Source organism: Desulfovibrio sp., assembly GCF_034006445.1.
Lineage (GTDB): Bacteria > Desulfobacterota > Desulfovibrionia > Desulfovibrionales > Desulfovibrionaceae > Desulfovibrio.
The window spans coordinates 173,014-230,684 of sequence record NZ_JAVESS010000003.1 but is presented as its reverse complement, the minus strand read 5'-3'; the positions used below and the strand labels follow the sequence as shown (position 1 = coordinate 230,684).

General features: G+C 58.9%; 38 protein-coding genes (1 of these 38 running past the window's edge). 25 read left to right on the top strand and 13 right to left on the bottom strand.

Annotated elements, in window-relative coordinates; genetic code table 11:
- Nucleotides 1-55: 55 nt before the first annotated feature.
- Complete coding sequence (locus RBR41_RS05670; protein WP_320351614.1) at nucleotides 56-565, bottom strand: peptidylprolyl isomerase; 510 nt, start codon at nucleotides 563-565, stop codon at nucleotides 56-58.
- A 118-nt stretch (nucleotides 566-683) separates the two neighbouring features.
- On the opposite strand from RBR41_RS05670, the gene mutY reads away from it, so the two are divergent.
- The 4 genes from mutY (at nucleotide 684) to RBR41_RS05650 (ending at nucleotide 16,905) form a co-directional block, all read left to right on the top strand.
- Nucleotides 684-2,024, top strand: coding sequence for an A/G-specific adenine glycosylase (gene mutY / locus RBR41_RS05665; protein ID WP_320351613.1), 1,341 nt, complete (start codon nucleotides 684-686; stop codon nucleotides 2,022-2,024).
- Nucleotides 2,025-2,126: 102 nt separating this feature from the next.
- Nucleotides 2,127-4,493: a type I secretion system permease/ATPase gene (locus RBR41_RS05660; protein WP_320351612.1), complete on the top strand. Its 2,367-nt coding sequence runs from the start codon at nucleotides 2,127-2,129 to the stop codon at nucleotides 4,491-4,493.
- Nucleotides 4,490-5,854, top strand: coding sequence for an HlyD family type I secretion periplasmic adaptor subunit (locus tag RBR41_RS05655; RefSeq protein WP_320351611.1), 1,365 nt, complete (start codon nucleotides 4,490-4,492; stop codon nucleotides 5,852-5,854). Before RBR41_RS05660 ends, RBR41_RS05655 begins: the two co-directional genes overlap by 4 nt.
- A 110-nt stretch (nucleotides 5,855-5,964) precedes the next feature.
- A complete protein-coding gene (locus RBR41_RS05650) occupies nucleotides 5,965-16,905 on the top strand; it encodes a VCBS domain-containing protein (RefSeq protein ID WP_320351610.1) in 10,941 nt (3,646 codons plus the stop codon).
- A gap of 448 nt (nucleotides 16,906-17,353) precedes the next feature.
- Here the strand turns inward: RBR41_RS05650 and RBR41_RS05645 are convergent, their stop codons facing one another.
- Nucleotides 17,354-18,925, bottom strand: a complete 1,572-nt coding sequence (locus tag RBR41_RS05645; RefSeq protein WP_320351609.1) for a methyl-accepting chemotaxis protein — start codon at nucleotides 18,923-18,925, stop codon at nucleotides 17,354-17,356.
- A 627-nt stretch (nucleotides 18,926-19,552) separates the two neighbouring features.
- Between RBR41_RS05645 and rimP the strand changes: the two genes are divergently transcribed.
- The 12 genes from rimP to RBR41_RS05585 all read left to right on the top strand — a co-directional run bounded on the left by rimP (nucleotide 19,553) and on the right by RBR41_RS05585 (nucleotide 34,148).
- Nucleotides 19,553-20,362 carry a ribosome maturation factor RimP gene (rimP, locus tag RBR41_RS05640; RefSeq protein WP_320351608.1) on the top strand — a complete coding sequence of 270 codons (810 nt, stop codon included), beginning with the start codon at nucleotides 19,553-19,555 and terminating at the stop codon, nucleotides 20,360-20,362.
- 101 nt (nucleotides 20,363-20,463) lie between these two features.
- On the top strand, nucleotides 20,464-21,813 hold the full coding sequence (gene nusA, locus RBR41_RS05635; RefSeq protein ID WP_320351607.1) for a transcription termination factor NusA: 1,350 nt from the start codon (nucleotides 20,464-20,466) through the stop codon (nucleotides 21,811-21,813).
- Nucleotides 21,814-21,823: 10 nt separating this feature from the next.
- Nucleotides 21,824-22,069: a YlxR family protein gene (locus RBR41_RS05630; protein WP_179980334.1), complete on the top strand. Its 246-nt coding sequence runs from the start codon at nucleotides 21,824-21,826 to the stop codon at nucleotides 22,067-22,069.
- The gene (gene infB / locus RBR41_RS05625; RefSeq protein WP_320351606.1) at nucleotides 22,062-25,160 is read left to right on the top strand and encodes a translation initiation factor IF-2; all 3,099 of its coding nucleotides are present in this window, start codon (nucleotides 22,062-22,064) and stop codon (nucleotides 25,158-25,160) included. The genes RBR41_RS05630 and infB overlap by 8 nt, the downstream gene beginning before the upstream one ends.
- 563 nt (nucleotides 25,161-25,723) lie before the next feature.
- Nucleotides 25,724-26,014 (top strand): DUF503 domain-containing protein, encoded by a 291-nt coding sequence (locus tag RBR41_RS05620; RefSeq protein ID WP_320351605.1) that lies wholly within the window; start codon nucleotides 25,724-25,726, stop codon nucleotides 26,012-26,014.
- Nucleotides 26,001-27,023 (top strand): bifunctional oligoribonuclease/PAP phosphatase NrnA, encoded by a 1,023-nt coding sequence (locus RBR41_RS05615; RefSeq protein WP_320351604.1) that lies wholly within the window; start codon nucleotides 26,001-26,003, stop codon nucleotides 27,021-27,023. Before RBR41_RS05620 ends, RBR41_RS05615 begins: the two co-directional genes overlap by 14 nt.
- Before the next feature lie 275 nt (nucleotides 27,024-27,298).
- Nucleotides 27,299-28,201, top strand: coding sequence for a tRNA pseudouridine(55) synthase TruB (gene truB, locus RBR41_RS05610; RefSeq protein WP_320351718.1), 903 nt, complete (start codon nucleotides 27,299-27,301; stop codon nucleotides 28,199-28,201).
- A gap of 48 nt (nucleotides 28,202-28,249) precedes the next feature.
- Entirely contained in the window at nucleotides 28,250-28,513 is a 264-nt protein-coding gene (gene rpsO / locus RBR41_RS05605; RefSeq protein ID WP_320351603.1) for a 30S ribosomal protein S15, read from the top strand.
- A 337-nt stretch (nucleotides 28,514-28,850) separates the two neighbouring features.
- Nucleotides 28,851-31,109, top strand: a complete 2,259-nt coding sequence (gene pnp / locus RBR41_RS05600) for a polyribonucleotide nucleotidyltransferase (protein WP_320351717.1) — start codon at nucleotides 28,851-28,853, stop codon at nucleotides 31,107-31,109.
- 114 nt (nucleotides 31,110-31,223) lie between these two features.
- A complete protein-coding gene (locus RBR41_RS05595; protein ID WP_320351602.1) occupies nucleotides 31,224-32,189 on the top strand; it encodes a hypothetical protein in 966 nt (321 codons plus the stop codon).
- 105 nt (nucleotides 32,190-32,294) lie between these two features.
- Complete coding sequence (locus RBR41_RS05590; RefSeq protein ID WP_320351601.1) at nucleotides 32,295-32,771, top strand: NfeD family protein; 477 nt, start codon at nucleotides 32,295-32,297, stop codon at nucleotides 32,769-32,771.
- Nucleotides 32,772-33,200: 429 nt separating this feature from the next.
- Nucleotides 33,201-34,148 carry a stomatin-like protein gene (locus tag RBR41_RS05585; protein WP_320351600.1) on the top strand — a complete coding sequence of 316 codons (948 nt, stop codon included), beginning with the start codon at nucleotides 33,201-33,203 and terminating at the stop codon, nucleotides 34,146-34,148.
- 192 nt (nucleotides 34,149-34,340) lie between these two features.
- On the opposite strand, the gene glsA is transcribed toward RBR41_RS05585, so the two are convergent.
- Entirely contained in the window at nucleotides 34,341-35,273 is a 933-nt protein-coding gene (gene glsA / locus RBR41_RS05580; protein WP_320351599.1) for a glutaminase A, read from the bottom strand.
- Nucleotides 35,274-35,338: 65 nt separating this feature from the next.
- On the bottom strand, nucleotides 35,339-36,808 hold the full coding sequence (gene gadC, locus RBR41_RS05575; RefSeq protein ID WP_320351598.1) for a putative glutamine/gamma-aminobutyrate antiporter GadC: 1,470 nt from the start codon (nucleotides 36,806-36,808) through the stop codon (nucleotides 35,339-35,341).
- Nucleotides 36,809-37,379: 571 nt separating this feature from the next.
- Here gadC and RBR41_RS05570 point away from each other — a divergent pair.
- Both RBR41_RS05570 and RBR41_RS05565 read left to right on the top strand, forming a co-directional pair.
- Nucleotides 37,380-37,547 (top strand): hypothetical protein, encoded by a 168-nt coding sequence (locus RBR41_RS05570; RefSeq protein WP_320351597.1) that lies wholly within the window; start codon nucleotides 37,380-37,382, stop codon nucleotides 37,545-37,547.
- A gap of 73 nt (nucleotides 37,548-37,620) precedes the next feature.
- On the top strand, nucleotides 37,621-39,027 hold the full coding sequence (locus tag RBR41_RS05565; protein ID WP_320351596.1) for a glutamate decarboxylase: 1,407 nt from the start codon (nucleotides 37,621-37,623) through the stop codon (nucleotides 39,025-39,027).
- A gap of 136 nt (nucleotides 39,028-39,163) precedes the next feature.
- Here the strand turns inward: RBR41_RS05565 and RBR41_RS05560 are convergent, their stop codons facing one another.
- The 6 genes from RBR41_RS05560 to RBR41_RS05535 form a co-directional block, all read right to left on the bottom strand.
- Complete coding sequence (locus RBR41_RS05560) at nucleotides 39,164-39,538, bottom strand: RidA family protein (protein WP_320351595.1); 375 nt, start codon at nucleotides 39,536-39,538, stop codon at nucleotides 39,164-39,166.
- Nucleotides 39,539-39,638: 100 nt separating this feature from the next.
- A complete protein-coding gene (locus RBR41_RS05555) occupies nucleotides 39,639-40,259 on the bottom strand; it encodes a DJ-1/PfpI family protein (protein ID WP_320351594.1) in 621 nt (206 codons plus the stop codon).
- Between the two features lie 143 nt (nucleotides 40,260-40,402).
- Complete coding sequence (locus RBR41_RS05550; protein WP_320351593.1) at nucleotides 40,403-41,728, bottom strand: MFS transporter; 1,326 nt, start codon at nucleotides 41,726-41,728, stop codon at nucleotides 40,403-40,405.
- 94 nt (nucleotides 41,729-41,822) lie between these two features.
- Entirely contained in the window at nucleotides 41,823-42,740 is a 918-nt protein-coding gene (locus tag RBR41_RS05545; protein ID WP_320351592.1) for an MBL fold metallo-hydrolase, read from the bottom strand.
- Between the two features lie 284 nt (nucleotides 42,741-43,024).
- Nucleotides 43,025-43,789: an IclR family transcriptional regulator gene (locus RBR41_RS05540; RefSeq protein ID WP_320351591.1), complete on the bottom strand. Its 765-nt coding sequence runs from the start codon at nucleotides 43,787-43,789 to the stop codon at nucleotides 43,025-43,027.
- Nucleotides 43,790-44,945: 1,156 nt separating this feature from the next.
- The gene (locus RBR41_RS05535) at nucleotides 44,946-48,497 is read right to left on the bottom strand and encodes an FAD-binding and (Fe-S)-binding domain-containing protein (RefSeq protein WP_320351590.1); all 3,552 of its coding nucleotides are present in this window, start codon (nucleotides 48,495-48,497) and stop codon (nucleotides 44,946-44,948) included.
- Between the two features lie 274 nt (nucleotides 48,498-48,771).
- Between RBR41_RS05535 and RBR41_RS05530 the strand changes: the two genes are divergently transcribed.
- Nucleotides 48,772-49,677, top strand: a complete 906-nt coding sequence (locus RBR41_RS05530; RefSeq protein WP_320351589.1) for a hypothetical protein — start codon at nucleotides 48,772-48,774, stop codon at nucleotides 49,675-49,677.
- On the opposite strand, the gene RBR41_RS05525 is transcribed toward RBR41_RS05530, so the two are convergent.
- From RBR41_RS05525 to RBR41_RS05515, 3 genes are all read right to left on the bottom strand, one after another.
- Nucleotides 49,674-49,931, bottom strand: a complete 258-nt coding sequence (locus RBR41_RS05525; RefSeq protein WP_320351588.1) for a hypothetical protein — start codon at nucleotides 49,929-49,931, stop codon at nucleotides 49,674-49,676. The two genes, RBR41_RS05530 and RBR41_RS05525, sit on opposite strands and share 4 nt — an antisense overlap.
- A 278-nt stretch (nucleotides 49,932-50,209) precedes the next feature.
- The gene (locus RBR41_RS05520; RefSeq protein WP_320351587.1) at nucleotides 50,210-50,587 is read right to left on the bottom strand and encodes a hypothetical protein; all 378 of its coding nucleotides are present in this window, start codon (nucleotides 50,585-50,587) and stop codon (nucleotides 50,210-50,212) included.
- 555 nt (nucleotides 50,588-51,142) lie between these two features.
- Nucleotides 51,143-51,673: a DUF721 domain-containing protein gene (locus tag RBR41_RS05515; RefSeq protein ID WP_320351586.1), complete on the bottom strand. Its 531-nt coding sequence runs from the start codon at nucleotides 51,671-51,673 to the stop codon at nucleotides 51,143-51,145.
- 137 nt (nucleotides 51,674-51,810) lie between these two features.
- Between RBR41_RS05515 and RBR41_RS05510 the strand changes: the two genes are divergently transcribed.
- The 6 genes from RBR41_RS05510 to RBR41_RS05485 form a co-directional block, all read left to right on the top strand.
- Complete coding sequence (locus tag RBR41_RS05510) at nucleotides 51,811-52,749, top strand: metalloregulator ArsR/SmtB family transcription factor (RefSeq protein ID WP_320351585.1); 939 nt, start codon at nucleotides 51,811-51,813, stop codon at nucleotides 52,747-52,749.
- Between the two features lie 68 nt (nucleotides 52,750-52,817).
- Nucleotides 52,818-54,239, top strand: a complete 1,422-nt coding sequence (gene ahcY / locus RBR41_RS05505) for an adenosylhomocysteinase (RefSeq protein ID WP_320351584.1) — start codon at nucleotides 52,818-52,820, stop codon at nucleotides 54,237-54,239.
- A gap of 909 nt (nucleotides 54,240-55,148) precedes the next feature.
- Nucleotides 55,149-55,619 (top strand): ribonuclease HI, encoded by a 471-nt coding sequence (gene rnhA / locus RBR41_RS05500; protein ID WP_320351583.1) that lies wholly within the window; start codon nucleotides 55,149-55,151, stop codon nucleotides 55,617-55,619.
- A 33-nt stretch (nucleotides 55,620-55,652) separates the two neighbouring features.
- Nucleotides 55,653-56,642, top strand: a complete 990-nt coding sequence (locus RBR41_RS05495; protein ID WP_320351582.1) for a hypothetical protein — start codon at nucleotides 55,653-55,655, stop codon at nucleotides 56,640-56,642.
- A gap of 311 nt (nucleotides 56,643-56,953) precedes the next feature.
- Entirely contained in the window at nucleotides 56,954-57,394 is a 441-nt protein-coding gene (locus RBR41_RS05490; protein ID WP_320351581.1) for a C-GCAxxG-C-C family protein, read from the top strand.
- Nucleotides 57,395-57,418: 24 nt separating this feature from the next.
- Nucleotides 57,419-57,671: the 5' portion of a hypothetical protein gene (locus RBR41_RS05485; RefSeq protein ID WP_320351580.1), read on the top strand. Its footprint extends 53 nt past the window's final position; the window shows 253 of its 306 coding nt (coding positions 1-253); the start codon lies at nucleotides 57,419-57,421; its stop codon lies off the right edge, out of view.

The following is a 57,671-nucleotide window of genomic DNA, read 5'->3' as shown; positions in this document are numbered from 1 at the left end:
AGCCCGCCGTCAGCAGATGACGTCCGCGCGTCAGCGTATGGCGGCGGTGCGGATGTTATTCGAAACGGCTGGCGTTGGTGATAAGCACCATGTCCACAGGCACGTTTTCGTGCATGCCCATGCTCTTGGTCTTAACCTTGGCGATCTTGTCAACCACATCCATGCCCTCGGTCACGCGGCCAAAGGCGCAATAGCCCCAGCCGTCAAGGGTGGGGGAGCTGTGATCGAGGAAGCTGTTGTCCACCAGGTTGATAAAAAACTGGGCCGTGGCGCTGTGCGGGTCGCGGGTGCGGGCCATGGCGATGGTGCCGCGCTCGTTCTTCACGCCGTTGTCGGCTTCATTGGCCACGGGTTCGCGGGTGGACTTTTCGTCCATGCGCGCGCCAAGGCCGCCGCCCTGAATCATGAAACCGGGAATAACGCGGTGGAAGATGGTGTTGGTGTAAAACCCTTCATCCACATATTGCAAAAAGTTGGCAACGGTTTTCGGGGCCTTGTCGGTGAAGAGCTCGATCAAAATGTCGCCGGACGTGGTTTCCAGCAAAACCGTGGGATTGTCAGCCATGATAGCTCCTTTAGTGGTGATGGCACGCGCCTGCCCAAGCGGAAAGCGCGCCCTGAGCCGGAATATAGAGTATGGCCGGAAAGATGACAATGCCTGCAGCCGGGTATAGATTGTTTGCATGCCCGCAAAAAACAAAAAAGCATCCGTCACCGTGTCCGCAGGCAAAAGCGCCCGACAGGCAGCCAGCCTTTTACCGGGCCTTGAGCCTGCCTGCCCGCCAGCCAGCCAGACAGCCAGTTCACCCGCCAGTTCGCCCGCATTGGGGACTGAAACAATCGCGCATCTGCCTCCGGACAGGCACCTGCCAGCCTTGAAGCAGGCGCTGCTCGACTGGTTTGCCGTCCATCAGCGTGACCTGCCGTGGCGCGCCAGCTATACGCCCTATGAAGTCTGGATTTCAGAAGTCATGCTGCAGCAGACGCAGATGGAACGCGGCGTCAGCTATTTTTTGCGCTGGATGCAGCGCTTCCCTGACATCGCCACTCTGGCCGCCGCCCATGAAGAGGACGTGCTCCGCCAGTGGGAAGGTCTTGGCTACTATTCACGCGCCCGCCACATTCTGGCTGCCGCCCGCAAAATCATGACGGAACACGGGGGCGTGTTTCCCTCCGACCTCGCGTCCATCCGCGCCCTGCCGGGTGTGGGGCCGTACACGGCCGGGGCCATTGCCAGCATAGCCTTTGGCGAAAAGCTGCCCTGCGTGGACGCCAATGTGGAGCGCGTCATCTCGCGCATTTTTGATGTGGACAGCCCCGTGAAGCAGGACCCGGCCGCGGGCATAATCCACCGCTGGGCCCTGCGCCTTGTGCCCGAAGGCAAATCACGCGAGCACAATCAGGCCATGATGGAACTGGGTGCCCTCATCTGCCGCAAAAAACCGCGCTGCGAGCTTTGCCCCCTGGCCTGCTTCTGTATCAGCCGCCATCTGGGCATACAGGATCAGCGGCCCGTGCCGGGCAAACGCGCCGTCATCACGCCGGTGCGCGCAGTCACGGGTGTGCTTTGCATAGGAAAACACATTTTTGTGCAAAAACGTCCGCCTTCCGGCGTATGGGGAAACCTGTGGGAATTCCCCGGCGGCAGGGTCGAGCCTGACGAAAGTCCGGAACAGGCCGCAGTGCGTGAATTTATGGAAGAAACGGGTTTTGCGGTGCGGGTGGCCGCCAGATATGGCGTCATACGCCACGGCTACACCACCTACCGGCTTACCCTGCACTGCTTTGGCCTTGAACTGGCCAACAGCGGCGCAAATGCGCAGCTAGCGCCGCAGGACGATGCCTGCCCCACGCCGCCGCAACTCACCGCCGCCACCCAATACCGCTGGGCAACCCCTGACGAACTGGAGGGCCTGGCCATGCCCGCAGCGCACCGCAAGCTTGCGGACAGCCTTTTTGGCCCGTCCGGCGAGGCGTCGCCCTTGCACACTGACCTTCAGAAAAAACAGGGACGGCTTTTCTGATATCTGTCAGTGCTTATAAAATAGCGTATTTTCTCTTGCCTTTTCTATATAATGTTTCCTATTATTGACTAGAGAGAAGAGGATGTCCTGCAGAAGGCAGGCATGAGGCAAGAGCTAGATTTTGCGCCTGATATGGACCTCAAGGCCGTGTCAGACAGCATACCCGAAAGCGCGGACCACACGCCGTCCTTCGCCCACTCGTTGCGCACGCTGCTGCGCCTTCTGGGCAAGCCGGTATCTCTCCCTCTGTTGCTCAGCGGCATACGCGGCGGCCCAAGTTCAGATTCTCCCTCGGCCTGCCTGCGTTCGGCCAAACGCTACGGACTCGACGCGCGCATAGTGCGCCGCAAAAATCTCAACAGTATCTCCCCCCTTGTGCTCCCCTGCATTCTGCTGCTCAAAAACGATCAGAGCTGCGTTCTGCTCAAGCAGGATGCCGGGGCAGACACGGCTGAAGTCATCTTTCCCGAACAAGGCGAACACGCAAAGAGCATAAACCGTCAGGAACTGGAGTCCCAGTACACTGGCTACGCTGTTTTCGGCAGTCTCACGGGCAAGCTGGACGCCCGCGCCCGCGTTCCCCTGCCCGTCACCAGGCGCTGGTTCTGGGACGTCATCGGCCACTACATGCCGCTGTACAAGCATGTGATCATCGCTACCGTCATCATCAATCTTCTGGGCGTGGCTGGCTCGCTCTTCGCCATGAACGTCTATGACCGCGTTGTGCCCAACCAGGCCGAGGAAACCCTGTGGGTGCTGGCCTCTGGAGTGCTGCTGGCCTATATGGTCGACTTTATCCTGCGCAATGTGCGCGGCTATTTTGTGGATCTGGCCGGGCGCAACGCCGATGTGGTGCTGTCCAGCAAGCTTATGGAAAAGGTGCTTAATCTGCGCATGGACGCAAAGCCCGATTCCACGGGCGCGCTTGTAAATAACCTCAGTGGATTCGAATCGTTACGGGATTTTTTCAGTTCCGGCAGTCTGGTTGTTCTGGCCGACCTGCCTTTTCTTGTCATCTTTCTCGGCCTCATATTTCTTATCGGCGGCCCCATTGTGAGCGTGCCCCTGGCGGCCGTGCCCCTTATGGTGGGCCTGGGCCTTTTGCTGCAAATGGGCGCGCGGCGTCATGCCGCCTCCAACTACCTGCTGAACATGCAAAAACACGCCCTGCTGGTTGAAATCGTGCACGGGCTTGAAACCGTCAAAACCAGCCGGGCCGAAAGCCGCCTGCTCAACCTGTGGGAACAGGTCTGTGATGCCTCGGCAGAGACCTCGCGCATGGCCCGCCGCTACGCCACCCTGACCCTCAGCGTGTCCAGCGGGCTCAGCCAGCTTGTGTCCGTGGGGGTCATCGTCTGGGGCGTATACCGCATCATGGACAACTCGATGACCATGGGCGGCCTCATTGCCTGCAACATTCTGGCGGGCCGGGCCATGGCTCCGCTCATGCAGCTGGCGGGCATGATCTCGCGCCTGCACCAGTCACGCATGGCCCTCGCCGCGCTGAACACCATCATGGAACTGCCCACCGAGGACCCGGCCGAGACCGACAAGACGGACTTTGGCCTGCTGCAGCCCGCCTTCACGTTTGAACACGTGGGTTTCAGTTATCCGGGGGCAAAGCACAATTCGCTGTCCGACGTGAGCTTTACCATACGGCCCCACGAAAAGGTGGCCATCATCGGCCGCATGGGATCGGGCAAATCCACCATCGGCAGACTCATGACCGGGCTCTACACACCCCAGGACGGGGCCGTGCGCTTTGGCGGCGTTGACCTGCGGCAGATGGATGCCGTCAACCTGCGAGGGCGCATAGGCTACCTGCCCCAGGACGTAACCCTTTTCTACGGCTCCATACGCGACAACATCGCGCTGGACGATCCCGGCATCGAGGATCAGCGGGTGCTGCGGGCCGCGTATCAGGCCGGAGCCACGGACTTTATCCGCGCGCTGCCCGGCGGCCTGGGCGCGCCCGTGGGCGAGCAGGGCTTTGCCATTTCCGGCGGGCAGCGGCAGTCCGTTGCCCTGGCCCGCGCCCTTTTGCACGACCCCGAAGTGCTCATCCTCGACGAGCCCACAAGCAATATGGACAAGGCCACAGAAAGCCTGCTGCGCACCCGCCTTGCCAAACTGGCCGAAAACAAGACCCTTGTTCTCATCACGCACAGGGCCAGCCTGCTGGCTCTCGTGAACCGGCTCATCATTATCGACAACGGGCGCGTGGTGGCCGACGGCCCCCGCGACGAAGTGCTTGAAGCCATCAACAGCCAGACCTTGCAAAAGCGCCAGGCTGCCGACCCGGCGCCGGGCCAACGGCAAAACGAACAGCAAAACGAAAATATGCCCGCTGGCCTGAGCGCGAACGAGGCCGCCAACGAAGCGGCGGCAACCACAGCCAAACTCGCGCCAGCGCAGACTCTCGCACGTGCTGGAGGCGCGCCCGAAAGCGGCATGAGAGGAGCAGCATGAGCGCCCTGGTGAACTTTTGGAGGCGGCTTTTCGGCCTCCCCTCATTACAGGAAGAGGAGCACCTGCCCTACATGAACAAGGTAGATGCGGCCCTGCATCGCAAGGGCCGTGTGGCGGCCGTTTTTCTCTCTCTTGGCACTGCGGTGCTGCTGTGCATTCTTGTCATCTGGGCGGCCTGGGCCTCCATCGATGAAGTCACGCGCGGCCACGGGCAGGTGGTGTCCGCCAGCGGCACCCAGGTCATACAGAACCTTGAGGGCGGCATTCTGCGCGAAGTGCTGGTGCGCGAAGGGCAGATAGTTGAAAAAGACCAGCCGCTTGCGCGGCTGGACAACCTTGGCGCGGCCAGCCAGTACACTGACGCCCTGACCAAGGCTCTGGAAAACCGCGTGGCCCTCGCACGTCTTGAAGCGGAAAAAAATGCTGTTCCCCCGACATTTGACGCGGAACTGCTGACTTCGGCCCCGCAGGTCGTGGCCGACCAGGAAGAGATGTACCACAGCCGCCGTGAACGCTTTTTGTCAGAAATGGCCATGCTGACCTCGCAGCACCGGCAGCGCCTCAAGGATGTGGACGAGCACCGTGGCCGCAAGACCCAACTTGAGCACAACCTTGCCCTGGCCGAAGAGCGCCGCGATCTGGCCAAGCCGCTTGAAGCGCGCAAGCTTTATCCCAGGGTGGACTTCCTTGACCTGGAACAGCGCGTTGTGACCCTGCGCGGCGACCTGGAAGCCATTGCGGCATCATTGGGCAAAGCCGAGGAGGCCGTCCGTGAGATCGAGCGCAAGCTGAACCTGCACAAGGCCGAATACGAATCTGACATCAACGCCGAGATCAACAAACGGCGTACGGAACTGACATCGCTTCAGGCCATGCTTTCGGCCGGGGGCGACCGTGTTACCCGCACAGAACTGCGCTCCCCGGTACGGGGCACGGTTAAAAGGGTCATCATCAATACGCTTGGCGGAGTGGTGCGCTCTGGCGATCCCATCATGGAAATCGTGCCCCTGGGCGACACCCTGCTGGTCGAGGCGCGCATCCGTCCGGCCGACATCGCCTTCATTCACGCGGAGCAGCGGGCCATGGTCAAGATATCGGCCTATGATTTTTCTATCTATGGCGGTCTTGAGGCCGTGGTGGAGCAGATCAGCGCAGACACCATTGAAGACAAAAAGAGCGAGTTTTTCTACCTCGTCAAGCTGCGCACCAAGAAGAATGAAATTGTCTACCGCAATGAACACCTGCCCATCATTCCGGGCATGGTGGCCGGAGTAGAGATCGTTTCCGGCAAAAAAACCGTACTGGACTACCTGCTCAAACCCCTGCTCAAGGCACAACAAAACGCCATGAGAGAACGATAGATCGCGAGGCGCATATGCTTGCTTCACATCCCCTGTACATGCCCCCTCCAGGGCTTCAGTCAGTACTCAAAGGCTTTACACCCCAGTCACGTATTGAGCTGAACTTTTCCATGAAAGATCTTTTTGTCGGGCTGGAAGGGTATAATCTCGTCTTTTCACGCAACGACGGCTCCCGGCTGGTTCTTGAGAACTATCTGGCCCCGCCCCAGCCCGGCATGCAATATGCGCCGGCTGGCCCCGACCAGCACCTGGCATCTTTGGTGGAAGCTGCGCACCCTGCCATCATTGTCAATGGCAAGGAAATGTCGCCTTCGTTCTTTTTTTCCTCCCTGGGCGAGGAGGACATGCCCCTGCCGGGCATTGCCTATGTGCGTAACGCGTCTTTTCAGGACTATGAGCATGACAACCTCCACGAGGGCATTGGCTCTTTGAGCGGCCTCGCCTCTACCGAGGCATTGCTGCGGCGCGGCGGATCGGGGGCAGATAACGATGACGCCGTGGGGCAAAGCCTGTTCTATACCGGGGCTGGCGGCCTCTATGGTGACGGCTTTGGCGGCAGACTGAACGGCGGGTTCCAAACCGGGCCGGGTTCAGGCACTGGCACTGGCACTGGCACTGTGCCGGGAACGGGTACTGGCCCCGGTGGTTCTGGTACCGGGCCGGGCACTGGCACAGGCCCTGGTACGGGCGGGCCGGGTACTGGCACAGATCCTGGCACAGGCCCGGGCACTGGTACGGATCCTGGCACGGGGCCGGGAACGGGCACAGATCCAGGCACAGGCCCGGGTACTGGTACAGATCCTGGCACGGGGCCGGGTACTGGCACAGATCCTGGCACGGGCCCGGGTACTGGCACAGATCCTGGCACAGGGCCGGGTACTGGTACAGATCCGGGCACAGATCCAGGCACAGGCCCGGGTACTGGCACAGATCCTGGCACGGGCCCGGGTACTGGCGGAGGAACCACTGGCCCCACCGCTGTGGCGGCCCAGGCCAGTCTGACTGAAGACGATACTGATGTGACCGGCCAGATCCCCATGCCGCAGAACGCGGCAGGACATACCCTGTCATTTGTGGAACAAAACGGCATTCCGGGCCAATACGGAACCTTCAGCGTGGACGCCAATGGCGTGTATTCGTACCAACTGAACAACACCCTGCTCAGCGTCCAGGGGCTTGGAGAAGGCCAGTCGCTTACCGAGACCTTCACCTACACCGTAAGCGACGGCGCGGGCGGCACCACCTCCAACACTGTCACCATTACCATCAATGGCCTCAATGACGCGCCCACTGTCGATTCCGCCGCCGCCTCCATCCTTGAAGACCAGGACCACACCACAGGCATTCTGCCCACGCCGCAGGACATCGACGCAAACGACTCCCCCCAGTATCTGACGCAGACAAATTCGGCAGGGCAGTACGGCTACCTCAGCCTCAATGCCGACGGAACCTATACCTATACGCTGGACAACAGCCTGCCCATCGTCCAGCGATTGGGCTCCGGCGACTTTTTGACGGAAACGTTCACCTACACGGTGGATGACGGCCATGGGGGCACAGCCACTGGCAATCTTGTCATTACCATAAACGGAACCAACGATGTGCCCACAGTGTCGGCGGCCACGGCTTCGGTGGACGAGGACGGCCCCGTGCTCATGGGCGTTCTGCCCACGCCCCACGATGTGGATGCGGGCGATGTGCCGCAGTTCGTGCCGCAAACCGGCAGTGTGGGCGCATACGGCGTGCTTACCGTGGATGCCCAGGGCAACTACAGCTATGTTCTGGACAACTCGCGACCGGAAATCCAGGCGCTCAGCCAGGGCGACACGCTAACGGAGCAATTTATCTTTACCGTTACGGACGGTCAGAGCTACGTCAGCAAAACACTGACCATCACCATCAACGGCACTAACGACGCGCCCACCGTGGCGGCCTCATCAGCCGCGCTGACCGAGCATCAGGGTCTTGTGGGCGGGGTCCTGCCCGCGCCGCACGATGTGGACGCCAACGACACTCTGAACTTCATTGAGCAGCACAACGCTCACGGCCAGTACGGCAGTTTCAGCGTGGATGCCGCCGGAAACTATACCTACGTGCTTGACTACACCGCGCCCGATCTCCAGCATCTGGCAGATGGGCAGCAACTTACCGAAGTTTTTACCTATACGGTGTATGATAACCATGGCGGCATGGCTTCCAATACCATTACCATCACCGTCACCGGCACCAATGACGCGCCGCAGGTCGACGCGGCCGTGGCGTCCATTGATGAAGACGTTGCCGGCATCAGCGGCACCCTGCCCGCCCCCACAGACATGGACGCAGGAGATGTGGCACACTTCGTACCCCAGGCTGATGTTCAGGGCCAGTACGGCAGCTTTTCGTTGCAGGCGGACGGCAGCTATACCTACACGCTCGATAACACCCTGCCAGTTGTCCAGCAGCTTGGTGTAGGCTCACAACTAACCGAAACATTTACCTATACCGTCACGGATCAGCACGGCGCAACTGCGTCCAACACCATTACCATCACCATCAAGGGCACCAACGACGACCCGCAGGTCAGCGCCGCCACAGCCAGTATCTTTGAGGATGATGCCAGCATCAGCGGCACTTTGCCCACGCCCACGGACGTGGATGCCAATGACGTGGTGCTGTTCGTGCCCCAGACCGACGCTCCCGGCCAGTACGGCAGCTTCACCCTGCAGGCGGACGGCAGCTACTCCTACACGCTCGATAACGCCCTGCCGGTTGTCCAGCAACTTGGCGTTGGGGCGCACCTCACCGAGACCTTTACCTATACCGTCACGGATCAGCACGGCGCAACCGCGTCCAACACCATCACCATCACCATCAACGGCACCAACGACGCGCCGCAGGTCAGCGCGGCTGTCATCACTGTCCCCGGTGACGCCACCGACGTCAGCGGAACCCTGCCCATGCCCACAGACGTGGACGCGGGCGACATACCGCTCTACGATGCGCAAAACACGGTGGGCCAGTTTGGCACCTTCACCCTGCAGCCCGACGGCAGCTACACCTTTACCCTCGACAACTCCCTGCCTGCGGTGGCGCAGCTGAGTGCGGGCGAACAGCTTACGGAAACCTTCACCGCCACAGTCAGAGATCCGCACGGGGCGACCTCGACCAGCACCATCACCATCACCGTCAATGGCACCAACAGCGCGCCGCAGGTCAGCGCCGCCACGGCCAGTATATTTGAAGACGACGCCAGTATCAGCGGCACCCTGCCCACGCCAACGGACGTGAACGCCAATGACGTGGTGTTGTTCAAGCCCCAGACCGACGCTCCCGGCCAGTACGGCAGCTTCACCCTGCAGGCGGACGGCAGCTACACCTACACGCTCGATAACGCCCTGGATGCAGTGCAACAGCTTGGCGTTGGCGCACAACTGACCGAGACCTTTACCTATACCGTCACGGATCAGCACGGCGCAACTGCGTCCAACACCATCACCATCACCATCAACGGCACCAACGACGCGCCGCAGGTCAGCGCGGCTGTCATCACTGTCCCCGGTGACGCCACCGACGTCAGCGGAACTCTGCCCATGCCCACAGATGTGGATGCGGGCGACATACCGCACTACGATGCGCAAAACACGGTGGGCCAGTTTGGCACCTTCACCTTGCAGCCCGACGGCAGCTATACCTTTACCCTCGACAATTCCCTGCCTGCGGTGGCGCAGCTGAGTGCGGGCGAACAGCTTACGGAAACCTTCACCGCCACTGTCAGAGATCCGCACGGGGCGACCTCGACCAGCACCATCACCATCACCGTCAATGGCACCAACAGCGCACCGCAGGTCAGCGCCGCCACGGCCAGCATTTTTGAGGATGACGCCAGCATCAGCGGCACCCTGCCCACGCCCACGGACGTGAACGCTAATGACGTGGTGTTGTTCAAGCCCCAGACCGACGCTCAGGGCCAGTACGGCAGCTTCACCCTGCAGGCGGACGGCAGCTACACCTACACGCTCGATAACGCCCTGGATGCAGTGCAACAGCTTGGCGTAGGGGCTCATCTTACAGAAACTTTTACCTATACCGTCACGGATCAGCACGGCGCAACCGCGTCCAACACCATTACCATCACCATCAACGGCACCAACGACGCGCCGCAGGTCAGCGCGGCTGTCATCACTGTCCCCGGTGACGCCACCGACGTCAGCGGAACCCTGCCCATGCCCACAGACGTGGATGCGGGCGACATACCGCAATATGATGCGCAAAACACGGTGGGCCAGTTTGGCACCTTCACCCTGCAGCCCGACGGCAGCTACACCTTTACCCTCGACAACTCCCTGCCTGCGGTGGCGCAGCTTGGCGCGGGCGAACAGCTTACGGAAACCTTCACCGCCACGGTCAGAGACCCGCACGGGGCGACCTCGACCAGCACCATCACCATCACCGTCAACGGCACCAACAGCGCGCCGCAGGTCAGCGCCGCCACGGCCAGTATCTTTGAAGACGATGCCAGCATCAGTGGCACCCTGCCCACGCCCACGGACGTGAACGCCAATGACGTGGTGCAGTTCAAGCCCCAGACCGACGCTCAGGGCCAGTACGGCAGCTTCACCCTGCAGGCGGACGGCAGCTATACCTACACGCTCAACAATGCCCTGGATGCAGTTCAACAACTCGGCGTAGGCGCTCATCTTACCGAAACCTTTACCTATACCGTCACGGATCAGCACGGCGCAACCGCGTCCAACACCATTACCATCACCATCAACGGCACCAATGACGCGCCGCAGGTCAGCGCCGCCGTCATCACTGTCCCCGGTGACGCCACCGACGTCAGCGGAACCCTGCCCATGCCCACAGACGTGGATGCGGGCGACATCCCGCAATACGATGCGCAAAACACGGTGGGCCAGTTTGGCACCTTCACCCTGCAGCCCGACGGCAGCTATACCTTTACCCTCGACAACTCCCTGCCTGCGGTGGCGCAGCTCGGCGCGGGCGAACAGCTTACGGAAACCTTCACCGCCACCGTCAGAGATCCGCACGGGGCGACCTCGACCAGCACCATCACCATCACCGTCAACGGCACCAACAGCGCGCCGCAGGTCAGCGCCGCCACGGCCAGTATCTTTGAGGATGAAGCCAGCATCAGTGGCACCCTGCCCACACCCACGGACGTGAACGCCAATGACGTGGTGTTGTTCCAGCCCCAGACCGACGCTCCCGGCCAGTACGGCAGCTTTTCGTTGCAGGCGGACGGCACCTATACTTACACTCTCGATAATGCCCTGCCAGTTGTCCAGCAGCTTGGCGTTGGCGCACAACTGACTGAAACATTTACCTATACCGTCACGGATCAGCACGGCGCAACCGCGTCCAACACCATTACCATCACTATCAACGGCACCAACGACGCGCCGCAGGTCAGTGCGGCTGTTGTCTTTATTCAAAATGATGAAACCAGCGTCAGTGGAAATCTGCCCATGCCCACAGACGTGGATGCGGGCGACATGCCGCAATACATCGCGCAAAACACGGTGGGGCAGTTTGGCACCCTCACCTTGCAGCCCGATGGCAGCTACACCTATGTCCTCAACAACTCCCTGCCTGCGGTGCAGGGCTTGGGGCATGGCGGCAAGCTTACGGAAACCTTCACCGCCACCGTCACAGACCATCACGGGGGGACCGCGACCAGCACCATAACACTCACCATTCATGGCACCAACACCGCACCGCAGGTCAGTGCGGCCGTGGCCAGCATCAATGAAGATGATGCCAGCATCAGCGGCACCCTGCCCACACCCACAGACGTGGACACGGGCGACAGCGCGCACTTCCTGTCCCAGGCCGACGCTCCCGGCCAGTTCGGCAGCTTTACCCTGCACGCGGACGGCAGCTACACCTATACGCTCAACAACGCCCTGGCAGCTGTGCAGCAACTTGGCGTGGGCAGTCAACTCACCGAAACATTTACCTATACTGTTATGGATCAGTCCGGTGCGACTGCGTCCAACACCATCACCATCACCATCAACGGCACCAACGACAATCCGCAGGTCAGTGCCGCCGTGGCCAGCATCAATGAAGACGTTGCCAGCATCAGCGGTACCCTGCCCACGCCCACGGATGTAGACGCGGGCGACAGCGTGCACTTTGTGCCCCAGACCGACGCTCCCGGCCAATACGGCAGCTTCACCCTGCAGGCAGACGGCACCTACACCTACACGCTCAACAACGCCCTGGCAGCTGTGCAGCAACTAGGCGTGGGCAGCCAACTGACCGAGACCTTTACCTATACCGTCACGGATCAGCACAATGCTACGGGCACAAATACCATTACCATCACCATCAACGGCACCAACGACGCGCCGCAGGTCAGCGCGGCTGTCGCATCCATCAATGAGGATGATGCCAGCATCAGCGGCACCCTGCCCACTCCCACGGATGTGGACGCGGGCGACAGCGTGCACTTTGTGCCCCAGACCGACGCTTCCGGCCAGTACGGCAGCTTTACCCTGCACGCGGACGGCACCTACACCTACACGCTCAACAACGCCCTGGCAGCAGTGCAGCAACTTGGCGTGGGCAGCCAGCTGACCGAGACCTTTACCTATACCGTCACGGATCAGCACAACGCTACGGGCACCAATACCATCACCATCACCATCAACGGCACCAACGACAATCCGCAGGTCAGCGCGGCCGTGGCCAGCATCAATGAAGACGTTGCCAGCATCAGCGGCATCCTGCCCACGCCCACGGATGTGGACGCGGGCGACAGCGTGCACTTTGTGCCCCAGGCCAACGCTTCCGGCCAGTACGGCAGCTTCACCCTGCAGGCGGACGGCACCTACACCTACACGCTCAACAACGCCCTGGCAGCAGTGCAGCAGCTTGGCGTGGGCAGCCAACTGACCGAAACATTTACCTATACCGTCACGGATCAGCACAACGCTACGGGCACAAATACCATTACCATCACCATCAAGGGCACCAACGACAATCCGCAGGTCAGTGCCGCCGTGGCCAGCATCAGTGAAGATGATGCCAGCATCAGCGGCACCCTGCCCACGCCCACGGATGTGGACGCGGGCGACAGCGTGCACTTTGTGCCCCAGACCGACGCTCCTGGCCAGTACGGCAGCTTTACCCTGCAGGCAGACGGCACCTACACCTACACGCTCAACAACGCCCTGGCAGCTGTGCAACAGCTTGGCGTGGGCAGCCAACTGACCGAAACCTTTACCTATACCGTCACGGATCAGCACAACGCCACGGGCACAAATACCATCACCATCACCATCAACGGCACCAACGACGCGCCGCAGGTCAGCGCCGCCGTGGCCAGCATCAATGAAGACGTTGCCAACATCAGCGGCATCCTGCCCACGCCCACGGATGTGGACACGGGCGACAGCGTGCACTTTGTGCCTCAGACCAATGCACCCGGCCTGTACGGCAGCTTTACCCTGCTGGCGGACGGCAGCTATGTGTACGCGCTCAACAACTCCCTGGCAGCTGTGCAACAGCTTGGCGTTGGAGCGCATCTGACCGAAACCTTTACCTATACCGTCACGGATCAGCACAACGCTACGGGCACCAATACCATCACCATCACCATCAACGGCACCAACGATGCGCCGCAGATCAGCGCGGCCATCATTTTTGTTCCCAGTAACGTCACTGACGCCAGTGGAATCCTGCCCATGCCCACGGATGTGGATGCGGGTGACGTCCCGCAGTACATAGCGCAAAGCACGGTCGGTCAGTTTGGCACCTTCACGCTTCAGGCTGATGGCAGCTACACCTTCGCGCTCAACAATTCCCTGCCAGCCGTGGCGCAGCTTGGCGCTGGCGAGCAACTTTCCGAAACATTCACTGCCTCCGCCACTGACCAGCATGGGGCCACATCGTCCAACACCATTACCATCACCATCAAGGGCACCAACAGCGCGCCGCAGGTCAGTGCCGCCACGGCGAGCATCAATGAGGATGACCCCAGCATCAGTGGCACCCTGCCCACGCCCACGGATGTGAACGCCAATGACGTGGTGCACTTCGTGCCCCAGGCCAGTGCTTCCGGCCAGTACGGCAGCTTTACCCTGCAGGCGGACGGCACCTACACCTACACGCTCAACAACGCCCTGCCGGTTGTCCAGCAGCTTGGCGTAGGCAGCCAACTCACCGAGACCTTTATTTATACGGTCACGGATCAGCACGGTGCGACTGCATCCAACACCATCACCATCACCATTAACGGCACCAACGACAATCCGCAGGTCAGCGCTGCCGTGGCCAGCATCAATGAAGATGATGCCAGCATCAGCGGCACCCTGCCTGCCCCCACAGACGTGGACACGGGCGACTCGGTAAGCTTCCTGTCCCAGGCCTCCACTCAGGGGCTCTACGGCAGCTTCACCCTGCAGGCGAACGGCACGTACACCTACGCACTCAACAACGCCCTGCCGATCGTCCAGCAGCTTGGCGTTGGCGCGCACCTGACCGAGACCTTTGCCTATACGGTCAAGGATCAGCACGGCGCTACCGCGTCCAATACCATCACCATCACCATCAACGGAACCAATGACGCCCCACAGGTCAGCGCCGCCGTGGCCAGCATCAATGAAGATGATGCCAGCATCAGCGGCACCCTGCCTGCCCCCACAGACGTGGACACGGGCGACACGGTCAGCTTCCTGTCCCAGGCCTCCACTCAGGGGCTCTACGGCAACTTCACCCTGCAGGCCAACGGCACCTACACCTACACGCTCAACAATGCCCTGCCGGTCGTCCAGCAGCTTGGCGAGGGACAGCATCTCACCGAAACCTTTACCTATACGGTCAAGGATCAGCACGGCGCTGCAGCCTCCAGCACCATGACCATTACCATCAACGGAACCAACGACAATCCCGTCATTGCGCCCATTGTCACAACGCCCCTCAAGGAAGACAACATCCTGACGTCCGCCGGCACGCTTACGGTGGCGGATGCGGATTTGGGCGACACCGCCGTGTTCCAGGCACAAAACATGGCAGGCTTGTACGGCAGCTTTGTGCTCAACAGCAACGGCGCATACGTCTATACGCTCAACAACAGCCTGCCTGCCGTGCAGGGCCTGGGGCATGGCGAACAGCTTGTGGAAACGTTTACCGTGGCAGCCAATGACGGCCACGGCGGCATCACCGCGCGCACGATTTCCTTCACCATCAACGGCACCAATGACGCGCCTTCGGTTGGTTCCGCCACGGTAAGCATGAACAATGCAACGGACAAACTCTACGGCAAACTGCCCACCCCCACGGATCCGGACAACACGCTCGACAATATCATCAGCGACAATGTGACCTTTATACCGCGGCCACATGTGCATGGCGATTACGGCACATTTTCGCTGAATGCTGACGGCTCCTATGTCTACGACCTCAACACGGGGCTGTTGTCTGTGGTGTTGCTTACACTGGGAGCCAAGCTCACAGACAGATTCTCATACACGGTTGTAGACGAACACGGCGCATCGGCCACCAACACCATTGACATCGTCATTACTGGCGGCCTGCTGGGGAGCATCAGCCTCACCACAATACTTGACGGCGCCACAAGCCTGTTGGGCAACCTGCTGATTCCCGAATTCTCCAATGCCACCTTCTCACTGCAAAGCAGCCCCAACGGCCAGTACGGCACGCTGACCCTCAACAGCAACGGCACATATACCTACAACCTCTCGGCTCAAGGCATAAGTGAAAGCCAAAAACTCGGTGAAGGCGAAACCTCCACAGACGTTTTTATGGTAAAGGTCACGTCCGGCTTGAAGTCCGTGGTCACACCGCTGACCATCACCATCGTCGGTTCCAATGACGCGCCGACAGTCCAGCCATCCCAGCTTTCCGTTTCAGAAGACGACGTTGCCGCCATGTACGGCCAGCTTGTCATGGCTGACCCGGACAGGTCGGACACGCCAAGGGCTGTGCCCCAGACCACTGAAGGCCAGTACGGCACCTTCTTTCTCAACCCCAACGGATCATACACCTATGTGCTGAACAAGGACTCCGCCGTCGTAAAAGCCCTGAACAACGGCGACACGCTTGACGAGACCTTTACCGTCACCGTGGTTGACGGGCATGGCGGTTCAGCCCAGAGCACTGTAACCGTGACCATCCACGGCTCAGGCGAGGCTCCCCTCATGCAGGGCGCGAGCGCCATGCGCCTCTTCTTTGTCCCCGACGAAGTGAACGCTTCCGCCAGCCATGAGCAGCTCCAGGCAACCACGGAAGACCACAACGCCACTGCCCAGAACAGTCAGGAAGCTGCCCCCCATGCCGATCCCTACGCCGACACGGGTACGAGCGTGCCAGTGGCCGACAGCAGCACGCAAACCGGACACGAAAACACCCAGAGCGACGCTGCCGCAGCCACGCCGGAAACAGCGGAACAAGCCTCCGCTGACAATCACACAACCGCCACAGGAGAAAGCAGCGCCCAGGAACAAACGCACGCGGATGCTACACACAAGGATACGGCGCTTACGGGTGCGGACTCTACACACGCGGAAGCGGCCAGCGCAGATGCAGCGAACGCCAGCCAAACAGACGTCACGCATGCAGATGTGAGCCACACGGGCACGGGCAATGCAGAAACGGAGCATGCCGCAACCAGCGCCCCCGCCGTGCACGCCGACACGCTGGATGAAGAACTGGCCGACAGTTTCATGCACGACCAAACCGGCCCCCTGATCATTGACCTTGAAGACGCCCTGCACCCCGCCGCGCAAGGAACTGACAGTGCAAACAGCGCACAGCCCCCAGCCGCGCAGGACGACAGCCTCTTCCCGGTGGAAACGCAAAGCCCCGGAGCTTTGGCCTCCGCCGCCGACGCTGCGGCGCACGACACCATGGCGGCATCCCCCGAGCAGCCGACCGAGGCGCAGGCCGAAAGCACAAGCCCGCAGCCGCAAAGCGCGGAAGCTCAGGCCGCCCCTGCCGCTGCTTCCCCAAGCCCGGACATGATGGAAAGCGAAACCGACCAGATGGCCGTGTTGCAGCACCTGACGCAGAATGGACACTAGCGCGAGAGGGCTTTGAAAGGCTCTGTGAAGGGCTCTGTGAAAAGTTTTGTGGGGGAGGGACCCTTTTGCAAAAGGGTCTCCTCCCCCACACCCCCACCCCCTAAAACTCTTATGGAAACGCTGATTTATTCCGCTTGGCGGCGTTGCTTCACTTTTTTTGAAACAGTCGAGGACGAAAGAGTCCACTCCTGCTTCAAAAAAAGGGCGCGCCTTGCCAAACGAAACAACTGCGCGTTTCCAAGAAGCTCTCTAATCAGTGCTTTCTTGGTATGTTTTAGAACAGTGTAACCTTAAAAAGTGTAAATGCTCCATCACTGCACGAGAGCGCCGCGCGCCACCGCAACCTTTATCCACGCGACATTATGAGCAGGCAGCAAAAATCAGTGAAGGCCGGGAATATTCCCGGCCTTCATGCGTATCCATGTCAGTAAAAATCCTGCCGCGCGGGCTATTCTTTCAGCCGTCCGGTCAGACCCGCCAGCCGCTGCGTGAGCGCCACCAGCTTGTCCGTTTCCTGCCGCACCGCTTCCATTGATCTGGCAGTGCCCACCATGACGTCATTGGCCTCGACGATGGAGCGGTTGATCTGCTCACTGGTCACGGACTGCTCCTCGCTGGCTGCGGCAATGGCGCTGATCCTGCCCGTGGTGTCTTCCACCGTGCCCACAATGGCCTCAAGCGCCTGGCCGGACTCGCCGGCGAAACCCGTGGCCTGCTCAACATGGGTCACGGCATTGTCCATTGAGGCCATGCTCTTTGAGGTGCTTTGCTGAATGGCATTGATGGCGTTGCCCACATTGTTTGTTGAAGTTACTGTTTTTTCAGCAAGTTTTCGCACTTCGTCCGCTACCACCGCAAAACCGCGCCCGGCATCGCCAGCGCGGGCGGCTTCAATGGCGGCATTGAGGGCCAGCAGGTTGGTCTGGTCTGCTATATCTGAAATGACATTCATAATTTCTGAAATGGCCCTGGCGTGGTTGTTCAAAAGAACCATGTCGCTCTTGAGCGCCATTGAAACCTCATGCACCTCTTCAATACTCTGCGTGGCGTTACGCACCACAGTAGCGCCCTCGTGGGCCTTGTCCCGCGTCTGCGTTGAGGCCACTGAAGCGTTGGCCGCGTTTTGCGCCACCTCGCGTACCGTGGCGGTCATTTCATTCATGGCCGTGGCGACCTCGCTCAGCAGCCGCGAAGCACGGTTCGTGTCCTTGTTCGAGCGGCCTATGCCCGCCACCAGGCCTTCGGCAATGGCGGCAAGCTCCTGCACGGCTCTTTCAAGCTCCAGCGCCGCCGCTTCCATGCGCTGGTTCTTTTCGGTGATGACCTGCTCGGCTTTTTTGAGGGCCGTCATGTCCACATAAAGGCACAGACCGCCAAGGCAGGTCTGGTGCTCGTCATACACGGGAAACACATTGGCCAGCACGTCGATGCGCCTGCCCTTGTGCCCTGTTATCGTTACGGAAAGATTGCGAAAGTTCTGGCCATGCCGGATGCTCTTGCCAACGGCGGTCTCACGACCGGGATCATTGTAAAAAAGCTCGGCCAGGGTCTTGCCAAGGCAGGCTCCCACTGGCCCGTCGATCTCAAGCATATCCAGGCATTCCTGGTTGGTGTGGGTTGCGCGCTCATCAACGTCCACCAGCAGGTAGGCCAGGGGCATGCCGCCGAGTATGCCGTGCAGTACGCCACTGGCATGGCATGCCTTGTCGGCAAGTTCCTCAGCCGCCGCATACAGTTCCTTCAGATCTGCAGGGGCCCTTGACGAAGTGGTGCATGAAGACTGGCCCGATGGCCCCGGTTCGCAGCCATTTCGCAGGCACAGGGTCAAAGCCCTGAACACCCCGCCGTAGATCAGCCGCGCTCCCAGCCCCATGACAAGCAGTACGCCACCCCCGCCAACCGCAGCTCCCCACAGGGGGGTTGTCGCCGCGCCGGTCGCAAGGCCCATAGCCCAGACAATTCCCATGGCTACGGCCAGGGTCAACAGGCCCAGGCCCCAGATTTTCTGATGCAGCGACATACGCCCTCCCCAAGTAAAAAGGTACGATAACTATTCACTAAAAAGGGAGTCTTGCTATAAAAACTGCCCAATTATATGCGTGAAGAGATTTTGTGTGCGGTTTTTTGAACAGATATGCTATTTCTTACGGATGAGACTGTGAATAGCACTACTATAACAGATTTCTTGATTTCGCATAATGGACTAGACAGTGTAGTCACGAGATGAATTTTCAGTCATATCAAGGAGAACCAGCCTTTTATGTAGGGAGTGTACTCTGATGGTACTCGACCGGAATAAAAGGCGAAGTTCGACGGAGAGAGGCCTGAAAAGGCGCTCGTAACGACACTGTCTACCATGGCGCTCGACCGACATTTCGGCGCGCTTTTTTTTGCGAAAGCTTCCTATCTTTCTGTTGTAACGGTATTTTTTCAATTTTCTTTATTTTTGGGCAAAACACAAGTTTTTCTTTTTGGCGCGAAAGCCTTGACAAGTTCCATATGGTAAGCTAGTTGGATGCATTCAAAGTGGATGACAGTACCTGCCACCACTACATCCTGATGCGGAACGCAGTTCCAGCGGGGTGGCCTGAATAGGCCCCCTTTTTTTTGTCCCTGCGACGGTCCATGCCCCGCACAAAAGGAAAGAATGACTGATCAAACCCTGAGAGAAACCGTCATACGTCTGGCCCAACCCGTGGTTCACTCCCTCGGACTCCTTGTCTGGGGGGTGGAGATAGCCCGGGCCGGGCGCACCCTTGTGCGGCTCTTTGTGGATGTGCCTACAGCGCCCCAGGCCGACGAACACCAGGCAGCCCCTGGCGTCACGGCCGTTTCATCCGCCGCTGGCATCAGCGACGGCTTCGCGCCCTCAGACCATAGCCCTGACGAATCTTCCGACACTCCCGCTCCAGCCGCCCCCACGTCAGCCACCATTGAGCAGTGCGAAGAAATTTCGCGCCATCTGGCGCTTGCGCTGGAAGTGGAAGACAGCATCCCTGACGCCTATGTGCTGGAAGTTTCCACGCCGGGCCTGAGCCGCTTGTTTTTCAGCCTTGATCAGATGACCCGCTATGTGGGCGACGTGGTTGAGGCACGGCTGCACACCCCCGTGGCTTCCACTGACCCGGCGGCCCACGGCGGCCCGCGCCGCATCTGGCGCGGCACGCTTACGGCGGTGGAAGATGAGGGCTTTGTGCTTGCGCCCGTTGCCATCAGCCCCGAAGGCGACGTGGAGGACGAAAACCATCCTCCCGTGTTTCTTCCCTGGAGCTCTGTGCGCCGGGCCACCCGCATGTATATTTTCAGGCCGCCGCAAAAGCCGGGCAAAAAACCTGGCAAAAAACCCCAGGGCAAAGATGCCCCTGCGGGCAAGGGCGGTCAGACGGCCAAAAAAAAGGCCGCTTCAGGCAAAAAGAAGGGCAACACTGTTGCCGATAACGATCATACGGCCAGCTGAGGCAGGCCCGAAAGCCGCGCTGCGCGGCAGCACGGGCGGCCCATGCGCCGTTGCCGGAACAAGCGATTTTACGCCGCCCAGGGCGGCAGCCGGAGGCACTCATGAATCTTGAACTCAAAAAGGCCATTGACCAGATCAGTAAGGACAAGGGCCTTGACCGCAACATGCTCATTGACACGCTTGAAGACGCGGTGCGCACCTCCGTGCTGCGCCGCTTCAGCGAAGATATGGACGTGGAAGTGTCCTACAATGACGAAACGGGCGATATTGAGGTCTACCAGTTCAAAATCGTGATGGCCGATGGCGATGTGGCCAATCCGGACACGCAGATTGAACTGACCGAAGCCCTTGCCCACGATCCTTCCGTTCAGGTTGATGACGAAATGGGCTTCCGCGTCAAGGTGGAAGACCTGGGGCGCATCGCGGCCCAGTCCGCCAAGCAGGTCATCATCCAGCGCATGCGCGACGCTGAGCAGGAAATCATTTACAGCGAATACAAGGATCGCCTGGGCGAAATCGTTTCGGGCATCGTGCAGCGCCGCGACAAGGGCGGCTGGGTGGTCAACCTGGGCCGCACCGAAGCCATTTTGCCGCGCGAAGAACAGATCCCGCGTGAGCACTACAAGCGCGGCGACCGCGTGCAGGCCCTCATTATCGAGGTTCGCCAGGAGGGTCGCGGCCCGCAGGTGGTCATTTCACGCTCGCACCGCGACTATATGGCCGCCCTCTTCCGCCGTGAGGTGCCCGAAGTGGACGACGGCGTCGTGCAGATCATGGGCGTGGCCCGTGACCCCGGCTCCCGCGCCAAGGTGGCGGTGCTCTCACGCGAGCGTGACGTCGACCCGGTCGGCGCCTGCGTTGGCGTGCGCGGTTCGCGCATCCAGAACATCGTGCAGGAACTGCACGGCGAACGCATAGACATCGTTGTCTGGAGCGCCGACATAGCCACCTACGCCCGCAATGCCCTGGCCCCGGCCCTGGTATCGCGCATTGTGGTGGATGAAGAAGAAAACCTGCTCGAAGTCATCGTGCCGGACGATCAGCTCACCAACGCCATCGGGCGCAAGGGGCAGAACGTCAAACTGGCCGCCAGACTTCTGGGCTGGAAAGTCGATATATTTACCGAGACCCGCTACAACGAGGCCAATGCCATCGGGCACGGCCTCGAGCAGGTGGCCAGTGTGGCCGAAGTATCCATCGAGGCTCTGCTTGACGCGGGATTCAGCTCGCTTGACAAGCTGCGCCAGGCCACGGACCAGGAACTTTCAGACAAGCTGACCATCAGCGCGTCCCGTATTGCCGACCTGCGTTCGGCCATCAACTTCCTGGCTCCGGTGGTGGAAAGCACGCCCGAATCTTCTGCCGTTGAATTGGGCAAGGTGCATTCCGCTGATGAGACCTCCGGCCAGGACACGGCTGACGGCAATGCCTACGAGGATACGCAGGCTTAGGGGCGCCGACATGGTGGATGGGCAGAACACGGCTGAAACCGTGCAGGGGCCGGTACGCATGTGCATCATATGCCGCCGACGCTTCGCCAAGGCCCAGTTGACCCGCCATGTGCTGACCGCCCAGGGAATTTTGACTATTGACGCTAATAAGACCAGACCTGGCAGGGGCTGGTATCTCTGTTCCGATGCCGTATGCGCGGCGAGGTTCGCCAAGTTCAGGCCCGGAACACGGCGCAAGGGGGGGAAACATGTCTGAAGAAAAAATTAAAGTATCGGAATTTGCCAAGGAATTTGCCAAGGAATTTCCGGCCGTGCCCCAAAAGGATATGCTGCGCGTGATGCGCGAGCTGGGCACGTCCGCCAAAACCATAGCAGGTTCTCTGAGCACTGAGGAGGCGGCACGCGTGCGCGAACATTTTGCCGAACAAAAACAGGCGGATGCCGAGCGTTCCGGCTCTCACCCCAACGTCATCGTGCGTCGCCGTCGTAAGGATGCTGACAAGGCCGATGCTCCTGAAGCCGCGGAAACCGCTTCCGCAGTTACGGAAGTGAGCGCCCCCGAAGCCGTGGAAAAGCCTGTGGAAGTCGAAAGCCCCGCTGTGGTCGAAGCCGCACCTGCGCCCAAGGCCGAAGCCCCGGCCGCCAGCCCCCGCAAAGCTCCGGAAAAAGCCGAGCCTGTGGCCGCAAAGGCCGAGACCGCCGATGCGCCCAAGGCCACCAAGGCCAGGGTCGTTTCTGCGGCCCGCGTCATCAGCCGCCCCGGCGAAGAAGAAAAGAAGCCCGAACCTGTTGTGGTGGAAAAGAAGCCCACGGCTCCTGAAGTTTCACCCGTGGCCGCTGCGCTTGCCGCCCGTGCCGCTGATGAAGCAGAAGTAAAGGCTCAGGAAAAGGCTGCTGCAAAGGCTCACGAAAAGAACGAGGCTGAAAAGGCGGCCAAGGCCGCTCGCGTGGCGCGCCCCGACGCTTCCGCCATGCCTGAGGGCTCGTCCGCGCCCACCCTGCCCCAGCGTGCCCCCGAAGCCCGCGCGGAAGCCTGGAAAGATTCCGACAATACCGATGACGCCGATGGCGCGCCCCGCCGCGCCTCCAGGGCTGATGGCGGGCAGGCCCCTGCCGCTCCCCAGGTGCGTATTATTTCACGGCCCACTCCCGGCAGCCAGCAGGAACGCCCCTCGCGTCCCATGGGCGCACGCCCCGCTGGCGGCCCCGGATATTCCGGCCCTGGCGGCTCCGGCCCCGGCGGCCCGCGCGGCGACAATGCCGGCAGGCCCCCGCGTCCTGGCGCTCCCCGCCCGGCTGGCCCTGGCGGCCCCCGTCCGGCTGGCCCTGGTGGCCCTCGCCCGGCTGGCCCCGGCGGCCCTCGTCCTGCCGGAGGCGGATTCGGCCAGCAGGCCGCGCCCGCGTCCCCCACGGACAGCCGCGATGGTCAGAGCAAGAAAAAGCGCCTCAAGGGCCGTCGTACCGTTGATTTTCAGCAGGGTGATTCCGTTCGCCGGGATGATGACGACAGCGTGCGTCTGAGCCGTGGCAAGGGTCGTCGCAAGGGCGGCAAGCCCGTGCCAGCCACGACCACGCAGCCGCTCAAGGCCGCCAAGCGCAAAATCCGCGTCACGGAAGCCATCCGTGTGGCCGACATGGCCCACCAGATGGGTCTCAAAGCCAATGAGATCATCAAGGTTCTCTTTGGCCTTGGCATCATGGCCACCATCAACCAGGCCCTGGACTTTGACACGGCCACCCTGGTCGCTTCCGAATTTGGCTATGAAGTGGAAAAGGTGGGCTTCTCTGAAGACGACTACCTGACCCCCAAGGACGTGGACGCGCCCGAAACCCTCAAGCCGCGCCCGCCCGTGGTGACCATCATGGGCCACGTGGACCACGGCAAAACCTCGCTGCTTGACGCCATCCGCAAGACCAACGTCACCAGCGGCGAAGCTGGCGGCATCACCCAGCACATCGGCGCTTACCACGTGAAGACCAAGCGTGGCGAAATCGTCTTCCTCGACACGCCCGGCCATGAAGCCTTTACGGCCATGCGCGCCCGCGGCGCTCAGGTGACGGACCTCGTCATCCTTGTGGTGGCCGCCGACGACGGCGTTATGGAGCAGACCCGCGAGGCCATCAACCACTCGCGCGCCGCCAACGTGCCCATCATGGTGGCGGTCAACAAGATGGACAAGCCCGGGGCTGACCCGGACCGCGTCCTGCGTGAGCTTGCCGAACTGGGCCTCCAGGCCGAAGAATGGGGCGGCGACACCATCGTTGCCAAGGTGGCGGCCAAGACCCGCATGGGTCTGGACGAACTGCTGGAAATGGTGGCTCTGCAAGCCGAAATTATGGAACTCAAGGCCAATCCCGACAAGCTTGCCCGCGGCCACATTGTGGAAGCCAAGCTGGACAAGGGACGCGGCCCTGTGGCCACCGTGCTTATTCAGGAAGGTACCCTGCGCCAGGGTGACAACTTCGTGTGCGGCCCCTTCTCTGGCCGTGTGCGCGCCCTCATGAGCGATCAGGGCAAGAAGGTCAAGGACGCCGGCCCCTCGCTGCCCGTGGAAGTACAGGGCTTTGAAGGCGTGCCGGAAGCCGGTGAGGAATTCTTTGTGGTCAGCGACGAAAAGCTGGCCCGCCGCATCGCCGACTCGCGCGCCATCAAGCAGCGTGAACGCGACCTCGCCTCGGAATCGCGCGTGACTCTGGAAACCTTCCTGTCCCAGCGCAAGTCCGATCAGGAAACCCTGACCCTCAACCTCGTGCTCAAGGCCGACGTTCAGGGCAGCCTGGAAGCCATCACCGAAGCCCTGCTCAAGCAGAGCACCGAAAAAGTGCGCATCAACGTGGTGCACGGCGGTACCGGCGCCATTACAGAATCCGACATTCTGCTGGCTTCTGCCTCGCAGGCCATCATCATCGGCTTCAACGTGCGGCCCACATCCAAGATCAAGGACGTGGCCGAACACGAGAATGTGGATATCCGCTTCTATGAGATCATCTACAAGCTTGTGGACGATATCAAGAGCGCCATGACGGGCATGCTCGCCCCTGTGCAGCGTGAAGTGTACCTCGGCCAGGCCGAAGTGCGCGACACCTTCAGCGTGCCCAAGGTTGGCGTTATCGCAGGCTCCTATGTGGCCGACGGCAAAATCGCCCGCAATGCCGGTGTACGCCTGCTGCGCGACGGCGTGGTGGTCTACACGGGCAAGATCTCTTCCCTCAAGCGCTTCAAGGATGACTCCAAGGAAGTGGTCAAGGGCAATGAGTGCGGCGTGGGCCTTGAAAACTTCAATGACGTCAAGATTGGCGATATCATCGAAGCTTTCGAAACTGTTGAAGAAGCCGCGACGCTGTAGAAAGTTGGGGCGCAGCAGGTGCACCACGCATCTGCTGTCGCCATCCCTAACGCCTTCGGCCTAAGGGCTGCCGCATCGAAGCTTTCGAAACTGTTGAAGAAGCCGCGACGCTGTAGAAAGTTGAGGCGCAGCAGGTGCACCACGCATCTGCTGTCGCCATCCCTAACCAGCGCGGCCTCCACACTGCGGGAACTGCCCGGCAAGCCGCTGTGTGAAAACTACGTATGAACTCTTTCGGGGGAAGGAATGCCTGCACAAGGCATTCCTTCCCCCGGTTTTTGACAGGATTCTGGCAGCCGCACGCATGACCGTTGAGCATTTCGTGCTGAAAATGCTGGCATTATTTATCGCCAACAGATACCATTCCCAACAGGCCATTCTCAGGCCAGCATCATTGTGCTCTTTAGCGATGCCGGGCCAACTGGCCGAAGCGCTTTGAGCGGAATTCTGGCCTCTTTTTTGGGTTTGCGCTGCTCCAAAGAATGGCTCCGTCTGCGGGCTGCCACAGCCAAGCCGCCAAAATCAACCGGCCCCCATCCGGGACGCGAAATACGTATATCCCCATGTTCATGGCAGTACTCACAGTGGAATTCAACCTGCACGGCAATGATAATCTCAAGGCCAAGCGCCGCGTTGCCAACAGTTTGAAGCAGAAAACGCGCAATAAATTTAATGTGGCCATTGCGGAAGCAGGCACAGAAAACAGCCTGAGCAGCCTGCGTCTGGCCGTTGTCTCCATTTCCAACAGCGAAGGGCATTTACGCAGCCGCATGGACAAATGCGCGCTGATGATGGAGGCCGTCTGCCCTGAAGAAATGGTGGAAAGTCAGGTGGAAATATATGCAGCAGATTAATGCCATACCTGGGCCTTACGCCGAGAAGGCCCTTCAGATAGCCGAGGCCCTGAGCCAGATGGATCAGATTGTTGTGGCGGGCCATGTCCATCCCGATGGAGACGCCGCCGGATCCGTGGCCGCAGTGGGGCACATTCTGCGTGACATGGGCAAGGAATTCATGCTTTACGCCAACCCCAGGCTGCCTGGATATCTGGATTTTTTCCCCATGCCTGCCGTGGTACATACGACCCTGGAGCACCCGCCCTTCACCCCCCGGTGTGCGGTTCTGCTCGACTGTGGCGAACCGGAGCGCCTTGGCGCTGAACTGGCCGGACTTTTGCCCCAGCTCGACAGCGTGAATATTGACCACCACCTTGGCGGCGACGGCATGGGCAGCCGGGATAACTGGGTAGTTACCGAAGCGGCCGCCACGGCCCAGCTTGTGGCCTACGTGTCCATGGCGGCGGGGCTTCCCCTGACCGGCGATCTTTCCCTGGCTGTGGCCCTGGGGCTCATAACAGACACGGGCGGCTTCTGCCATGGCAACACCAGCGCCGACGTGCTTTCGCTGGCCTCGCATCTGGTGCAAAACGGCTGCAACCTGCCCTGGCTGCGGGAGCAACTGGACAATAACTGGAGCCTCGGGCGCTGGCGTTTGTGGGGGCTGCTTATGGAAAACTCCTGCGTGGTGCATGACGGGCAGATCGGCATCTGCCAGGTACGGCTGCAAGACCTGAGCCGCTGCCAGGCCCTCAAAGAGGATATGGAAGGCTTTGTGGAGCAGTTGCGCCGCCTGCACGGCGTCAAGGTCGCGGCCCTGCTGCGCGAAGACAGCCCGCAACTGTGCAAGTTCAGTCTGCGCTCCTACGGCGATCTGGACGTGCGCTCCATTGCCGCAGATCTGGACGGCGGCGGGCATTTCAACGCCGCAGGGGGAACCCTGCGCATGCCGCTGGAACAAGCCGGGCAAGTCTTGCTGAACCACATCGGCCGTTATCTGGACAATTTGAAAAACACGGCCAGGTAGCGCACGCAGCCCGCGCACTGTGATCCACCCACAAAAAGAAGCCCCACAGCGCACAGGGATAAAATAACCTGTCGTTGCTGGCCATATCTTTTGACTTATAACAGAGCAGAGGATATGGTTACGCCTTGCGTATGGTTAATAAAGATACACTAGCACAGTTCTGCCGTAGTCAGAATCAGCCGGAATCACCTTCCTGCACGCCGGAGCGCGACTCCGGTACCGGGTCAGGCAATGCCGTCACTCCCGCAACCCTGCGGGATGGCAAGGCATATGCTCTGCCCCAGCAACACGGTGTCCTTGTGCTCAATAAGCCCTCCGGGCCCACCTCGGCCCGTTGCCTCACAGCCATCAAAAGGCTCGGGCAGAAAAAAATCGGCCATGCCGGCACGCTGGATCCTTTGGCTTCCGGCGTGCTGTTGGTATTGTTGGGGCAGGCCACCAAGCTTTCCGGGCACCTTCTGTCCGGGGGCGGCAAGGTGTATCGCGGCGTTTTGCGCCTTGGGCAGACCACGGATACCTGGGATATCGAAGGCCAGGTACTGGAAGAAGCCCCCTGGCAGCACATCAGCGTAGAAGACGTCAGGCGCGAGGTGGCGGCCTGGCTTGATCTGACGGAACAGCCCGTTCCGTCCTACTCTGCCGCAAAGCATGAAGGCCAGCCCCTGTACAAGCTGGCCCGCAAGGGGCTTGAAGCCCCGCAAAAGATCAAACGCATGAAAATTTCACAGGCGGACGTGCTTGAAACAAGCCTGCCGTTTGTGAGCTTTCGGGTCGCATGCAGTTCCGGCACCTATATACGCTCCCTGGCCCACAGCTTGGGGAAGCGACTTGGTTGCGGAGCCGTGCTCACGGAACTGACCCGGGAGTATAGTCACCCCTTCGGCCTCGATGTGGCCCGCGATCCGGCGGACTTCACGGCTGATCCCACCCTGTTGCCTGGCTGCGTCATCCCTGTGGAGGATGCGCTGCCGCACTGGCCCAGGGTGGATCTGACGCTGGAAGAAGCCGCCCGCGTGCGCAACGGCATCGCGGTGCCCTGCCGAACGCCACAAGCTGGCGACGGCGACGGCGAAGACCTCGCGTTTTTGATGGAACAGGGCCAGGCCCTGGCTCTGGCCAAACGCGAAGCAACAGCCGCCGGGCCCTGCTGGGCCGTGTTGCGGGGACTTTGGAACTAAGGGCCTTCACGCCCGTAACAGCCTTACTCAAGGAGAACTGCTGTGGTAATGGATGTAACTCAGAAAAAAGCGGTCATTGACGCCCACGCCAAACATGAAGGCGACACCGGCTCCCCGGAAGTGCAGGTTGCCCTGCTTACTGCCCGTATTGAAGACCTTACCGGTCACTTCAAAGAGCACAAGAAGGACTTTCACTCCCGTACGGGCCTGCTGAAGCTTGTTGGCCGTCGCCGCAATATTCTGAACTACCTGAAGAAGACCGATGTTCAGCGCTACCGTGCGCTGATTGAGAAGCTTGGCCTGCGCAAGTAAGGCTTTTGGCTGCAAGGGGGGAGCCTGAGGCTTCCCCCTTGCCACTTAGAGCAGAATCCACGCCGCATTGCGGCGCGCTGCACGCTCGTGCAGCGGGAGATCAGCTACCTTTTTTCAAAGGGTACAGCTCCAGGGTTGAAGCTGCACTTACGCTTTCGCAGCGAGCGACTGCTCACGCACTCGCCAGAGCACTTTCAAGGTGAAAATGCTCTGCTGCACGCAAACTGCCCCCATGGGGCGTAACGTCTGAAGGGGGGTCCGGGAAAATCAGGCAGGGACACGCCGCTTTGCCCGCTTTTGCCGGAATCCCCTTCGCCCATGCAAAGGAATCTACATGTTGCAAGATATTTTCAATCCCACCCGCCTTACCTGCCAGGTCGGCGGCAAGGAAATTATTCTGGAAACCGGCCGTATGGCCAATCAGGCCCACGGTGAAGTCTGGATCCAGTGCGGCGGCACCGTGGTGCTCGTCACCGTCTGCTCGCAGCCCCTGGAATTCGACAAGGGATTCTTTCCCCTTACCGTTGAATACTCCGAAAAAATGTACGCCGCCGGCCGCATCCCCGGCAGCTTCTTTCGCCGCGAAATCGGCCGTCCGTCCGAGCGTGAAACCCTGGTTGCGCGCCTCATCGACAGGCCCATTCGCCCGCTGTTCCCCAAGGGCCTGAACGAAGACGTGCAGGTGCTGGCCAGCGTCATTTCCGCTGACCAGGAAAACGAGTCCGACGTGCTGGCGCTTACCGGCGCTTCGGCAGCCATCATGCTGTCCCCCCTGCCCTTTGAAGGCCCTGTGGCCGGTGGCCGCATCGGCCGCGTCAACGGTCAGTTCGTGCTCAACCCCACCTTTGAGCAGCAGGCCCTCAGCGATTTCAATATCGTTTTCGCCGCTTCCGGCGACGCCCTCACCATGGTGGAAGGCGACGCCCAATTTGTGCCCGAAGACGTGATCATCGACGCCCTGGAATGGGGCCGTCAGCAGATTCTCCCCCTGGTGGAAATCCAGCACAAGCTGCGCGAGCTTTGCGGCAAGCCCAAGATGGCCTTTACCCCGCACGAAGACGACGCGGCCCTGGTGGCCCTCGTGCATGAGCTGGCCCTTGCCAACGGCATGGAAGAAGCCCTGCGCGTGCCGGAAAAAATGCCCCGCAAGGACGCTCGCAAAGAAGTGAAAATCAAGGTGATGGAGGCCCTCAAGGCCAACGCCGCCTGGGCTGAAAACGAAGCCGCGCTCAAGGCTGTGGGCGACATTTTGTCCGGCCTTGAAAAGAAGCTGGTGCGCGCCCGCATCGTCAACGAAGGCACGCGCATCGACGGCCGCGACACCACCACGGTGCGTCCCATCCAGATCCAGACCGGTCTTTTGCCCCGCGCTCACGGCTCCGCCCTGTTCCGCCGTGGCGAAACCAAGTCCCTGGTGGTAGCCACCCTCGGCTCCTCCACTGACGAACAGCGCATGGACTCCCTCACCGGCGATGTCACCAAGCGCTTTATGCTGCACTACAACTTCCCGCCCTTCTCCGTGGGCGAAGTGAAGCCCGTGCGCGTGTCCCGCCGCGAAATCGGCCACGGCGCTCTGGCTGAAAAGTCCCTGCGCCCCGTGCTGCCCACTGCCACGGACTTTCCCTTTACCCTGCGCGTGGTGTCCGAAACGATGGAATCCAACGGTTCCTCGTCAATGGCCGCCGTGTGCGGCGGCTCGCTCTCCCTCATGGACGCGGGCGTGCCCGTGAGCGCTCCTGTGGCCGGTGTGGCCATGGGCCTCATCAAGGAAGGCGACAAGTTCATCGTGCTCACCGACATTCTCGGTGACGAAGACGCCCTGGGCGATATGGACTTCAAGATCGCCGGTACTGCCGAAGGCATCACCGGCGTGCAGATGGACATCAAGATCACGGGCCTGACCACGGAAATCATGCGCAGCGCCATGCAGCAGGCCCGTCAGGGCCGCCTGCACATTCTGGAAGAAATGGCCAGCGCCATCGCTTCGCCGCGCAAGGAACTTTCGCGCTATGCCCCGCAGCATGCCGAAGTCTTTGTGAACCCCGACATCATCCGCCTCATCATCGGCCCCGGCGGCAAGAACATCAAGGCCATCACCGCGGCTACCGGCGCTTCCGTGGACATCGAGGATTCGGGCCGCGTGTCCATCTTCGCCCCCACGGCCGAGTCCCTTGAAAAGGCCCGCGAAATGGTTTCCTACTACGACCAGCGCCCCGATATTGGCAAGAACTACACTGCCAAGGTGCGCAAAATCATGGAAATCGGCGCCATCGTTGAAGTTCTGCCCAACGTGGAAGCCCTTGTGCACGTTTCGCAGCTGGACGTTAACCGCGTGGAACAGCCCGGCGACGTGGCGCGCCTTGGCGAAGACATGGTGGTCAAGGTCATTGAAATCAATGGCGACCGCATCCGCGCCAGCCGCAAGGCCGTGCTGCTGGAAGAACAGGGCCATCCCTGGAATCCCGAAGACACCGCCCGCCCGCCCCGCTCTGACCGTGGCGACCGCGACCGTGGCGGCGACAGGGGCCGTGGCGACCGTGACCGTGGTGGTCGTGGCGACCGCGGCGACCGCGGTGGCCGTGGCGACAGGCGCTAACCGCCTGCCGGACATTCTCAACGCGCAGTATACCTGAGGCTTGAGTTGAAGCATTCCCCGGCCGGGCGCATCGCGCCTGGCCGGGTCGCTGAAAGAGCAGTAAAGGAAGCTCCCATGTCCAAAAAGATCGAAAACACAGCACCTGAAACCGCTGACAACGAAACGTCCGCAAGCCGGGATGCCGAAGCCGAAGCCAGGGCGCACGAAGACGCCCAGGCCGCTGCCGAAGGCAAAAACCGTACGCACTATGAGGGCCTTGGCGATGCCTGGGCAGTGCTTACGGGGCACAATCCGGCTGAAGTAATGGGACAGATTGTGGCCACGGTTCTGCATGAAGGCGGCACCCGCCCTTCATGGCAGTGGAAACGCGGCAACATGGACCACATCCTGATGGCCTGGCCGCAGGATCAGCCCGTGCGCGCCTCGGTGCTCATGACCGGCGAAGAAGGCGAAAAGCTCACGCCCACCTCCGCCTCGCCCCTGCTGGACGGTCTGCCCAATGACCTTATGGTTGACAGCATCTACGCGTGGGAAAGCGGCATGGGCGCCAACGTGGCCGTCAGCATGATCGAGGGCAAGAACCCCATGTGGTTTTTTGACCCGCTGTATGGCCGTGACAGGGCAGACCTTACCCCTGGCGTCACACACACCTTTCTGGTGGCCGGTCTGGCCTATGCGGTGCGCAAGGCCCTGCTGGACCATATGACCATCACCCAGGGCCCGCAGTACGAAGCCTATGCCGAGCAGTGGCTTGAGGCCAATCCCGACAAAAGCCGTCTGGACGTGCCGCCCCTGCAGGTGGATGTGAGCGATCGCCACATGATCATGCCAGGCCGCAACTTCAGCGAATACCAGATGCGCGCCATTATTGATCAGGTGCAGGACACCCATCTGGAAAACATGCCCATCAAGGTGCTGTTTGTCACCTTTCCCTTTGAAAACCGCGAGCCGCTGCGCCTGGTCATCTATGCGTCAAAGATGGTCCTGGGCGATCTGGAGCCGGAAGCGGGCATGGCCATTGATGCCTACATCTGGCTTCAGGGCCGCATTATTGACATTGACGAGGCCCCGCAACAGTAGCGGCCCGTTTTTTTTCACTGAGGGGCACGGAGGCGCAGCGCCTCCGCCCCCTTCAATTAGCGGCAGGCCGCCCCGGCGCACACGGCTGACCGCACGGAATATATCATGAACGCGCCTCTTCTCTGGTTTATCGTGGGTGTGGCTTTTTTTGTGGCCGAACTCATGACCCCGGCCATGGTGCTGCTCTTTTTTGGCGTGGGGGCCTGGGCTTCCGCCCTGGCCGCGCTGCTGGGCATGGACCTCGCATGGCAGATTGTTGTCTTTATCTGCATTTCCCTTCTTACCCTGCTGTTTTTGCGCCGCCGCCTCCGGGCTGTTTTTGGCGGGCGCTCCAGCCGTAACCCGTCCGCCAACTGCGACGGGCAGAACGAGGAACAGTGCGCGCCACACCTCCTGACAGGCCGGCAGGGCGTGGTCAGCAAAGCACTGCACCCCGGCCAGGTGGGCGAGGTCAGCATTGACGGCAGCTTCTGGCGCGCCACGGCTCCCGAACACATTGCGGCAGGCAGTCCGGTGCTGGTGCTGGGGGCTGATCCTGGCAATGCGCTTGTGCTGCGCGTGCAGCCCGTGACCGTATCCTGAACCGCTTCTTTTAAGTTGACGGGCATGCCGTGGTGACGGGCATGCCGCAACACCACCACGACAGCCACAACAACCACAACAGCCACAACAACCCAGGCAACCGGGCCGCCACGCCAGCCAGGCCCTGCGGCCGCAAACCGCGCCACATCTTTTGTAAAATGCGCGCAAGCGCCGCATGGCTACGCAGGGCACCGCGCCACAACACAGCGCACCGTGTCGGCCCCAGAATGCTTGCCCGCGCCAACTCCGTGCTGCCAGACACAGCGAATTTCCGTTGGCAGTACTATTCTCACAGGCCGGGGGCACCCCGCTTCGGCGTGTAACAGCGCGCACACCCCGCGCATACGCCTTTTCGCGAGCGTCCGTTCCCGCAGCCGCCAAGAGCAGTTGCCGCGTAACATTGCTCTACACTTTACGAATGAGGTACTTATGGAATTCATGAACAGCTTCGGATGGCTTTTTCTCCTGGCCGTATTGGTTATCATCGTCCTTGTCAAAACAGCGGTTGTCGTGCCCAACCAGTCCGCCTTCGTGGTGGAGCGGCTCGGCAAGTTCAGCAAGGTTTTGTACGCGGGTTTTCATATTCTTGTGCCCTTTGTGGATGTTATCGCCTACAAGCGCAGCCTCAAGGAGCAGGTGCTGGACGTGCCCAAGCAGACCTGCATCACCCGCGACAACGTGAGCGTGGACATCGACGGCGTGCTCTACCTCCAGATCATCACGCCCGACAAATCCGCCTACGGCATTTCGGATTACGAATGGGGCGCGATTCAGCTGGCGCAGACATCCCTGCGTTCCGTCATAGGCACGCTTGAGCTCGACCGCACCTTTGAAGAACGCACGCGCATCAACCAGGAAGTGGTGGAGGCCCTTGACGCCGCCACAGCACCCTGGGGCGTCAAGGTGCTGCGCTATGAAATCCGCGACATCACGCCCCCCATCACCGTTATGGAAGCCATGGAAAAGCAGATGCGCGCAGAGCGCGAAAAGCGCGCCGTCATTGCCCAGTCCGAAGGCGAAATGCAGTCTCGCATCAATCTGGCGGAAGGGGCCAAGGCCGCTGCCATTGCCCAATCCGAGGGCGACAAGCAGGCCGTGATCAACAAGGCCGACGGCGAAGCCGCGCAGATCCGCACCGTGGCCATGGCCACGGCCGAAGGCCTGCGCATTGTGGGCGAACAGCTTGGCAACGATGCCGTGGCCGCTGCCCAACTGCGCCTTGCCGAATCCTACATCACCCAGTTCGGCCAGCTTGCCAAGCAGGGCAACAGCCTCATCATCCCCTCGGACATCGCCGATGCGGCGGGCATGGTGGCCGCCGTGAGCAAGATCATCAAGCCCGGCGAAGGCCTTGGCAAGAGCGGCACCCACGTCTAGAGCCTGCTGCCAGCCACGTTTTTTCATTATTGCCAAGCGGCCCTTTTCATGCGGTGGAGCACATTGGTGTACATTCCCGCATGAAAAGGGCCGCTTTGAGTATCTTGGCTACAAACTGCCATAAATTCGGGCCGCCCTGTACTTTCACAAGGCGGCCCGTTTTCATGTGAATATCTTTGTCTGCCGGGGCAGTTACGCCTTATACAGGTTATAGCCAAGCTCGCGGGCCACAAAGGCGGCCATTTTCTGCCCGCGCACGCTGTTGCCCACAGGGTCCAGCGGCGGCGAAAAAGCCGCTATGCCCATAATGCCCGGCACAATGGTCACAATGCCGCCACCCACGCCGCTCTTGCCGGGCAGGCCCACGGTGTAGGCCCATGCGCCCGAACTGTCGTACATGCCTTCCATGGTCATTTCCGCCATGATGCAGGCGCAGTTTTCCGGCTTGAGCACCTGTTCCCCGGTAAGGGGGTTGCGCCCCCTGGCGGCAATGGTCGCGCCAATGGTGGCCAGTTCCACTGTTGTCAGCAGGGTCGAGCATTGGCGCGTATACACGTCGCAGGCTTCCATGGGGTCGCAGTACATATAGCCTGCCGCGTACAAAAGCCAGGCAATGCCACGGTTATGGAAATTGGTGGTCTGCTCCGAGCGGTTAAGCTCGTCGGACATGGCGATGTCCTTTGCACCGAGCCTGCGCTGCATGTCCAGGATGCGCTGCCAGCGCTCCTCCCTGGAAGCGGCCTTCACAAGGCTGGCCGATGCCATGGCCCCGGCGTTGACCAGAGGCGACAGGGGCTTGTCGCCATGCAGTTCAAGAGCCATGACCGAATTGAAGGGCAGCCCCGTGGGACTGACGCCTATTTTTTCCTGTACCGTCTGCCTTCCCATATCCTCCAGAGCAAGGGCAAGGGTGCAGACCTTTGAAATGGACTCTATGGCAAAGCGGTACTGCGCGTCGCCCGCCGAAGCCCATTGCCCCTGCGCCGTTACAACGGCCACCGCTGCAAGATCACTGGGGATATTGGCCAGAAAGGGAATATAGTCGGCATTGGCTCCGCCCGGAGCCTTGCTGTACTGCGCATGGGCGCTGTCCACCACGGACTGGATTTTTTCAATGTCAGGCATGGGCATTTCCTTTGCGCAGGGCGGCACTCCAGGCCGCCCTGCACCGGCACGGCGTCACCGCGCCGTTACGACTGGGGATCAGTGGCAGCGGGCTTTTGCGCCCCTGGCTGGCTCTGGGCCTTTTCTTTCTCCCAGGTGAACGGCTCGAAGTCCGAGTCCGGGTCACGCCATTCCGGCTTGCGCATGGCGAAGATTATCAGGGGGATGGCGACAAAAATGACCACCAGCACCACAAGATACATGACGTAACTCTCCGGGCTACCTATGGATATCTGCACCGGGGGCACAAAACTGAGGGCAAAGGCCAGCAGGGAACCCAAAAAGCCCAATGCGGCCCACAAATACATGGCGGGCACGCGATAGGGCCGGGGCCGGGCTGGCTGCGTCTGCCGCAGGCGTATGCCGCTAGCAAACATGAGCATGTACATGACAAGATACAAAATGACGGTGAGTTGCGACAAAATCTGAAACGCCGCCTGCACCGAGGGCATGATCACAAAGGTGATGGACAGGATGCTCACGATAACCGCCTGAACGATCATCAAACGGCTGCCCATGCCGAACCTGTTGGTCTTCTGGAACCAGCGCGGCAGGTATCCGGCCTTGGCCACCGCCAGCATACCCGTGTTGGGGCCAGCTATCCAGGTGACCACGCCGCCCAGCACGCCAAAGGCCAGCATGACGGCCAGCACGGAACCCAGCCAGTCAGCGTCTATCCACCTGAACAGCAGATCATAGGCCAACAGCAGGCTCTGGGTAAGGTTGATGTCCTGCTTGGGCACAATAAAGGCGATGCCCAGCGTGCTCAGAAGGAAAATGGCCACTGTGCCGAGCGAGGCTATGGTGATGGCAATGGGGTATTTTTTGGTGGGATTGTCCATATCCTTGACGTGTACGGCGTTCATTTCCATGCCCGCATAGGCAAGAAAGATGCTGGCGGCCAACACGACGTTGCCGAAGTTGGTAAAGTCGGGCAAAAGCGCGCCCCAGCTCAGTTCGATCAGGGGCGGCTTGCCGCTGAAGAACAGGTAGGCAAAACCCAGTATGACCACGACCCCCGCAGGAATAATGGTGCCCACAATGCCGCACCATTTGGAAACCCGCGCAAAGATGCCGACCCCGCGCAGGGCGATGAGCACCGAAAGCCAGTATACAACAAGCACAAAGCCCGTGATGTACCATTTATTGGCGGCAATGGTTTCGGCCATACTTATGTGGGGATCCATAAATGCTATGGAAACGGCCCCAAAGGTCAACACCGTGGGGAAATAGGGTATGACTTCAATCCACAGCATGGACATGGCCAGAAAACCCCAGCGTGGGCCATAGGCTTCGCTCACCCAACGGAACACGCCGCCCTTTTCGGGATAGGTCGTGGCAAGCTCGGCGGCCACAAGAGACATGGGCACAAGAAAAACAACGGCCGCAAGAGCAAAGTAAAAAATTGCCCCCAGGCCGTATTCCGCTTCAGAAGGAAGAAAACGCAGACTCACGACTGCGGTGATATTCATTACCACAATTGTGGCAATAGACATTTGGGATCCGGACGATTGCCCTTTTGCTTCTCCCATAGTGGCACTCCTCGACTATGCTTGTATGCGGATTTTATTCAAACGAAGAAAAACAGGCTGAAATCAGAAGCTGTAGACGGCTGGTTACTGACAGGCAATTAATAATGACTCCCAGCTATGAGACGGTAGGTAATAACCTTTATTCGGTCAATAGGTTTTACGTTTTATATGCCCCAATACCACTACAGAAACGCAGCCTCACAAGGGATTCTTTCAGACAATATCACAGCACCAAGCAAAAAAATTCTGTAACAGCGCAAAATAATACGGCGCATGCCGCAAAAAGTCTCGTGCAGCATGCGCCTGATACTCGGCCCATATAATAGACAAGTAAATATATTGTCAAAGATATGAGAATATGTTTAGCTTTGATTAATTGGAATTATTCCTTTTAATAGCCTGCGCAATACCTGCAGGCAGCCTTCCAGCCTGTCCACGCCGACCTCCTTCCGGAAGGATGCATGCCTGCCCAGCGAAAACCCGTAGCCATTTCGACCATGGCCCTCATGACCGTGGGCCCGGCGGATTCACAGGCATGTTCTTTATCGGCGGCCTGGGCTTTTTGGGCGTGGCTTTTGCCTTTATCGTGGGATTTTTTCCACTGCACAACCTGACCATCGGCAACCAGGCCCTGTATGTGGGGCCTGGCTGCAGGTGGACTATACACATTTCTGGCCATGCCGCTTCTTATTCAGGCTTTTGAAAAAGCCTCGATGGAAGATCAGGGCAAGAGCAGAAAACAGCGTTTAACCCAATGGCAACAATGGAGATAGAGCATGACTGCAAAGAGTACCCTGCGTAATACCGTGCTTGACGACACCTACGCCGCGTCAGATATGGCCAATGCCATGCCGCGCTACGAGATGCCCAAAAATGAAAGTCGCCCCCGGGACGTATATCAGGCCATCCACGACGAACTTATGCTGGACGGGAACTCGCGCCAGAATCTGGCCACATTCTGCCAGACCTGGGTAGACCCCGAGATCAATCAGATCATGGCCGAATGCGTTGACAAGAACATGATCGACAAGGATGAGTATCCCCAGACAGCCGAGATAGAAACCCGCTGCGTGCATATGCTGGCCGCCCTGTGGAACTCCCCCACCCCAAAGGGGACCCTTGGCTGCTCCACCACCGGCTCCAGCGAAGCCGCCATGCTTGGCGGGCTTTCCATGAAGCGGCGCTGGGTCAATATGCGCAAGGCCGCTGGCAAGCCCCATGACAAACCCAACATGGTATGCGGCCCCGTGCAGGTTTGCTGGGAAAAATTCGCCCGCTACTGGGATGTGGAACTGCGCGAAATCCCCATGGAAAAAAACCGCCTCATCATGAACGCCGAAGAAGCCGTCAAACGCTGCGACGAGAACACCATCGGCGTTGTGCCCACCCTGGGCGTGACTTTTACCGGACAGTACGAACCTGTGGAGCAAGTAAGCAAAGCACTGGACAAATTGCAGAAGAGCAAGGGATGGAACATCCCCATCCACGTTGACGGAGCCAGCGGCGGCTTTCTCGCGCCCTTCATCGATCCCGCCCTGCGCTGGGATTTCCGCCTGCCCAGGGTCAAGTCCATCAATGCTTCCGGCCACAAGTTCGGCCTTGCGCCCCTGGGCGTGGGCTGGGTTGTGTGGCGCGAAAAAACCGACCTGCCCGAAGACCTGATTTTCAATGTGAACTATCTTGGCGGCAACATGCCCACATTTGCCCTCAACTTCTCACGCCCCGGCGGGCAGATCATCGCCCAGTATTACAACCTGCTGCGCCTCGGCAAGGAAGGATACCGTCGCATTCACCAAAACTGCTACGACACGGCGCGCTACCTCGGCGAAGCCATAGGCAAGCTTGGCCCCTTTGAGGTTCTGTACAACGGGCGCGGCGGCATCCCCGCCCTGTGCTGGGCCTTCAAACCCAAGGCCAAGGTCAACTACACCCTGTACGACCTCTCCGACCGCCTGCGCTCGCGCGGCTGGCAGGTTCCCGCCTACTCCATGCCCGCCCACCGCGAAGACCTCGTGGTCATGCGCGTGCTCGTCCGCCACGGCTTCAGCCGCGACATGGGCAACCTGCTCATTGACGACATCAAACGGGCCATGGCCCACTTTGTCGCCCACCCCGTGAGCAACCCCCTTACTGAAACCGAAGCCGGCAGCAACAGCCACGCTGGCCGCTGCGCCAAAAAATAACCAAGAACAACTGCTCCTGACAACGGGGAGACGCTTTGAGCATTGTGCCAAAGCGCCTCCCCGTCTTTGCGTTCAAATCCATTTATGCTCACGAACCGCAGCCAGGGCCATGCCACGGTGAAATGCCTTGTGAGCGTTACTTTTCAGCAATAACCTCGATTTCGACCTTTGCGTCTTTCGGCAGCCGCCCGACTTCGAAGCATGAACGCGCCGGTTTATGCTCGGTAAAATATGCCCCGTATATTTCATTAATGACGTTAAAATCGTTCATGCTCGAAAGAAAGATTGTCGTTTTTACGATATCGTTAAATTCAAATCCGGCCTCGTCCAGGATAAAGCCTATATTCTTCATCACCAGGGCTGCCTGTTCCGCAAATTCTTCCGGCATTGTGCCGGTTGCGGTATCAACGCCGAGCTGTCCTGAAATATAAAGCCGGTTGGTTGTGCGGATACCCTGTGAATAAGGGCCAAGTGCCGCAGGCGCTTTATTGCTGAGTATTCTGGTATGCATTGTGTTTCCCTTCTCATATTTTCCGTTATCAAAAAGCCGCCGACAAAGCAGCTCTCCACGTCCGTACACTGAAAACCATACTCATGTCTGGAATTCGCTGTTACGTGATGATGCCCAACCGATTGGCATTAGCCATGTAAGCTTCATTGTATTCCAAAATTCTGCCTGTATTTCGAGCCAGTTCCTTGGAGTACAATCGTTCCAGCAGGTAAAGCGCAACATCAAGGTTCAAAACGCCTCCTCCCCCGGTAACAATCCGCCCTTGATCGACTATATGGGCAACCACAGGATCAATGGCTGGCCACTGCCTTTTTACATATTCGATGGGATTTTCTTCAGATCCAGAAGTCTGGTTTCGCAGAGTGGCTTTCTTGTTGTCGAGGACACCGGCGGCGGCAAGAAGCGTCACTCCCATACAAGCTGCGCCCAAGATTGCGGAAAGACTTTTGCACCGTATAAAATCGAGAGTTTGCTCACGGTGTATTTCTTCCTTCCACGTCGGGCCGCCTGCAATCAGGTAGACATCGCACTCAGGAGCATTTTTTATCGTAAATTCAGCTTCAATTTTTACATTGCAGGCTAGTGTTACCTTGTTGTGTTCGCCTGTTGCTATCACACACGTTTCAATGCTTGGCTCGAAACGCTTGGCAATGGAAAGCGCGCCAAGGGCAGCAAGGTCAATGGGTTCAACTCCGTCAAAAAGGAGTATTCCGAATTTCATTTTACCTCCGCCAGGCTGTGCCTGCTTACGAGTAAACAGACTGTTTACGTCTCCATGCGCCAGAGTTAGAGCTTTCACACTTTTTCAAAGGTAACATGCTCCAAACAGTTTTTCCGACGCATGGAGGGGCCTCAAACGCTCCTTTACAAATTTTCGCTCCTGGTTTCTCGGGTAAAGATGGCGCTGATAAGCGTAACTACCGCCAAAGTGATCAGATAAACCGAAATACCATCGGAGCCTTCCAGAACTTTCAGCAAAACCGCACAGATAATGGGGGATAAACCGCCAAACACAGCGGCAGCAACCTGCACGCCGAATGATGCCCCGGACATGCGGACGCTTGTTCCAAAGAGTTCCGGAAAATACGCGGCCTGAGGCCCATACATGGGCGCATGGCAGATGTTCATGAACAGGGCAATGGCAAGCATGATGGTAAAGCTGTCTCCACTGCCCACAAGGATGAACAGGGGATACGCACAAATAATGCTTGCAACCGCCCCAGTGATATACAGAATACGCCGTCCGATTATGTCAGAAAGCCAGCCAAAAAACGGCAGGGTAAACATCTCCAGACACGCTCCCAGAAGAACGCCGTTAAGGGCAACGCTTTTAGGAAGGCCGAGAGTGTTCGAGACATAGGACACTATGAAAATTGTCAAGACGTAAATCCATGAAACTTCAGAAGCTTTTAGCCCAATAGCGCTGAAAAACTCTTTGGGGTGCCGTTTGAAAACCTCAATCACCGGCTGTTTCACCAATTTTTTTTGCGCTTTGGCTTTGGCAAAGACAGGAGATTCGCGAACTCTGGACCGGATAAACATGCCGAGGGAGACCAGAGCAACGCTGAGCAGGAAGGGAATTCTCCACCCCCATTTCAAAAATTGCTCTTCGGGCAGCAGAGAAACGAGTGAAAAGATTATTGTGGACAGCAATAAGCCCAGTGGGTACCCGAACTGGACAAAGGAGCCGAAAAATCCACGCCTTTTCTGAGGCGCGCTTTCGATAACCATAAGCGCGGCTCCGCCCCATTCTCCACCGATTCCGATACCCTGCAAGATGCGAAGGATCACGAGCAAAATAGGCGCCCATACGCCAATGGTATTGTAATCGGGCAGAAGCCCGATACAAAACGTTCCCAGGCCCATGATCATCATCGTTGCCATGAGCATATTCTTACGACCGAGCTTATCTCCAAAATGCCCGAAAATGGCACCGCCGAATGGCCGGGCAAACAGACCGACCGCAGCGGAGCCAAAGGCGGCAATGGTGCCCAGAAATGGGTCAATGGCGGGGAAGAAAATCTTATTGAAAACCAGCGCGCTTGCCGTGCCGTAAATGGTAAAATCGTACCATTCGACCATCGTTCCAATTGAACTGGCTGTTACAACTGTTTTGAATTCGGAAGGTGAAAATTCTTTTTGTGCATCTACTACTGAGGCGTCCGACGAAGCAAGAGAAGTATCATTCATAAAATCTCCATTTCTCAATCCGTTGCGTGGTTCCCTCACTTGAAAAAAACTCTGGCTGGAGGGCATTTTTTCGGCGAGATGCGCGGGGATAATGTTAAGCAACTTCGGCGTCAGATTTATTCTCCTCCGTTTCTGATACTTCTTTTTGAACAAATATTTCTTCACGCGGGGCTGGAGCAAAGAGTTGCATAGCAGGAGCAACTTCTTCAATCCGCTGTTTTACGATTTCGACAGGCGTGGAGTACAATTTCATCAGTCCGAACAGTTTTTCGTGAGGATGATACAGTATCCCCTTGGGCGCTCCACTTTCCTTAAAGCAGCGCGCAACCTCCCTCTCAAACTGGAGCTGATAGCCGCCGGTAACGACGTCAGGCTTGTGTCGTTCCCTGAGGGCTGCAACTTCAGATGAAGGCATCTTGTCGTTCATGCCCTCAGAAAGATTTAAAATACGCGTTCCTTCGGGGGTCACGACCATGAAGCCGCTGAAAGGAGTATCCAGGGGCGTATGCAGAAGGTTGGTTAAAACAAAGCGGCAACCGGTAAAAAACCTGCCGGCAAAAAACTTGAAGTAGTTGATTTTCCGGTGATACCAGGGGAATGCGGTAATGCTGTAGCCGTTCACAGTGACCGTTTCACCCGGCTTCAAAGGCGTCAGTTGTTGATTGGGGACGGCGAAATGCGAGTGAAGGTGCTGACACACTCGTGGCGGTGCAACAATCATGGCTCCAGTTCTGGAAGCAACTTTGTAGGCATCGGTATAGTGTTCATGATGCCCATGGCTTACACAGATAACGCTAACGTTGTTATAATCACTCAAATCTGACCAATGGGTGCCATAATCCTCGGAAAAAAAGGGATCAAAAGTTAAATCTCCCCCTTTTTTTGATGTGATCACCAATGATGACCAGCCATAATACTTGACCGTGTTACCTTCAGAATCTTTTCTTCCCATGACTTCCTCTCTGTTTGGAATTTTCCTCACCTGTGGCGTCCTTCTGGCGGGAATTGCCATCAGGAAACCCCCTCCTGACGCCATTGAGGAAAACGGTATAATAAAAAGAAACTGCCTTACAACGAAAATTCCTCTTTTAGGTTATGAATTCACCATTAGCAAAAATATCCGTGACCCAAAAAAAATCCCCACCGAAAATTCGGTGGGGATTGTATTGCATTTTAATGTAGTTAGAGCATGTTACCTGAAAAAAATCTGCACACCATGCCAGCTTCTAACGAAACAAAGCCCGTGCAGCATCACCTGCATCAATAGCAAACGCAAAATGCTGTAACTATCGAAATCTATTCCGTTGTGTGAAATCCCAGCCGCTGTGAGACGCGCAGCGCGGCTTGCTGCAGGTCAGAAACGTATTTTTCTTCCGGGAATTCTAGCGGCTTTGTCTCAAAGCCAATTAAAAGAATCACCCCAGCGATGGCGCCTGTGCCGTAAAAGACAGGACTCGCAATAGACCTTGAGCCAGGGATTGATGTAAGCAGTTCAGTTCTTGTCGAAAACCCGCATTCCTTGATCTTCTCTAATTCGCTTGTGAACAAATTGTAATCAGCCCCATCATCAATTTCTTTCAGAAGAAGATGTTTATAGGCTTGCAGTGGGAGGTGGGCAGCGAAGCACTTTCCGGCGGCGCTGGTCATAAGCGGAGCGTAAAACCCGACGTGCATATCCATTGCAACTGGATGCTTACTCCGCAGATAACGGACAATCATCGGGCCATTTGGCATCCAAACTGCGAGGGCAGCCGCTTCTTCGCATTCATTACGCAAAGAATGAAGCTCTGGCTCACAAATACTTACAATATCAATTTCACTCAAAATGCCAAATCCGCATTCAAGCAGCTTGGGGCCGAGAGCATAGCGCGTGTCATCCGGCCCCTGGCGGAGCACTCCAAGCCGTACCAAACTTACCAGGTATTTATGTAGCTTGCTTCGCGGCATATTGAATTTTTCAGCCGCTGCGCTTAGTCCCAGAGGTTTGCCTGCGGAAAGAAAGCCGTCAATGATTGAAAATGCAATCTCAAGCGATTGTATGCCTTGTGATTCTGAAGTCATGTTTCGTTCCCATTTAGGTGATTGGCTTGTCCATTTTATTTATATCATAATTGCATATAGCGAACAAGTTTTTGAGGGCATACCTTGGGAACCTCGGCGACTCCTGCCGGAGCTCCACTCCCGCCATTTACCATCCAGTCACCAGACCAACCTCACGTTGCCATTGCCCACAAAACCCACCCGGCGATGGCATTGCGCGGCGCGGAGGGAGATCGCCGAGCGCAGCGAGGAAGCTCCCGCAGCAGAAGCCGCGCAGCCCTCGCGAAATGTCGGGAGCGGGAAAGCCTTTGAACGCTAGCCCGTGGGAGTGGAGATATGCGACAAGCCCAGCGGGGTCGTCCGGGGGAGTGCAGAGGGGGCCTCGGAGGGGCGCAGCATCCAGTACAGAGCAACTGGCACGCCCGCTTCGGCGTTTAACCGCGCGGGTAAACCGCGCTTACGCCTTTGCGGCGAACGCCTGCTCACGCAGTCGTCAGAGCAATTTCAATATGAAATTGCTCTACAGGCCCCCATCTGCCGCCCGCCGCGCAGGCGGCCCAAACTAAAGTATCCAGACAAGCCAGCATTACGACGACATAATTTCAAAATATTGAGCACGCCCGCCATTTACCATCACCATTGCCAGACCAATTTCACGTAACGATTGCCCACAAAACCCACCCGGCGATGGCATTGCGCGGCGCGGAGGGAGATCGCCGAGCGCAGCGAGGAAGCTCCCGCAGCAGAAGCCGCGCAGCCCTCGCGAAATGTCGGGAGCGGGAAAGCCCTTAACGGCTAGCCCGTGGGAGTGGAATTGCACGACAAGCCCTGCGGGGTGATCCGGGGGGAGTGCAGAGGGGGCCTCGGAGGGGCGGCTGCCCCTAACAGGCCCCCTTCTGCCGCCCGCCGCGCAGGCGGCCCAAACAAAAGCAATGGAAAAGCCCTCGTGCCCGCAGGGCACACATGCCGCCTCCCAAAGGACAAGCCCTTCTTTCTTGTCTTGAAACGCCAAATACGATGAATTCCCGCCCACCACAAAGACACATCCACAAAATCCCTACCATCCCCCCATTCAAACAAAACAAACGCCGCCCCCAACATACAGGAGCGGCGTTTATTTTATTTCCACGTCAGCCATACCGCATCACGCAATACCGCAATGCGCCAGCCCACCCACTTATTTCAGATTGACAACCCGCACATCTCCACGGGTTTCATTAACCTTTTTACGGAAGCTCTGCCTGCGGTCTTCACCATCTACAAGCCCTGCCAGCCATTCCGCCACATGCAGCACAGCATGCTTGTCATGCATATTGATGAGGCAGCGGGCAATGCCTATCTTGCATGATGGGCAGCCCACCACAACAGGGCCGGTATAGTCTTCACCCAGGGCTTCGCCAAGCCGCTTCTGCTTGCGGGAGCGCAGCAGGTTGTATATCTGGGGCGAGGTCATGGCGCCCATACCGGATTCGCCGCAGCAACCGGGGCTGAGCGTCACGTCGGCTCCGGTAAAATCGCCCAGGGCGCGGGCAACCTGCTTTTGCCCCTTGATCTTGTGCACGTCGGCCCATTCGCAATGGCAGGCCCCGTGATAGAGCAATTTGGAGCCTTCGGGCAGGGGGGCACTCAGGTTCTCCGAAGAAAGCAGGGGCAGCGTGAGCTGGGCCACGTCGCGCATGACAAGATCAGGGAACTGAACCTGCAGGTTCATGCGTTCCAGACCGTCGCGGCAGGAGCCGCAAGCCGTCACCAGATACTTGCAGTCAAAGCCCTGCTTGGTCAGGTTGCGCAGCATGGCGGCCAGATACTGACGGTTCTGGGCCATGTTGTCTTCAAAGGCCGTATCCATGCCAGCCGCCAGCAGGGGGAATCCGCAGCACATATGCCTGGGGGGCACGGCCACGGCAAAACCGGCCTTGAGCAGCAGCATTATGGACGAAACGCCAATGCGGTCATAGAAGAGCGCGCCGCCGCATCCGGGAAAGTACAGCACCAGCGGCATGCCGGGCGTTGGCTCGGCTGGCGCGAACACCGCGCCTCTGTGCAGCTTGAGGGATTCATAAAGGTTGGTGTAGCCCATCTTGGGGCCACGGCCGGAGAAAAGCGGACTCTGCATGCGGCGCTTCCACACCTCGGGCACAAAACCAAGAAACTTGTTCTGCATCTTCTGGCCCAGAGAGGCCATCTTGGCGGCCTTGGGCGCACGGTGGGCAATATCGCGTCCGAGCCATTCCAGCGCGCGTCCCTTGATGGGATGCCCGCCCGCGCCCTCGTGCTCCAGCAGGGCACGCAGGGTCAAAGCCACCTCGCCGGAGGGGATCTTCACCGGGCAGTTGGCCATGCAGCGTCCACAGGCCGTGCAGTGTTCCACCAGGTCGCGCATCCACTTGAGCAGACGCTCGTCAATGCGGCCCTTGTTGACCTGCGAATAGTACACGGCCTCCAGCAGCATGCCGAGCACCATGTTCTTGTTGCGCGGGTGGTACTGCATGGAGCGCTCTGGATAGCACATGGAGCAGACCTGCTTGCACTTGCCGCAGCGCGTGCAGACCTGAATGGACGTAAGCAGGTGGATGAGCTTGTCCTTGTCCGGCAGGCCGCTTTCACGGATGTCGCGGATAAGGCGGTTGAACGAGAAGGTAAAGGGGCGCACGGGCAGGTCGCGGTAGACCAGCTTGGCGGGATTCATGACGTCGCGGGGGTCCACGCGCTCCTTGAAGGCCCGCAGGGCGTCCATCTTGTCCTTGCTGAAAAAGGCGATCTTGGTGATGCCTATGCCGTGCTCGCCCGAGACTTCGCCGCCCATTTCCTGGCACTCGGCCATGACGCGGGCGGCCACCTCTTCGGCCTCTTCCAGCATCTGGGCATCGTTGGAGTTCACGGGAATATTCACATGGCAGTTGCCGTCGCCTGCGTGCATGTGGCTGGCAACCACAATGCGGCTGGCGTTCATGTATTCATGAATTTTGTTTATCTTCTTGGCCAGATGCGGATATTTTTCTTTCAGAAAGACCAAAAAGGCCTCAGCCCGCCCGGCCAGTTCCATATCCGACACGTCGGCGGCGGAAACGTCGCCAGAGGCGGCCTTGGAAGCCTGCGAAAATTCCCGGTTGAAGTCCTTGTCTTCCATCGGGTAGCCGGGCAGCCGCCCCACTTCCTGAAGCGCGTGACGATAGGCCGTAGCCGTGCATTCCAGGTTGATCTGCTCAAGAAAGAGCGCGAAATCCGGGATGCGCTCCATAGGAATGACCACGTCTTCATTGAGCTTGAAGCCCGAAGTGCGCTTGGCAATGGCCGAAAGCTTGTGGCGGTCTTCCCAGAAGCGCTCGCCCTCCTTGTCGTCGGCGGCCACGATGATGTCCACGTTATCCTGCTGCTCCACCACGCTGACGATGTCGCCCACGCAGTTGTCCAGCAGGTAGGGGTCGTCACCGTCCACCTGAAGGATGATGACCGAGATGGGCGAGCCCTCGTACTTCTCGGACTTGCGCTTGTATTCGATGGCCTGCACGTACTTGGCGTTGAATTCTTCCATGGCCGAAAGGTGGGCGTAGTCCCCTTCCTCACGGATGCGGTTGCGCAGGGCCACAAGCTCGCGCACCACCACGGCGGCCGGGTGCATTGACCGGCCAAAAAATTCCAGCACCATGATGCGCTTGTGCTTGGGCTTGGGGTGGACGATAAAACAGGCTTCGGTGATGATGCCGTCCACGCCTTCTTTCTGCATGCCGGGCAGACCGCCCAAAGCCTTGTTGGTCACGTCCTTGCCAAGGCCAGGCAGGCGGATTTCGTCGCCGCGCAGGTGCACCACGTTGCGCACGCCGCCGCTCACGTCCTTGACCACAAAGATCGCGGTTTCTGTGGGAAGGATTTTATGGCGCGGGTGATTTTCGCGCTCAATGGTGATGATTTCGCCGGTGGGGGTCACCATGCGCCACCACAAAAGATTGTCCAGCGTGGTGCCGTATTCAAAGGCCATGGGGCCGCCGGCGTTTTCCGACACATTGCCGCCGATGGTGGATGCCTGCTTGGAGGCAGGGTCCACGGAAAAAAGCGCGCCAGCGGCGTCAACGTCGTTGATGACAGTCTGGGTTATGGCCCCGGCCTGACAGGTGACCGTCATTTCCTTCATATCAATGGGCCCCACGCGCGTCAGGCGGGTAAGGCTCACAATAAGGGTGCGCTTGCGCGCGGGCACGGCCCCGCCCGTCATGCCCGAACCGCCGCCGCGCGGGATCAGGGCAAACTTCATGTCATTGGCCAGCTTCACCAGCTCGGCCACCTGCTCGGTGGTGTCGGGCTCGACCACAAGCAGGGGCAGTTCCATGCGCAGGTCCGTGGCGTCGGTGGCGGACTCCACCAGCGCGCCGGGATTGGTCAAAATACACTCGGCAGGCAGCACGTCGCCCAGGGCATCAATAAGCTTTTCCCTGAACTCCATTTCGGCCTCATGCGCCGACCAGAACATGGTGATGCCTTCGCCAATGGCCGTGGCGTAATAATGCGCCAGGGAGACAGACTCTTTATCAAAGCTCGCGCGCACGCTCTCGCGCACCGTATCGGCATCGATAAAGGGATTGTAGGCCACCAGAAAAAGCTCTTCGGCAATGGCGATGGCAAGGCTGCGCACAGACTCCGGCCATTCGGCGAAGTCGTCGATATTGATGCGCAAAATGCGATTCACCACATAGTCGGGAGAGATGGAGATATGCGGACCCTTATGGGGCATGACGTTTTAACCTCGTGAGCACTGCGGCGATCTATCAGAATGACAGACAGCAGGTTTTGTGGGAAGCCCTTTTTCTACGTTCAATGCGCACGGAAGGCAAGTGGCGGGCAATAAAAGCGCCCCGCACGGGCATCGCCGCCGGAGCGGAACATAAAAAAAATTTCAGTCTGTCACCGGATTGCGCCAAAGCCTGCTTTGACATTTGACCGTGTGCGGCTATGCTTTTTCATCGCAAACGTATGGCGCACGCACCGCGCAGCAGGAGTAGGACAACATGTTTATAGATAGATTGCAGCCCATTACTGACGCATTTGATTGGGTGCAACACTCCTGGGAACGTGCCGCAACCCAGCGGCGTGTGGCTTTTTTTATCCTGTGGGTCTACCTTCTGGCCCTGCTGGGCGTTGAACTCAACCGCCACGGACTCCTGCCCCCCTGGCTGGCAACCGTCTCGCCCAGAAACCACTTTTACGCCATCCACCTGGCTTTTACGCTCATACTGGTGCTTGAGGTCATGGGCCTCATCCTTGTCATACCCAGTTCCCTTTCGCAGTCCATGGGCAAGCAGTTCGAGATCCTCACCCTCATTCTGTTGCGCAACGCCTTCAAGGAACTGGCCCACCTGCCGGAGCCCGTCAGCGTGGCCAACGACATGCTGCCCGTGCTCTACATTGCCATATCAGGCGCAGGAGCACTGATGGTGTACCTGTGCCTTGGCCTGTACAAACGCATCGCCCGGCGACAGATGCATTTCATTTCGTCACCGAGCCTGCGCATGCGCTACGTCATGAGCAAAAAGCTGCTGGCCCTGGTGCTCTTTATCATTTTTGTGGGCGTGGCCGTGCGCGACGTCATCTTTTTTGTCACCACGGGCAGCGATCAGAGCTTTTTTGAAACCCTGTACACCATCCTGATTTTTTCCGACATCACCATGGTGCTCATTGCGCAGCGCTATATGCCCGCCTTCCACGCGGTCTTCCGCAATTCCGGCTTTGTCATCGGCACCCTGCTCATGCGGTTGGCGCTCTCCGCGTCGCCGCTGTGGAGCCCGGTCATAGGGCTGTTCGCCGCTGTCTTTGTTCTGGCCCTCACCTGGGGCACCAACTATTTCACCCCCCTGCCCCGGACGGAAACCAGCTCCGACGAAGGGCAGAAGGCCCTGCCGGAAACAACGGACTAGAGCAGATAACGAATGAAATGAGTTAACTGTTCTGCAAGGATTTTCTTGAAAATCCTTGCCACGAAATGCGAGAAGGCAGGCTTTTGCCTGCCGTAAGCGAGCATTTCAAGTGTTAAATGCTGTAGATGTCGTTTCACGGTAAAATGCTTTGTGGGGGAGGGACCCTTTTGCAAAAGGGTCTCCTCCCCCACACCCCCTCCCCCTAAAACCCGTACTTTTTGGACAGCCAGCCTTTGAAAAGGTTGGCTGCCCATGACGTTGCGCCCGTGTCTGCCAAGGCGCGGCATAAAAACCGCAGCAGACAAAAGCCCCCTTTTACGCCAGAAAGCGGATCATCCTGCCAAAACAGATGCGCGTTCGCCTGCTTGGCGGCAAACGCAGGCGCGTTGCGCCAAAACCCCTCCCCGCAGGTCGGCAATGCGGCTTACCCCGCGCGGTTTATTGAAAAACTCTAGAATAACAATACTGACAACAAAAACGCAAAAGGGCGGCCCGTCAGGACCGCCCCTTACACATCATAAAATGAAGAAAATCAGGCGTTCGCCGCCTTGAGCATTTCTTCCACCATAGAAAGCGTCGGCGTTGCGCCCGCTTCAAGCCCGCAAAGACCACGCACGGCCAGCATAAGCATATCAAATTGCAAAGACATTTCGGACACGCCGTTATGGATAATGCAATTATCACCACGCACGGCGAGACGATATGCGCGGCGGCTACGCTCCTGCCCAGAGGAACGCACGATATAATATACTTGATCGTTGGTGTCGGTCACATAAAGCTTTTGACGGGTGAGCGTGCCAAGTGCTTCGTCATACCACGAGCACTCTGAAAAAAGCCGGCCACGAAAACTCAGGTCGTTGCCGTTATCGTGCTTCAGACAAATGTCTTCCATTATTTTCTGCACGTTCATTCAATCCTCCGCGAGCTCTTGCCCGCCATTTATGCGTAGGCGAGTAACGCTTTTTGAAAGCTAGCACTGCATGCAAACTGTTGTCAATAATAGCAGCAAGCAAACAACAAAATCGCATGAAGAAAAAAATGGTCTATACTACATCTTACTAATATATTTTGATTTTTAAACTAAACTTTCTTTAAACAATCTTGCGGTTCACACGATTTTTTCATGAAACACACGCAAGGGACGGCAAGCTCGCGTCACCCGAAAACATAGCATTTCGCTGTGGGAAAAACAGGGGGGAAGACGAGGTTGCCGAAGAGCCTGACATGACAAAATAGTGCCCCGCACACAGGCACGGGGCACTATTTTGTCGCATTGCGGTTTTTTGTCTGCTCGATTCCTGCCTGCTCAAATCTGGCCCATTCAAAATCCTGCCGGCTTTGACCCTGCCAGCTCTGATTCTGAATGCTCGCGCGGTTACTCGCGTGGTTGCTCGCACGGTTGCTCGCGGGTTACGTGCGTAAAATTACTCGCATAAGTACGCGCGCAGCTGCCTGGGGCCAGTCTTCAGCCCTTGTTGCGGGCCCGGCGCTCCACAAAGCGGGAGTACGCCCGCGCCACGGGTGAATCCGGGGTCATTTCCGCCAGAAAAACGCCGCTGGCCTGCACGGGATCAGGAATAACGGCCCTGGGGGCGCGCCAGCCCATATCTTCATCCGGCAGGGGGTTGCAGGCCGTTACGTCCAGCCCCGACTTGCCCATAAGCAGCGAGACCTTCACGCCATTGAAAAAGGGCGTCTCCATAAAGGCATTGACGCGCTCCAGCAGTTCCCCGCTCATGAGGTGCAGTTCCTGCGCCAGCATGGCGTCTTCCGCGCCGATAAGCAGCATATCGCGGTGATGCCCCAGGGGGCGCGCCAGGGGGGCCAGATCTTCGCCCATGACCATGTTCCAGTTCTGCCACAAATGCCCGAGGCGACTCCTGGCCTGCGCCTGCTCCACGTCCACGCCAAGCCCGGTCATGACCGCGGCCATAACCTCGCTTGCCGCCACTGGCTCGGCATATTTATTTTTTTTACGAAACACTTTGGGAGTCATGACTTTTTCCGCCGCGCAAGGACACTATATGGGGGGATACCGGCCCGCCAGCGCTTCGGCCCGGCCAGCCCTTGTTGACTATATACGGATACATTGATATTTGCATCAGCATAAGTTGATTTACTACGGGTAAACAAATGGCACTTCTCTATTTTAAAGCTCTTTCAGACGAAACGCGGCTCCGCCTTGTTCACATTTTGCTGCATTACGAGTTGTCGGTCAACGAACTGGTGCGCATTCTGGACATGGGGCAGTCGCGGGTATCGCGGCATCTCAAGATTCTGACTGAAGCTGGTCTGCTCACGTCGCGGCGCGACGGCCTCTGGGTATTTTACGCAGCGCCCCGCAGCGGTGACGAGCGGGAATTTTTGCGCGCCATCAGCCCCTTCATCCAGGCGGACGCCGCCATGCGGGCAGACCTGAACATGGCCGCGCAAATGCTGGAAGAACGCGCCCTCAAGACCCGCCAGTTCTTCAACGCCATTGCGGAAGACTGGGACGAACTCAACCGCGAAGTTCTCGGAGCCTTTGACCTGCCCGCCGCCGTGTGCGCCGCAGTACCGCAAAACTGCGGCACAGCGGTTGACCTTGGCTGCGGCACAGGGGCCGTGCTGGCGCGCATGCTGCCGCTGTCCCAGGGGGTCATTGGCGTGGACGGTTCCGCGCGCATGCTTGAAATCTGCCGCCGCCGCTTCACGCCCGAAGACCTCGCTGCCGACCGCGTATCCCTGCGCATCGGCGAACTGAGCCATTTGCCCCTGCGCGATCAGGAGGCGGATTTCGCCTGCATCAACCTTGTGTTGCACCATCTTTCCGACCCCATACTCGGCCTGCGTGAGATACGCCGCATCATGGCGCCCGGCGGCCGTCTTTTTGTGGCGGACTTTCTGCGCCATACCGACGAAACCATGCGCAACCGCTATGGCGACCGCTGGCTTGGCTTTGAAGAGGACAGCCTGACCGCCGACCTCAAAACAGTCGGCTTCAGCACGCTGTCCTGTACACGGCAGCCAGTGGATCGCGGCCTGACCCTGCTGCTTCTCACAGCCGAGGCCAGCCACCCCCCGCGCACGTGAAGCGGACGCACAACGTCCCCCGCACGATCATCAACGCACTCAAAATACTTCAAAGGATAGGAGATATCATGACCAAAGCTCTTGACCTGAGCCTTGCGCACAAGGTTGCCGACATGGCCCTGGCGGATTTCGGCAAAAAAGAAATGCAGCTTTCCGAGCGGGAAGTTCCCGGCCTTATGGAATGCATCAAAAAATACGGCCCCAGCAAGCCCCTCAAAGGCCTCAAGGTGACGGGCTCCCTGCACATGACCATACAGACGGCCATGCTTATCCAGACCCTGCACGCTCTGGGCGCGGATATTCGCTGGGCTTCCTGCAACATTTTCTCCACGCAGGATCATGCCGCCTCCGCCATTGTCGACCTGGGCATGGCCAAGGTTTTTGCCTGGAAGGGCGAAACCCTTGAGGACTACTGGTGGTGCACCGAAATGGCGCTGACCTGGCCCGACGGCAGCGGCCCCGACCTTATCGTGGACGACGGCGGCGACGCTACCCTGCTTATCCACAAGGGCGTCGAAGCTGAGAACAACCCCGCCATCCTTGATGAAAAGACCGACAACAAGGAACTGCAGTGCATTCTTGACCGCCTCAAGCTGCGCCTCAAGGAAGATCCGCAGCACTGGCACAAGGTGGCTGCAAAAATGAAGGGCGTTTCGGAAGAAACCACCACCGGCGTGCACCGCCTCTATCAGCTGGAAGCCGCAGGCAAACTGCTGTTCCCGGCCATCAACGTCAATGACGCCGTGACCAAGTCCAAGTTCGACAACCTGTACGGCTGCCGCGAATCCCTGGCCGACGGCATCAAGCGCGCCACTGACGTCATGATCGCGGGCAAGGTGGTTGTGGTTGTCGGCTACGGCGACGTGGGCAAGGGCTGCGCCCAGTCCATGCGCGGCTTCGGCGCGCGCGTGCTGGTGACGGAAATCGACCCCATCTGCGCCCTTCAGGCCGCCATGGAAGGCTATGAAGTCACCACCATTGAAGACGCGCTGGCCCAGGGCGACATCTACGTCACCTGCACGGGCAACTACCACGTCATCACCGGCAAGCATATGGAAGGCATGAAGGACGAGGCCATTGTGTGCAATATCGGACACTTCGATAATGAAATCGAAATGACCTACCTTGAAAACACGCCCGGCATCACCTGCCTCAACATCAAGCCGCAGGTGGACAAGTGGACCCTCAAATCCGGTCGCAGCATCGTTGTGCTGGCTGAAGGCCGCCTGGTCAACCTGGGCTGCGCCACTGGCCACGCCAGCTTTGTCATGTCCAACAGCTTCACCAACCAGACCCTGGCCCAGATCAAACTGGCTACCGAAAAGCTGGAAAACAAGGTCTACACCCTGCCCAAGGAACTGGACGAAGAAGTGGCCCGCCTGCACCTCGGCCGCCTTGGCGTCAAGCTGACCAGGCTCACCCAGGAACAGGCCGACTACATCAACGTCAATGTGGACGGCCCCTACAAGTCCGATCACTACCGCTACTAGGGAAACGCTGATTTATTCCGTTTGGCGTCGTTGCTTCACTTTTTTTGAAACAGTCGAGGACGGAAGAGTCCACTCCTGTTTCAAAAAAAGAGCGCGCCTTGCCAAACGAAATAACTGCGCGTTTCTCAGTGCTTACTGCGACATTGCCCAGGCCGTTTTCGGATAGAAATGCTCTGTGGGGGAGGGACCCTTTTGTAAAAGGGTCTCCTCCCCCACACCCCCACCCCCAAAAACTTTTATTGTTTGGGATGACACAACGAGTGTTCTGATCTGATGAGAGGGGCAGAGGCTGTGCCCTTTTGGTAATACACCACCTCAAAGGGATATCCGCTCTGGGGCGTGTTCTGCTCTGAAGGGGACGGCTGCGTGGGCAGACGACGCCGCGCAGCCTGGATTATGCCAAAATCACATTTTTCGGCACACTGACAGCGTTGAAACGTCAAGCATTTCTGTGTTACCCTGATCGTGTCACGGGCAGGGCATGGGCCTTTGCCTGCGGGTCAACCGGAGCGCATGGCTCCACCTATATTTGCTGGCGAGCGTGGCTCACCAGCACACGCACGGGGCGGCTGCCCGCCGCGTCCCTGCGTCATGACCGGAGCTTTGCTTCGGTCATTTTATTTATGCGCGAACGTCTTGCGTCGGCTCTGGCCTCCGCGTTGTTAGCCTCCGCGTTGCAAGCCCGTTGCGCAGAAAGGCCGTAAAGGCGGTGCGCGTTTGCCGTTCACAGCCGCATTGCCCACCTTCCCCATGCCGTGTATGCTGCGCCCGTGTCGGCGCTGATCCGCAATGCCGGGTTCTCTGGGCACAAGAAGCCAAGGCTTCAGGGCCACTACTTCCGGGTTTTCCGCATAGCAATGATAAAAGACGGCAAGGCCTGCGCCGCTGCCAGACAAGCCAAGGAATACAATGCAAAAAGTGACCATCCATACCGACGGCTCCTGCCTCGGCAATCCTGGCCCCGGCGGCTGGGCGGCCATTCTCAAACTGGACGACGAGGACTACCGCAAGGAATTTTCCGGCGGCTATGCCCTGACCACCAACAATCGCATGGAAATGCTGGCCGTTATCGAGGCGCTGCTCCTGCTCAAAAACCCCTGTCTTGTGGATCTGTACACGGATTCGCGCTATGTCTGCGACAGCGTGAGCAAGGGCTGGCTGTGGGGATGGGTGAAAAAAAACTGGATCAAATCCGATAAAAAACCCGTGCTCAACGTAGATATGTGGCAGCGCATGCTGCCGCTCTTGAAGCAGCACAAGGTGACCTTCCACTGGCTCAAGGGCCACGCCGGACACCCTGAAAACGAACGCTGTGACATTCTGGCCCGCGCCCAGGCCTGTCGGCGCGACCTGCCTCAGGATACAGGCTACAAACCCTAACCGCCGCAGCGTAAAACGCAATACCGCAACGCCATGCCAGTTCAACCTTTTTCCGCAGAAACCGCGTTTTCTTTGCCCGCGCTCTGGCATGCCCTTGGCTGGCCGCTCTTGCGTCTGCTCATGGGCATGGCCGCTGGCCTGCTCATAGCCAATGTGCTTGAGGCTCTGCGCTGGACGCGCCACCTGGCCCGCCTGGCTGCCCCCCTGGCACGTCTGGCCCATCTGCGTGAAGTGGCCGGGGCCAGTTTTTCGCTGGCCTTTGTCTCTCCGGCGGCCGCCAACGGCCTTTTGTCGGACAGCCACAATATGGGCGAGCTTTCCGGCAAGGAACTCATGCTGGCAAACCTCTTCAACAGCCTGCCCGCCTACATGGTACACACGCCCACCATCTTTCTGCTTACCTGGCCCGTGCTGGGCATGCCTGCCGTGGTATACGTGGGGCTTACCCTGGTGGCCGCCGTGGGCCGCACGGCCTTTACCGTGGTGCTGGCGCGGCGCATCCTGCCGCCGCCGCCTCCGGGCTGTACAGCCTGCAAGGCCGAAAGCAGCGAGCGCACCGACTGGAACGCCGCGCTGCGCAAGGCATGGAAGCGCTTTATGCGCCGCCTGCCCAAACTTGTGTACTTTACCGCGCCCATCTACGTGCTTATGTATCTCTTGCAGCAGTTCGGCTACTTTGCCCTGGCCGAGCAATGGCTGTCGCAGCACATGTCCTGGCTCTCTTTTTTGAAACCGCAGGCCATGGGCATTATCGTGCTGCACCTGGCGGCGGAACTGGGCGCGGCCCTTGGCGCGGCGGGCAGTGTGCTGCAAACGGGCGGCCTCTCGCCACGCGATGTGGTGCTGGCCCTGATGGTGGGCAATATCCTGTCCACGCCCATGCGTGGCATACGGCATCAACTGCCTTCGTATTCCGGCTTTTTTCGTCCTGCCCTCGCCCTGCGCCTCATTCTGGCAAATCAGGGGCTGCGTGCGGTCAGCATGACGATTGTAACCATCATCTATTACTATGCCAGCGCCTAGAGCAGTTTACGAATGAAATGAGTTAAATGCTCTGCAAGGATTTTTCTGAAAAATCCTTGCCACGAAATGCGAGCAGGCGGGCTTTTGCCTGCCGTACGCGAGCATTTCAAGTGTTAAATGCTCTAAAGAAACGCTGATTTATTTCGTTTGGCGGACTTGCTTCACTTTTTTTGAAACGGTCGAGGACGGAAGAGTCCACTCCTGCTTGAAAAAAGATCGCGCCTTGCCAAAGGAAATACCAGCGCGTTTCCAGGAGGCTCTTTACTCAGAGCTTCCCTAAAAGCGCCAAAACCACCGGACAGGAGTCGCCAGTGTGCAAAAAAATGGATATTGATGCGGTTCAGAACGGTTTCAATACGGGCATCGTTTGCGCCCAGCTGGTGCTGAGCCATTTTTCGGAACGCTTCGGCCTGCCGGAAAAAGACGCCCTGCGCGTGGCCGCCTGTTTTGGTTCGGGCATGGGGCAGGCAGACACCTGTGGCTGCGTCACCGGGGCGCTCATGGCTATCGGCCTTGCGCACGGCGTCGCCGGGCCATGCAGCCGTGAACAAAAGCAGAGCCTCAACGCCCGTCGCGACGCCTTTATGGCGGCCTTTGCCGCTGCCAACGGCAGCATCGAGTGCCGTGGCGTTCTGGGGCATGACCTTACCGATCCGCAACAGCTCGCCGTCATCAAGGAAAAAAAGCTGTTCACCACAGTATGCGTTCCCCTGATATGCGACACCTGCACACTGCTTGAAGAATATTTGTAGTCCACGAGCCGACAAGGAGAAACCATGACGGAAATGCAAGCGACCCCACAAGACGACCAGCAACGGCCCCTCCGCGCTCCTGTGGAAATTCCCGCCCACTGCAAGGTAATCAAGCCCGAACACACGGGGTCCCGCATCGTTGTGCTGCTGCAGCCTGAAGAAAAGTATCTCTCCCTGCCCAGGCCCAAAACCTCGCGCCAGCTGCTCGCGGCACTGGGCCTTGCGGAAGAGACGGCCCTTGTGGCCCGCAACGGCGAGCTGCTCACGCCTGACAGGC

What these genes read in the sequence shown, in the direction of transcription:
- RBR41_RS05670 (WP_320351614.1), bottom strand. Translation starts at nt 565, where the DNA reads ATGGCTGACAATCCCACGGTTTTGCTGGAAACCACGTCCGGCGACATT.
- mutY (WP_320351613.1), top strand. Translation starts at nt 684, where the DNA reads ATGCCCGCAAAAAACAAAAAAGCATCCGTCACCGTGTCCGCAGGCAAA.
- RBR41_RS05660 (WP_320351612.1), top strand. Translation starts at nt 2,127, where the DNA reads ATGAGGCAAGAGCTAGATTTTGCGCCTGATATGGACCTCAAGGCCGTG.
- RBR41_RS05655 (WP_320351611.1), top strand. Translation starts at nt 4,490, where the DNA reads ATGAGCGCCCTGGTGAACTTTTGGAGGCGGCTTTTCGGCCTCCCCTCA.
- RBR41_RS05650 (WP_320351610.1), top strand. Translation starts at nt 5,965, where the DNA reads ATGAAAGATCTTTTTGTCGGGCTGGAAGGGTATAATCTCGTCTTTTCA.
- RBR41_RS05645 (WP_320351609.1), bottom strand. Translation starts at nt 18,925, where the DNA reads ATGTCGCTGCATCAGAAAATCTGGGGCCTGGGCCTGTTGACCCTGGCC.
- rimP (WP_320351608.1), top strand. Translation starts at nt 19,553, where the DNA reads ATGACTGATCAAACCCTGAGAGAAACCGTCATACGTCTGGCCCAACCC.
- nusA (WP_320351607.1), top strand. Translation starts at nt 20,464, where the DNA reads ATGAATCTTGAACTCAAAAAGGCCATTGACCAGATCAGTAAGGACAAG.
- RBR41_RS05630 (WP_179980334.1), top strand. Translation starts at nt 21,824, where the DNA reads ATGGTGGATGGGCAGAACACGGCTGAAACCGTGCAGGGGCCGGTACGC.
- infB (WP_320351606.1), top strand. Translation starts at nt 22,062, where the DNA reads ATGTCTGAAGAAAAAATTAAAGTATCGGAATTTGCCAAGGAATTTGCC.
- RBR41_RS05620 (WP_320351605.1), top strand. Translation starts at nt 25,724, where the DNA reads ATGTTCATGGCAGTACTCACAGTGGAATTCAACCTGCACGGCAATGAT.
- RBR41_RS05615 (WP_320351604.1), top strand. Translation starts at nt 26,001, where the DNA reads ATGCAGCAGATTAATGCCATACCTGGGCCTTACGCCGAGAAGGCCCTT.
- rpsO (WP_320351603.1), top strand. Translation starts at nt 28,250, where the DNA reads ATGGATGTAACTCAGAAAAAAGCGGTCATTGACGCCCACGCCAAACAT.
- RBR41_RS05595 (WP_320351602.1), top strand. Translation starts at nt 31,224, where the DNA reads ATGTCCAAAAAGATCGAAAACACAGCACCTGAAACCGCTGACAACGAA.
- RBR41_RS05590 (WP_320351601.1), top strand. Translation starts at nt 32,295, where the DNA reads ATGAACGCGCCTCTTCTCTGGTTTATCGTGGGTGTGGCTTTTTTTGTG.
- RBR41_RS05585 (WP_320351600.1), top strand. Translation starts at nt 33,201, where the DNA reads ATGGAATTCATGAACAGCTTCGGATGGCTTTTTCTCCTGGCCGTATTG.
- glsA (WP_320351599.1), bottom strand. Translation starts at nt 35,273, where the DNA reads ATGCCTGACATTGAAAAAATCCAGTCCGTGGTGGACAGCGCCCATGCG.
- gadC (WP_320351598.1), bottom strand. Translation starts at nt 36,808, where the DNA reads ATGTCTATTGCCACAATTGTGGTAATGAATATCACCGCAGTCGTGAGT.
- RBR41_RS05570 (WP_320351597.1), top strand. Translation starts at nt 37,380, where the DNA reads ATGTTCTTTATCGGCGGCCTGGGCTTTTTGGGCGTGGCTTTTGCCTTT.
- RBR41_RS05565 (WP_320351596.1), top strand. Translation starts at nt 37,621, where the DNA reads ATGACTGCAAAGAGTACCCTGCGTAATACCGTGCTTGACGACACCTAC.
- RBR41_RS05560 (WP_320351595.1), bottom strand. Translation starts at nt 39,538, where the DNA reads ATGCATACCAGAATACTCAGCAATAAAGCGCCTGCGGCACTTGGCCCT.
- RBR41_RS05555 (WP_320351594.1), bottom strand. Translation starts at nt 40,259, where the DNA reads ATGAAATTCGGAATACTCCTTTTTGACGGAGTTGAACCCATTGACCTT.
- RBR41_RS05550 (WP_320351593.1), bottom strand. Translation starts at nt 41,728, where the DNA reads ATGAATGATACTTCTCTTGCTTCGTCGGACGCCTCAGTAGTAGATGCA.
- RBR41_RS05545 (WP_320351592.1), bottom strand. Translation starts at nt 42,740, where the DNA reads ATGGCAATTCCCGCCAGAAGGACGCCACAGGTGAGGAAAATTCCAAAC.
- RBR41_RS05540 (WP_320351591.1), bottom strand. Translation starts at nt 43,789, where the DNA reads ATGACTTCAGAATCACAAGGCATACAATCGCTTGAGATTGCATTTTCA.
- RBR41_RS05535 (WP_320351590.1), bottom strand. Translation starts at nt 48,497, where the DNA reads ATGCCCCATAAGGGTCCGCATATCTCCATCTCTCCCGACTATGTGGTG.
- RBR41_RS05530 (WP_320351589.1), top strand. Translation starts at nt 48,772, where the DNA reads ATGTTTATAGATAGATTGCAGCCCATTACTGACGCATTTGATTGGGTG.
- RBR41_RS05525 (WP_320351588.1), bottom strand. Translation starts at nt 49,931, where the DNA reads ATGGGCAGCCAACCTTTTCAAAGGCTGGCTGTCCAAAAAGTACGGGTT.
- RBR41_RS05520 (WP_320351587.1), bottom strand. Translation starts at nt 50,587, where the DNA reads ATGAACGTGCAGAAAATAATGGAAGACATTTGTCTGAAGCACGATAAC.
- RBR41_RS05515 (WP_320351586.1), bottom strand. Translation starts at nt 51,673, where the DNA reads ATGACTCCCAAAGTGTTTCGTAAAAAAAATAAATATGCCGAGCCAGTG.
- RBR41_RS05510 (WP_320351585.1), top strand. Translation starts at nt 51,811, where the DNA reads ATGGCACTTCTCTATTTTAAAGCTCTTTCAGACGAAACGCGGCTCCGC.
- ahcY (WP_320351584.1), top strand. Translation starts at nt 52,818, where the DNA reads ATGACCAAAGCTCTTGACCTGAGCCTTGCGCACAAGGTTGCCGACATG.
- rnhA (WP_320351583.1), top strand. Translation starts at nt 55,149, where the DNA reads ATGCAAAAAGTGACCATCCATACCGACGGCTCCTGCCTCGGCAATCCT.
- RBR41_RS05495 (WP_320351582.1), top strand. Translation starts at nt 55,653, where the DNA reads ATGCCAGTTCAACCTTTTTCCGCAGAAACCGCGTTTTCTTTGCCCGCG.